The 55791-nt window shown below is 64.5% G+C and carries 54 protein-coding genes (2 of these 54 running past the window's edge); 36 read left to right on the top strand and 18 right to left on the bottom strand.

Features of this window, described 5'->3' with window-relative positions:
- On the top strand, positions 1-326 hold the 3' portion of the coding sequence (locus tag ASD80_RS00800; RefSeq protein WP_056228202.1) for an ABC transporter permease. 679 nt of this gene lie to the left of the window's left edge; only the last 326 of its 1005 coding nucleotides appear in the window; its start codon lies off the left edge, out of view; its stop codon occupies positions 324-326.
- Between the two features lie 48 nt (positions 327-374).
- The gene (locus tag ASD80_RS00795; protein ID WP_056227561.1) at positions 375-1325 is read left to right on the top strand and encodes a substrate-binding domain-containing protein; all 951 of its coding nucleotides are present in this window, start codon (positions 375-377) and stop codon (positions 1323-1325) included.
- 269 nt (positions 1326-1594) lie between these two features.
- Here the strand turns inward: ASD80_RS00795 and ASD80_RS00790 are convergent, their stop codons facing one another.
- Genes ASD80_RS00790 through ASD80_RS00780 form a run of 3 tightly spaced genes read right to left on the bottom strand, consistent with a single transcriptional unit; the run spans position 1595 to position 4454 of the window.
- Positions 1595-1795 (bottom strand): heavy-metal-associated domain-containing protein, encoded by a 201-nt coding sequence (locus ASD80_RS00790; RefSeq protein WP_056227558.1) that lies wholly within the window; start codon positions 1793-1795, stop codon positions 1595-1597.
- Between the two features lie 2 nt (positions 1796-1797).
- A complete protein-coding gene (gene cueR, locus ASD80_RS00785; protein WP_056227555.1) occupies positions 1798-2208 on the bottom strand; it encodes a Cu(I)-responsive transcriptional regulator in 411 nt (136 codons plus the stop codon).
- Positions 2205-4454 carry a heavy metal translocating P-type ATPase gene (locus tag ASD80_RS00780; protein ID WP_056227552.1) on the bottom strand — a complete coding sequence of 750 codons (2250 nt, stop codon included), beginning with the start codon at positions 4452-4454 and terminating at the stop codon, positions 2205-2207. Before ASD80_RS00780 ends, cueR begins: the two co-directional genes overlap by 4 nt.
- Before the next feature lie 279 nt (positions 4455-4733).
- Between ASD80_RS00780 and ASD80_RS00775 the strand changes: the two genes are divergently transcribed.
- Entirely contained in the window at positions 4734-5453 is a 720-nt protein-coding gene (locus ASD80_RS00775) for a Crp/Fnr family transcriptional regulator (RefSeq protein WP_056227549.1), read from the top strand.
- Positions 5454-5595: 142 nt separating this feature from the next.
- Here the strand turns inward: ASD80_RS00775 and cydC are convergent, their stop codons facing one another.
- Both cydC and cydD read right to left on the bottom strand, forming a co-directional pair.
- Positions 5596-7245 carry a thiol reductant ABC exporter subunit CydC gene (cydC, locus tag ASD80_RS00770; RefSeq protein ID WP_056227546.1) on the bottom strand — a complete coding sequence of 550 codons (1650 nt, stop codon included), beginning with the start codon at positions 7243-7245 and terminating at the stop codon, positions 5596-5598.
- Positions 7242-9080 (bottom strand): thiol reductant ABC exporter subunit CydD, encoded by a 1839-nt coding sequence (gene cydD / locus ASD80_RS00765; protein WP_056227543.1) that lies wholly within the window; start codon positions 9078-9080, stop codon positions 7242-7244. The genes cydC and cydD overlap by 4 nt, the downstream gene beginning before the upstream one ends.
- 189 nt (positions 9081-9269) lie before the next feature.
- Here cydD and ASD80_RS00760 point away from each other — a divergent pair, with 189 nt between their 5' ends.
- From ASD80_RS00760 to ASD80_RS18385, 4 genes are all read left to right on the top strand, one after another.
- On the top strand, positions 9270-10874 hold the full coding sequence (locus ASD80_RS00760) for a cytochrome ubiquinol oxidase subunit I (RefSeq protein ID WP_056227540.1): 1605 nt from the start codon (positions 9270-9272) through the stop codon (positions 10872-10874).
- Complete coding sequence (gene cydB / locus ASD80_RS00755; protein WP_056227538.1) at positions 10871-12019, top strand: cytochrome d ubiquinol oxidase subunit II; 1149 nt, start codon at positions 10871-10873, stop codon at positions 12017-12019. The genes ASD80_RS00760 and cydB overlap by 4 nt, the downstream gene beginning before the upstream one ends.
- 9 nt (positions 12020-12028) lie before the next feature.
- Positions 12029-12154 (top strand): cytochrome bd-I oxidase subunit CydX, encoded by a 126-nt coding sequence (gene cydX, locus ASD80_RS18390; protein ID WP_082554952.1) that lies wholly within the window; start codon positions 12029-12031, stop codon positions 12152-12154.
- 268 nt (positions 12155-12422) lie between these two features.
- Positions 12423-12569: a DUF1127 domain-containing protein gene (locus ASD80_RS18385; protein WP_082554951.1), complete on the top strand. Its 147-nt coding sequence runs from the start codon at positions 12423-12425 to the stop codon at positions 12567-12569.
- Positions 12570-12713: 144 nt separating this feature from the next.
- Here the strand turns inward: ASD80_RS18385 and ASD80_RS00750 are convergent, their stop codons facing one another.
- The 3 genes from ASD80_RS00750 to ASD80_RS00740 all read right to left on the bottom strand — a co-directional run bounded on the left by ASD80_RS00750 (position 12714) and on the right by ASD80_RS00740 (position 13861).
- Positions 12714-13064 carry a hypothetical protein gene (locus ASD80_RS00750; protein ID WP_056227534.1) on the bottom strand — a complete coding sequence of 117 codons (351 nt, stop codon included), beginning with the start codon at positions 13062-13064 and terminating at the stop codon, positions 12714-12716.
- Positions 13065-13136: 72 nt separating this feature from the next.
- Positions 13137-13610, bottom strand: coding sequence for a Cys-tRNA(Pro) deacylase (ybaK, locus tag ASD80_RS00745; RefSeq protein ID WP_056227532.1), 474 nt, complete (start codon positions 13608-13610; stop codon positions 13137-13139).
- Between the two features lie 71 nt (positions 13611-13681).
- Positions 13682-13861, bottom strand: coding sequence for a hypothetical protein (locus ASD80_RS00740; protein ID WP_156460258.1), 180 nt, complete (start codon positions 13859-13861; stop codon positions 13682-13684).
- A gap of 118 nt (positions 13862-13979) precedes the next feature.
- On the opposite strand from ASD80_RS00740, the gene ASD80_RS00735 reads away from it, so the two are divergent.
- Complete coding sequence (locus ASD80_RS00735) at positions 13980-14867, top strand: LysR substrate-binding domain-containing protein (protein ID WP_056227525.1); 888 nt, start codon at positions 13980-13982, stop codon at positions 14865-14867.
- Here the strand turns inward: ASD80_RS00735 and ASD80_RS00730 are convergent.
- On the bottom strand, positions 14864-15739 hold the full coding sequence (locus tag ASD80_RS00730; protein WP_056227522.1) for a LysR family transcriptional regulator: 876 nt from the start codon (positions 15737-15739) through the stop codon (positions 14864-14866). The genes ASD80_RS00735 and ASD80_RS00730 overlap by 4 nt on opposite strands.
- A gap of 275 nt (positions 15740-16014) precedes the next feature.
- Between ASD80_RS00730 and ASD80_RS00725 the strand changes: the two genes are divergently transcribed.
- Positions 16015-17511 carry a CoA-acylating methylmalonate-semialdehyde dehydrogenase gene (locus tag ASD80_RS00725; protein WP_056227519.1) on the top strand — a complete coding sequence of 499 codons (1497 nt, stop codon included), beginning with the start codon at positions 16015-16017 and terminating at the stop codon, positions 17509-17511.
- Between the two features lie 393 nt (positions 17512-17904).
- Here ASD80_RS00725 and rhaI read toward each other — a convergent pair whose 3' ends face one another.
- Complete coding sequence (rhaI, locus tag ASD80_RS00720) at positions 17905-19194, bottom strand: L-rhamnose catabolism isomerase (protein WP_056227516.1); 1290 nt, start codon at positions 19192-19194, stop codon at positions 17905-17907.
- A gap of 152 nt (positions 19195-19346) precedes the next feature.
- Positions 19347-21443: a bifunctional rhamnulose-1-phosphate aldolase/short-chain dehydrogenase gene (locus ASD80_RS00715; protein ID WP_056227513.1), complete on the bottom strand. Its 2097-nt coding sequence runs from the start codon at positions 21441-21443 to the stop codon at positions 19347-19349.
- Positions 21444-21756: 313 nt separating this feature from the next.
- On the opposite strand from ASD80_RS00715, the gene ASD80_RS00710 reads away from it, so the two are divergent.
- The 15 genes from ASD80_RS00710 to ASD80_RS00640 all read left to right on the top strand — a co-directional run bounded on the left by ASD80_RS00710 (position 21757) and on the right by ASD80_RS00640 (position 39596).
- Positions 21757-22560 carry a DeoR/GlpR family DNA-binding transcription regulator gene (locus tag ASD80_RS00710; RefSeq protein WP_056227510.1) on the top strand — a complete coding sequence of 268 codons (804 nt, stop codon included), beginning with the start codon at positions 21757-21759 and terminating at the stop codon, positions 22558-22560.
- A gap of 44 nt (positions 22561-22604) precedes the next feature.
- Positions 22605-23591, top strand: a complete 987-nt coding sequence (gene rhaS / locus ASD80_RS00705; RefSeq protein WP_056227507.1) for a rhamnose ABC transporter substrate-binding protein — start codon at positions 22605-22607, stop codon at positions 23589-23591.
- Between the two features lie 264 nt (positions 23592-23855).
- A complete protein-coding gene (locus ASD80_RS00700) occupies positions 23856-25361 on the top strand; it encodes a sugar ABC transporter ATP-binding protein (RefSeq protein ID WP_244488896.1) in 1506 nt (501 codons plus the stop codon).
- Positions 25358-26338, top strand: a complete 981-nt coding sequence (locus ASD80_RS00695) for an ABC transporter permease (protein WP_056227502.1) — start codon at positions 25358-25360, stop codon at positions 26336-26338. The genes ASD80_RS00700 and ASD80_RS00695 overlap by 4 nt, the downstream gene beginning before the upstream one ends.
- 157 nt (positions 26339-26495) lie before the next feature.
- Positions 26496-27491: an ABC transporter permease gene (locus ASD80_RS00690; RefSeq protein WP_056227499.1), complete on the top strand. Its 996-nt coding sequence runs from the start codon at positions 26496-26498 to the stop codon at positions 27489-27491.
- Complete coding sequence (locus tag ASD80_RS00685) at positions 27488-27820, top strand: L-rhamnose mutarotase (RefSeq protein ID WP_056227497.1); 333 nt, start codon at positions 27488-27490, stop codon at positions 27818-27820. Before ASD80_RS00690 ends, ASD80_RS00685 begins: the two co-directional genes overlap by 4 nt.
- Before the next feature lie 71 nt (positions 27821-27891).
- Complete coding sequence (locus tag ASD80_RS00680; protein ID WP_056228199.1) at positions 27892-29436, top strand: aromatic amino acid lyase; 1545 nt, start codon at positions 27892-27894, stop codon at positions 29434-29436.
- Positions 29437-29517: 81 nt separating this feature from the next.
- Positions 29518-30429, top strand: coding sequence for an ABC transporter substrate-binding protein (locus ASD80_RS00675; RefSeq protein WP_056227494.1), 912 nt, complete (start codon positions 29518-29520; stop codon positions 30427-30429).
- Positions 30430-30632: 203 nt separating this feature from the next.
- Positions 30633-31823, top strand: a complete 1191-nt coding sequence (locus ASD80_RS00670) for an ABC transporter permease (RefSeq protein WP_056227492.1) — start codon at positions 30633-30635, stop codon at positions 31821-31823.
- Between the two features lie 193 nt (positions 31824-32016).
- Positions 32017-32952: an ABC transporter ATP-binding protein gene (locus ASD80_RS00665; RefSeq protein WP_056227488.1), complete on the top strand. Its 936-nt coding sequence runs from the start codon at positions 32017-32019 to the stop codon at positions 32950-32952.
- Positions 32949-33701, top strand: coding sequence for an ABC transporter permease (locus ASD80_RS00660; RefSeq protein WP_056227485.1), 753 nt, complete (start codon positions 32949-32951; stop codon positions 33699-33701). The genes ASD80_RS00665 and ASD80_RS00660 overlap by 4 nt, the downstream gene beginning before the upstream one ends.
- 165 nt (positions 33702-33866) lie before the next feature.
- A complete protein-coding gene (locus ASD80_RS00655; RefSeq protein ID WP_056227483.1) occupies positions 33867-35222 on the top strand; it encodes a dihydroorotase in 1356 nt (451 codons plus the stop codon).
- Between the two features lie 217 nt (positions 35223-35439).
- A complete protein-coding gene (locus ASD80_RS00650; RefSeq protein ID WP_056227480.1) occupies positions 35440-36693 on the top strand; it encodes a Zn-dependent hydrolase in 1254 nt (417 codons plus the stop codon).
- On the top strand, positions 36693-37781 hold the full coding sequence (locus tag ASD80_RS00645; RefSeq protein WP_056227477.1) for a DUF917 domain-containing protein: 1089 nt from the start codon (positions 36693-36695) through the stop codon (positions 37779-37781). Before ASD80_RS00650 ends, ASD80_RS00645 begins: the two co-directional genes overlap by 1 nt.
- Before the next feature lie 153 nt (positions 37782-37934).
- Positions 37935-39596 carry a urocanate hydratase gene (locus ASD80_RS00640; RefSeq protein ID WP_056227474.1) on the top strand — a complete coding sequence of 554 codons (1662 nt, stop codon included), beginning with the start codon at positions 37935-37937 and terminating at the stop codon, positions 39594-39596.
- Between the two features lie 193 nt (positions 39597-39789).
- Here the strand turns inward: ASD80_RS00640 and ASD80_RS00635 are convergent, their stop codons facing one another.
- The 3 genes from ASD80_RS00635 to ASD80_RS00625 all read right to left on the bottom strand — a co-directional run bounded on the left by ASD80_RS00635 (position 39790) and on the right by ASD80_RS00625 (position 43418).
- A complete protein-coding gene (locus ASD80_RS00635) occupies positions 39790-40335 on the bottom strand; it encodes a two-component system response regulator (protein WP_056227471.1) in 546 nt (181 codons plus the stop codon).
- 303 nt (positions 40336-40638) lie between these two features.
- Positions 40639-41247 carry a superoxide dismutase gene (locus ASD80_RS00630; protein WP_056227468.1) on the bottom strand — a complete coding sequence of 203 codons (609 nt, stop codon included), beginning with the start codon at positions 41245-41247 and terminating at the stop codon, positions 40639-40641.
- Between the two features lie 74 nt (positions 41248-41321).
- Positions 41322-43418: a S9 family peptidase gene (locus ASD80_RS00625; protein WP_056227466.1), complete on the bottom strand. Its 2097-nt coding sequence runs from the start codon at positions 43416-43418 to the stop codon at positions 41322-41324.
- 437 nt (positions 43419-43855) lie between these two features.
- Here ASD80_RS00625 and mbhE point away from each other — a divergent pair, with 437 nt between their 5' ends.
- From mbhE to ASD80_RS00570, 11 genes are all read left to right on the top strand, one after another.
- Positions 43856-46240: a hydrogen gas-evolving membrane-bound hydrogenase subunit E gene (gene mbhE, locus ASD80_RS00620; RefSeq protein ID WP_056227463.1), complete on the top strand. Its 2385-nt coding sequence runs from the start codon at positions 43856-43858 to the stop codon at positions 46238-46240.
- Complete coding sequence (locus tag ASD80_RS00615) at positions 46237-46656, top strand: MnhB domain-containing protein (protein WP_056227460.1); 420 nt, start codon at positions 46237-46239, stop codon at positions 46654-46656. The genes mbhE and ASD80_RS00615 overlap by 4 nt, the downstream gene beginning before the upstream one ends.
- Positions 46656-47033 carry a Na+/H+ antiporter subunit C gene (locus tag ASD80_RS00610; protein ID WP_056227457.1) on the top strand — a complete coding sequence of 126 codons (378 nt, stop codon included), beginning with the start codon at positions 46656-46658 and terminating at the stop codon, positions 47031-47033. The genes ASD80_RS00615 and ASD80_RS00610 overlap by 1 nt, the downstream gene beginning before the upstream one ends.
- 22 nt (positions 47034-47055) lie before the next feature.
- Positions 47056-48591, top strand: coding sequence for a proton-conducting transporter membrane subunit (locus tag ASD80_RS00605; RefSeq protein WP_056227454.1), 1536 nt, complete (start codon positions 47056-47058; stop codon positions 48589-48591).
- The gene (locus tag ASD80_RS00600) at positions 48588-49067 is read left to right on the top strand and encodes a Na+/H+ antiporter subunit E (RefSeq protein ID WP_056227451.1); all 480 of its coding nucleotides are present in this window, start codon (positions 48588-48590) and stop codon (positions 49065-49067) included. The genes ASD80_RS00605 and ASD80_RS00600 overlap by 4 nt, the downstream gene beginning before the upstream one ends.
- Positions 49064-49363: a cation:proton antiporter gene (locus tag ASD80_RS00595; protein WP_056227448.1), complete on the top strand. Its 300-nt coding sequence runs from the start codon at positions 49064-49066 to the stop codon at positions 49361-49363. Before ASD80_RS00600 ends, ASD80_RS00595 begins: the two co-directional genes overlap by 4 nt.
- A complete protein-coding gene (gene mnhG, locus ASD80_RS00590; RefSeq protein WP_056227444.1) occupies positions 49360-49713 on the top strand; it encodes a monovalent cation/H(+) antiporter subunit G in 354 nt (117 codons plus the stop codon). Before ASD80_RS00595 ends, mnhG begins: the two co-directional genes overlap by 4 nt.
- A gap of 131 nt (positions 49714-49844) precedes the next feature.
- Positions 49845-50267 carry a MucR family transcriptional regulator gene (locus ASD80_RS00585; RefSeq protein WP_056227441.1) on the top strand — a complete coding sequence of 141 codons (423 nt, stop codon included), beginning with the start codon at positions 49845-49847 and terminating at the stop codon, positions 50265-50267.
- Between the two features lie 161 nt (positions 50268-50428).
- Positions 50429-50821 carry a helix-turn-helix domain-containing protein gene (locus tag ASD80_RS00580; RefSeq protein WP_320410321.1) on the top strand — a complete coding sequence of 131 codons (393 nt, stop codon included), beginning with the start codon at positions 50429-50431 and terminating at the stop codon, positions 50819-50821.
- Positions 50811-51314: a DUF6456 domain-containing protein gene (locus ASD80_RS00575; RefSeq protein ID WP_056227438.1), complete on the top strand. Its 504-nt coding sequence runs from the start codon at positions 50811-50813 to the stop codon at positions 51312-51314. Before ASD80_RS00580 ends, ASD80_RS00575 begins: the two co-directional genes overlap by 11 nt.
- Positions 51315-51367: 53 nt before the next feature.
- Positions 51368-52435 carry an acyltransferase family protein gene (locus ASD80_RS00570; RefSeq protein ID WP_056227435.1) on the top strand — a complete coding sequence of 356 codons (1068 nt, stop codon included), beginning with the start codon at positions 51368-51370 and terminating at the stop codon, positions 52433-52435.
- A 1-nt stretch (position 52436) separates the two neighbouring features.
- Here the strand turns inward: ASD80_RS00570 and ASD80_RS00565 are convergent, their stop codons facing one another.
- The 4 genes from ASD80_RS00565 to ASD80_RS00550 all read right to left on the bottom strand — a co-directional run bounded on the left by ASD80_RS00565 (position 52437) and on the right by ASD80_RS00550 (position 54320).
- Entirely contained in the window at positions 52437-52862 is a 426-nt protein-coding gene (locus ASD80_RS00565; RefSeq protein WP_056227431.1) for a SufE family protein, read from the bottom strand.
- A 50-nt stretch (positions 52863-52912) separates the two neighbouring features.
- Positions 52913-53242, bottom strand: a complete 330-nt coding sequence (locus ASD80_RS00560; RefSeq protein WP_056227428.1) for a hypothetical protein — start codon at positions 53240-53242, stop codon at positions 52913-52915.
- Positions 53243-53338: 96 nt separating this feature from the next.
- The gene (locus tag ASD80_RS00555; RefSeq protein WP_056227426.1) at positions 53339-53548 is read right to left on the bottom strand and encodes a cold-shock protein; all 210 of its coding nucleotides are present in this window, start codon (positions 53546-53548) and stop codon (positions 53339-53341) included.
- A 478-nt stretch (positions 53549-54026) separates the two neighbouring features.
- Positions 54027-54320 carry a hypothetical protein gene (locus ASD80_RS00550; RefSeq protein ID WP_156460257.1) on the bottom strand — a complete coding sequence of 98 codons (294 nt, stop codon included), beginning with the start codon at positions 54318-54320 and terminating at the stop codon, positions 54027-54029.
- A 314-nt stretch (positions 54321-54634) separates the two neighbouring features.
- Here ASD80_RS00550 and ASD80_RS00545 point away from each other — a divergent pair, with 314 nt between their 5' ends.
- Positions 54635-55791, top strand: the 5' portion of a protein-coding gene (locus tag ASD80_RS00545; RefSeq protein WP_082554948.1) for a PAS domain-containing sensor histidine kinase. 661 nt of this gene lie beyond the right edge of the window; only the first 1157 of its 1818 coding nucleotides appear in the window; it begins with the start codon at positions 54635-54637; its stop codon lies beyond the right edge, outside the window.

Below are 55791 nucleotides of genomic sequence, written 5' to 3'. Positions count from 1 at the left end.
ATAACGTGCGGCTCATGACCTACATCCTGCAGGGTGTGCTGGTGGGCGTGGCCGTGCTGCTCTACGTGCCGCGCCTCGGCTCGGCGTCGAGCACGACCGGCGTGCTGTGGGAACTCGAAGCCATTGCCGGGGTGATTATCGGTGGCACCACGCTCAAGGGCGGCTATGGCCGCATCTGGGGAACCGTGGTGGGCGTGGTGATCCTGGGCCTCATCGGCAACATCCTCAACCTGCAGAGCTTCATCAGCCCCTACCTTAATGGGGCCTTCCAGGGCGTCATCATCATTCTCGCAGTGCTGCTGCAGCGTGGCGGCCGCCGCACCTGACGGACAATTTCACATCGCCCAAGAACGGGCACTTACGGGAGGACTGAAATGAAACTGGCGAAATCCCTATTGGCGGCGGCGGTGCTTACCACCAGCCTGGGCGGCATTGCCGTCGCACAGGACAAGGTCACCATCGGCGTCTCCGTGCCGGCGGCCGACCACGGCTGGACCGGCGGCGTCAACTACTTCGCCCAGCAGGCCATCGAACGCCTCGGCGCAACCTATCCGAATGTCGAATTCGTGTTCGCTTCGGCCGCCGATGCGCCCAAGCAGATCGGCGATATCGAAGACATGGTCGCAACACGCGGCATCGACGCCCTGGTCATCCTGCCCGGCGATCCGGACGCGATGACTTCGGCCATCAAGCAGGTCAAGGATGCCGGCAAGTTCGTCACCGTGGTTGACCGCCAGCTTTCGATCGATGGCGTGGAAAACCTCTACGTGGCCGGCGACAATCCGGGCCTGGGCGCCAACGCCGCAGCCTACTTCAAGGAAGCCCTGCCGGAAGGCGGCAATATCGTCATCCTGCGCGGCCTGCCGATCCCGATCGACCAGCAGCGCTTCGATGGCTTCATGGGCGGCATCGAAGGCACCAACATCACGGTGCTGGACGACGAATTCGCCAACTGGAACCGCGATGACGGCTTCAAGGTGATGCAGGACTTCCTGACCCGCTTCCCCGACATCAAGGGCGTGTGGACGCAGGACGACGACATCTCCCTGGGCGCCATCGAGGCAATCAAGCAGGCTGGCCGCGAAGGCGAAATGTTCGTGGTGGGCGGCGCCGGCATGCAGCAGATCCTGCAGCGCGTGCAGGCCGGCGATGCCTTGACCCCGATCGACGTGAGCTACAGCCCGGCCATGATCGCCACGGCCATCGAGCTGACGACGTCGCACTTCACCGGCGGCATCCAGGTCGCTGGCCGCTATATCCTCGACTCGACGGTCATCACGGCCGACAATGTCGATGAATTCCTCGACGCCGACAGCCCGTTCTGATCTTCGAGCCGTCCCGCAGGGCAAATTGCTCCAGTGGAACGATTTGAGGTGAGAAGGCCATGAGGGCTATGCCCGAATGGCGAACGAGGACGGAATGCGAAGGGCGCCCACTGGGCGCCCTTTGTGTTTGGTGCCACGCCCTCGTGGTTCGAGGGTCGCTGCGCTCCCGCCTCACCATGAGGGCTACTGGGAGCGCGATGTTTGAGTAGCCCTCATGGTGAGGTGCGCTTCTTGGCGCCTCGAACCACGAGGGCGTGGCGCGATGTCTCCTAAACCGCTTCCGGCGTATAGCCCGCCTCGCGGATGGCGGCCTCGCCCTTGGCGCGATCGCCGGTGAATTCCACCCGGTGCGTATCCAGGCTCACCGAAATCTCCGCCCCCGGCAGCGCATCTTCCAGCGCCTTGCGCACGGTGCCGACGCAGTGGCTGCAGGTCATGTCGTTGACGGTGAGAATGGTCTTGTCGCTCATGTTCAGTGTCCTTTGGAAACGGGATGCTCGCCGGCGAGGTCGTCGAGAATGGGGCAGTCGGGGCGGTTGTCGCCGGTGCAGCAATGGGCCAGGTGCCTGAGGGTTTTGACCATCCCCTGCAGTTCGGCGATCTTGGTTTCGAGTGCCGTGATGTGGCTGGTGGCCACATCCTTGACCTCGGCGCTGGCGCGGCTCTTGTCCTGCCAGAGGCCGAGCAAGGTGGCGGTTTCCTCGACCGAAAAGCCCAGCGTGCGGGCGCGCCTGACGAAGCGGAGGACGTGAACCTCATCCTCGCCATAGACGCGATAGTTGCTGCCGGTGCGCAGGGGCGCGCGGATCAGGCCGATGGATTCGTAGTAGCGGATCATCTTGGCCGAAACGCCGGTGGCGCTGGAGGCCTCGCCGATATTCATGGATTTACTCCTTTCACCAGGCGCAGACGCTGTGCGTTACCGACCACGAAGACCGAGCTGAGCGCCATGGCGCCGGCGCCGATCATCGGGTTGAGCAGGATGCCGAAGGCCGGGAACAGCACGCCGGCCGCCACCGGGATCAGCAGCACATTGTAGCCGAAGGCCCAGAACAGGTTTTCCCAGATGTTCTTCATTGTGGCGCGGCTCACCATGAGGGCGTTGAGCACGCCCTTGAGGTCGCCGCCGAGCAGGACCACATCGGCGCTTTCGATGGCGGCATCGGTGCCGGTGCCGACGGCGATGCCGATATCGGCTTCCGCCAGGGCCGGCGCGTCGTTGATGCCGTCGCCGACATAGGCGACCGGGCCGAACTGGCGCAGGGCCTTGAGCGTGGCCACCTTGTCGGCCGGCAGCACTTCGGCGCGGACTTCGTCTATGCCGAGCCGGCGGCCAATGGCCTGGGCCGTGCGCTGGTTGTCGCCCGAGATCATCGCCGTCTTGAAGCCCATGGCATGCAGGGCATCGATGACAGCCTTGCTGGTGGGCTTGATCGTGTCGGCGACGACGATGGCGGCGGCCAGCTTGCCATCGATGGCAGCAAAGACCGGGGTCTTGCCCTCATCGGCGAGCCGGTCGATGTCGGCGGCAAAGCCGGAGAAGTCGAGCTGGCCGAGATGGCGCTGGGAGCCGACCGAGACCGACCGTCCATCGACGCTGGCGAAGGCGCCATTGCCGGCATGGGACTGGAAGTCGGTGACCGCGCCGAGGGCGAGGCCGGCCCGTTCGGCCGCCGCGACGATGGCTGACGCAATCGGGTGCTCGGACTTTGCCTCGACGGCGGCGACGAGAGCCAGCACGTTGTCATGCGCGAAGCCGTCGGCCAGCACCAGGTCGGTCAGGGCCGGCTTGCCTTCAGTCAGCGTGCCGGTCTTGTCGAAGGCCACGACCCTGGCGTCGCGCAACTGCTGCAGGGCTTCGCTCTTGCGGAACAGCACGCCCAGCTCGGCGGCGCGGCCGGTGCCGACCATGATCGAGGTCGGCACGGCCAGGCCCATGGCACACGGGCAGGCGATGATGAGTACGGCAACGGCATTGACCATGCCGAATATGGACGCCGGCTCTGGCCCCCAGATGGCCCAGACCGCGAAAGTGGCAATGGCCAGGCCGATGACAGCCGGCACGAACCACAACGTGATCTTGTCGACCACGCCCTGGATCGGCAGCTTGCCGCCCTGGGCCTCCTCGACCATGCGGATGATCTGCGCCAGCATGGTATCGCCGCCAACCTTGGTGGCGCGGAAGCTGAAGCTGCCCGATGTGTTGAGCGTGCCGCCGATGACCTGGGCGCCGGCAGTCTTGGAGACGGGCAGGGGTTCGCCCGAGATCATGGATTCATCGATATGGCTGGCGCCCTCGGTGATTTCGCCATCGACGGCGATCTTCTCGCCGGGGCGGACCAGGATGATGTCGCCTTCCACGACCTGTTCGATGGGCAGTTCCACCGCCTTGCCGTCGCGCTGCACGCGGGCGGTCTTGGCCTGTTCGCGCACCAGCCGCTGGATGGCTTCGCCGGTACGGCCCTTGGCCAGGGCCTCAAGCCAGCGGCCGACCAGGATCAGCGTAACGATGACCGCGGCGGCTTCATAATAGATATAGCGCGTGCCCTCGGGCAGCAGTTGCGGCGCGAAGGTGGCGACGACGGAATAGAGATAGGCCGCGCCCGAGCCGAGGGCGACGAGCGAGTTCATCTCCGGCGCACCGCGCAGCAGGGCCGGAATGCCGATCTTGAAGAAGCGCCAGCCGGGCACGAAGAGCACGATGCTGGTGGCGATGAAATAGGCCACCCACAGCACATCCATCGACACGACGGACATGATCCACATGTGGAAGGGCATGTAGAGATGGCCGCCCATTTCGAGCACGAAAAGCGGCAGGGTGAGGACGCCCGCGATCAGCACGTCGCGGCGCAGCACGGCGGCGTCCTCGTCGTGATGCTGATGGCCGGAATGGTCATGATGGTGCATTTCGGGCGTCTCGCTGCCCTTGTAGCCGGCCCTCTCGACCGCCTTGAGCACGGCCTCGCTATCGCCGCCATGCACGGTGGCGCGCTCGGTGGCCAGATTGACCGAGGCCGATGTGACGCCGGGCACCTTGAGCAGCGACTTCTCCACCCGCGCCACGCAGGACGCGCAGGTCATGCCGGTAATGTCGATGGAAAGCGGCTTGGTATGGACGTGTTCGTTCATGATGTTTCACCTCGTCCTCGGCTATATAAAGGTTCCAATCATGGGAAGGTCAAGGGGTGTTTGCCACGCCCTCGTGGTTCGAGGGTCGCTGCGCTCCCGCCTCACCATGAGGGCTACTGGAACACCGAGCGAGCAGCAGCCCTCATGGTGAGGTGCGAGCCCTTCGCGAGCCTCGAACCACGAGGGCGTGGCATGCGGCAGGTTGGCGCTGCGACCTTTGCGCGGCTTAAAGGCCTGGCGGGGCGGGCCTATATCGGGGCGGTCAGGAGACGATATGCCATGCAGCCCGTCCGCAACGACATTCACAATTCCGATCTGCCGCTGCTCTGCCAGAGCTGCGAATCCCGTCATCAGGGGATTTGCGGCGCGCTGACCTCCGAGCAATTGCTGGCTTTGGCACGACATACGCGGCGCGTGCATCATGAGGCCGGCCAGGAATTGCTGGCCGATGCCGAGCCGATCACCAGCTATGGCAATGTGCTGCGCGGGGTGGTGAAGCTGTCCAAGGTGCTGGAGGACGGGCGCCAGCAGGTGGTGGGGCTGCAATTCGCGCCCGATCTGCTGGGACGGCTGTTTGCCAGCGAAAGCCGGGTGACGGCGGAGGCGGCATCGGATGTGGAATTGTGCATGGTGCCCAAGCCGGCGCTCGAAGCTCTGGTGCGCGAAAATCCGGCGCTGGAGCATCGCATCATGCTGCAGACCCTGCGCGAACTCGACGAGGCGCGCGACTGGATGGTGACCTTGGGCCGCAAGACCGCCGCCGAGAAGGTGGCGAGTTTTCTCTATCTGATCGCCAGTCACATAGATCCAACGCAGGAAGAGGTGACCAGTTTCGACCTGCCGCTGAGCCGGGCGGATATCGGGGACTTTCTCGGGCTGACCATCGAGACGGTGAGCCGCCAGATGAGCAAGCTCAAGGCCGACGGGGTGATCGAAATCGAGAATTACCGGCATGTATCAGTGCCGGATGTGGCGCGGCTGCGGGTGCGGTGCGGGTAGGGGCGTTCTTACCTCTCCCTTGGGGGAGAGGTCGACCCGAAGGGTCGGGTGAGGGGGCCTTTACTGGGTGAGGTGCATGGGGAAGGCCCCCTCACCCGGCGCTACGCGCCGACCTCTCCCCCGAAGGGAGAGGTGAAGAGGCTCACCCCAGCATCCCGCCCCGTAGCGTCAGCACCCGATCCATCGTTCCCTCCGGAATCGCCGCGTGGGTGACGACGATCACCGTGCGGCCCTGCGCGGCCTGGTGCAGGGTTTCAAAGAACGCCGCTTCCGCCGGGCGGTCCAGGCCGGTGGTGGGTTCGTCCAGAAGCAGGATCGGGGCCGGCGACAGCAGCACGCGGGCGAGGCAGAGGCGGCGGGCCTGGCCCACCGAGACCGTGCGGCCGCCTTCGCCCATCATCGTATCGAGACCGGCGGGCAGGACGCGGACGAAATCGGCGATGCCGGCATCGGCGAGGGCGGTCCAGAGAGCGTCGTCATCGGCGTCGGGGCGGGCGATCAGCAGGTTGGCGCGGATGGTGTCGTTGAAGAGCGGGCTGTCCTGGCTGAGCAGGGCCATGCCGGCATGGATATCTGCCTGGCGCAGTGCGGGCAGTGGGACGCCGCCCAGGGTGATGCGGCCGGCTTGTGGATCGGCGAGGCGCAGCAGCAGGCCCAGCAGGCTCGATTTGCCGATGCCGCTGGGGCCGGTGATGGCGATATGCTCACCGGGCGCGACGATGTGGTCGAGATTGGTCAGCACCGGCGGACCGCCATAGCCGAAGGTGATATCGGCGAGGACGATGGTGGCATCGGCTGTGCGCTCGGCCGGCATCGCCGGGTCCACGATCGCAGGCGGGGCCTCGGCAATAGCGGTAAGGCGCTCAGCGGCGGCCATGGCGGTGGTGAGCTTGCCGACGCTGCGGACGATTGTGCTGGTGGCCTCGAAGCTGCCGGCCACGGCCAGCAGCAGGCCGGCAAGGACGGGGCCTTCGACGGTGCCGGCGGCCAGGGCATCGAGCCCGAGCCAGAGGGTGCCGGCCAGCGCCAGCGCGGCAAGAGCCTGCACGGCGAAACCGGCGACGGCAGTGAGCGTCGACAGGCGGCCCCTGGCGGCAGCGAGGCGTTGCGCGGTCGTGGCAAAGTCCGATTGGGCGGTGCCCAGGACGCCGAACACCGTGAGATCGGCATGGCCCTCGATGCCGTCGAGCACGGAGGCGCGCGCTTCGGCGGCGCGGCTGACCACGTCCTTGCCGGCGCGACGGCTAGCCAGGACCAGGCCGGCGGGCACCGCGAGCACCGCGGCGGCAAAGCAAAGCCCATAAAGCCATGCCGCGCCGGGCAGCAGCCATGCGAGGACGCCGGTCAGCGCCGCGCCGATGACGAAGGCAGCGGCTATGGGGCCGATGGCGACGAGGAAAGCGGTATCGAGCGCATCGACATCGGCGGTGAGGCGGCTGACCAGATCGCCATGGCGCAGGCTGCGATCGGCGATGGGCAGGCGCGGAAACAGGCGGGCGAACAGCCAGCCGCGCAAGTCGGCCAGCAGGCGCAACGTGGCGTCGTGGCCGGCGAGGCGTTCGCCATAGCGGGCGAGGATGCGGATAAAAGAGAAGCCGCGCACCAGCGCCGAGGGTGCGAAGAGATTGAAGGCGAGGCCCGCCGTGGTGAGCGCGGCGGCGGTGATGAACCAGCCCGACGTGCCGAGCAGGGCGACACCGGCCGCCAGCGTCACCAGCGACAGAATAAGCGCCAGGGCGAAGCCCTTGAACTGGGTGGCGAATAGGCCGCGGAAGGTGAGAAGGGCCTTCACGCGACGCTCCTGCCCTTGCCTGTCGGGAGCGGCGTGGGCAACAGGGTCTCGCCGGCAATGCGCCACGCTTTGTCCATGCGGGCGGCGACCGCGAGCGAATGCGTCGCGATGATGAGGGTGCGGCCGCTTGCATGGGCCTTGAGGTCGTCGAGCACCACTTGTTCCAGTTCGGCATCGAGATGGGCGGTGGGCTCGTCGAGCAGGATCAGCCCGGCATCGCGCAGATAGATGCGGGCCAGGGCGATGCGCTGGGCCTGCCCACCGGACAGGCCGAGTCCGCCTTCGCCGAGCAGCGTATCGAGACCATCGGGCAGGGCATCGGCAAAGGCGGCGACATGGGCGCGTTCGGCGGCGCGGCGGATGTCCGCGGGTGACGCGCCGGGGCGGGCCAGGGCGATGTTATGCGCCATGGAGCCGGCGAAGATGCGCGGCTTCTGGCCCAGCATGGTGGTGCGGGCGCGCAGGTCGGGTTCGGGCCAGTCGGCGAGGGGACGGTGATCCAGCATGATTCCGCCTTCGTAGAGGCGCAGGCGGGCCATGGCCTCGAGCAGGGTGGATTTGCCGATGCCGCTGGGGCCGAGCAGGGCGGCGTGTTCGCCGGGGGCGATGGTAAAATCGGCATTGGCGAGGATGACGCGGGCGCTATCGGGTGTGCGCAGGGTGAGGCTGGTGGCGGCGAGGCCGAGGGGGCCGCGCGCTTCACCTCTCCCCCTGGGGGAGAGGTCGACCGTTTTCGGTCGGGCGAGGGGCCCTTTTCTTGACACGGTGCGTGGGGAAGGCCCCCTCATCCGGCCTGCGGCCGACCCCGGATCAAGTCCGGGGCAGGCTCTCTCCCCCGAAGGGAGAGGTGAGAGGGTGCCGAGTTGGGCCTCGATTTCGCCGATGGCGGATTTGGCGGCGGCGCGGTCGTGGTAATGCGCGGCGAGCAGGCGCAGGGGATTATAGACCTCGGGGGCCATCAGGAGGAGGAAGAGACCGAGTTCGAGGGTCAGCGGCGTGGTGCGCAGGTGGAGGTAGTCGATGAAGGTGAGGCCGACATAGAGCGCGATGCCGGCGACACCAAGGGCGGCGAAGAATTCGAGTACGGCCGAGGACAGGAAGGCGATGCGCAGCACACGCAGGGTGCGGCGGCGGAGTTCATCGCTGGCGACGACGATGCCCGAGGTTTCTGCCTCGGCCCGGCCGAACAGCTTGAGCGTGACGATGCCGCGCAGCCGGTCGGCGAAGCGGCTGGTGAGCAGGCTCAGGGCGCGGGCCTGCCTTTCGGTGGCGAGCTGCGCGCCCCAGCCGGCCAGCGCCATGAAGACGGGAATCAACGGCGCGGTGACGAGGAAGAGCAGTCCGGCCAACCAGTCGAGGGGCAGGATGATGGCGCCAAAGGCGACGGGCAGCACGGTGGCGCCGATCATGGCGGGCAGGTAGCGGGCGAAAAAGCCGTCGAGTGCTTCCACCTGGTCGATGATGGCGGCCGAGGCGGCGCCCGATTGCGGCTGGGTGGCCGCGCGGGGCGATCCGGCCAGCAGGTGCGAGAAGAGGGTGGTGCGGAGCCGGAGCTTGATGGCTTCGGCGGCCTCGGTGCCGGCGCGGTCGCCGATGGCAGCGAGGGCGGCGCGGGCGAGCAGCAGGGCGAGGATGAGCACGATGCCGGGGGCGAGAGTGGCGACGGGCGCGCGGGCCTCGATGGCGTTGCCGAGGACGGAAGCGAGGGTCCATGCCTGCCAGACCAGCAAGCCACCAGCGAGCAGCGGTGCGCCGGTGGCGAGAATGAGCCAGGGGCCGCCGTTATGGCGCAGGGCGGAGAGGGTGCGGGCATTGTGGCGGTCTGTATCGGTCAAGCGAGGATTCCCCCTTCCAACCGCCACCTGAGGGGGTTTTGGCAGCATCGAGCAAAAGCATGCCTGTCTATACCATGATGACGCGGCTCGCCCTTGATCTGAATCAAGGCATGGGCGAGTCTGGTGGCGCATAGAGTGCGCAGTGACGGCGGCGACTCGGGCGCTGCCAAGCATAGAGGCAGTATCACCATGATCGACATGACCGTTGTCGAGCTCTCGCGGTGGCAATTCGCCGCCACCGCCATGTATCACTTCATCTTCGTGCCGCTGACCATTGGGCTTTCCGTGATGATGGCCATCATGGAAAGCGTCTATGTGATGACCGGGCGCGAGGTGTGGCGCAAGGCCACCCTGTTTTGGGGCACGCTGTTCGGCGTCAATTTCGCTATGGGCGTGGCCACCGGCGTCGTCATGGAATTCCAGTTCGGCATGAACTGGAGCTATTACAGCCACTATGTGGGCGACGTATTCGGCGCGCCGCTGGCCATCGAAGGGCTGATGGCCTTCTTCCTCGAAGCCAGCTTTATCGGGCTGTTCTTCTTCGGCTGGGACCGGCTGAGCAAGGTGGGGCATCTGGCGGTGACCTGGCTGGTGGCTTTGGGCGCCAATTTCTCGGCTTTGTGGATCCTGATCGCCAATGGCTGGATGCAGAATCCGGTCGGCTCGAAATTCAACCCCGACACGATGCGCATGGAAGTCACCGATTTCGTGGCGGTGCTGTTCAATCCGGTGGCGCAGGCCAAGTTCGTGCATACGGTCAGCGCCGGCTATGTCTGCGGCGCGGTGTTCATCTTCGCCGTTTCGTGCCTGTTCCTGGTGCGCGGCAAGCATGTGGAACTGGCCAAGCGCTCCATGGTGGTGGCGGCCAGCTTCGGGCTGGCTTCGGCTTTGTCGGTGGTCGTGCTGGGCGACGAGAGCGGCTATGTCGCGACCGAGCACCAGAAGATGAAGATCGCGGCCATGGAGGCCAGCTATCACACCGAGCCGGCCCCGGCGCCTTGGACGATCTTCGCCATTCCCGGAGCCGATGGCGGCGCGCCGAGCTTTTCCATCCAGGTGCCCTGGGTGGGGGGCCTCATCACCACGCGCTCGCTCAATGAGGAACTGCCGGGCATCGACGAACTGGTCGAGCATGCGCAGACGCGCATCCGCTCGGGCATGGTCGCTTATGACGCGCTGCAGGATATCCGCGCCGATGGCAGCAATGCCGAGGCCCGTGCGGTGTTCGAGGAGCATTGGGCCGACCTGGGCTATGGCCTGCTGCTCAAGCGTTATCGCGAGGATGTCGGCAATGCGACCGACGCCGAGATCGCGCAGGCGGCGGCCGACACGGTGCCCGGCGTCTGGCCGCTGTTCTGGACCTTCCGCATCATGATGGGGCTGGGCTTCTTCTTCATCGGCTTCTTCGCGCTGTGGTTCTACCGGGCCTCGCGGGGCTGGCTGGAAACCAACAAGCCGCTGCTCTGGTTCAGCTTCTTTCTTTTGCCCTTGCCGTGGATCGCCATCGAAAGCGGCTGGTTCATCGCCGAATTCGGGCGACAACCCTGGGTGGTGGAAGGCGTGTTGCCGACCTTCTATGCGGCATCGGGCCTCCATTTCTGGGACCTGGTCATCTCGCTGAGCTTCTTCGTGACGCTCTACTCGATCCTGCTGGTCATCATGATCATGCTGATGGTCAAGATCATCAAGGCCGGACCGCAGGACAAGCTGTTCGCCGAGGACGAGGGCGATGACGCGGACTTCGTCGTTGCCGCCTTGCCCGCCACGCCTGCCAACAAGGAGCTCGGATCATGAGCACCATTCCGCTGGACTATGAAACCCTGCGCCTCATCTGGTGGCTGCTGCTGGGTATCCTGCTGACCGGCTTCGCCATCATGGGCGGGCGCGATCTCGGCGTGGGCGCGCTGCTGCCCTTCGCCGCCCGCACCGATGCGGAACGGCGCGTGCTGCTGAACGTGGTCGGACCTACCTGGGAGGGCAACCAGGTGTGGCTGATCCTGGGGGGCGGGGCGATCTTCGCAGCCTTCCCGCCACTTTATGCGGTGAGCTTTTCGGGCTTCTACCTCGCCATGATCGTGATCCTGCTGGCGCTGATCCTGCGGCCGGTGGGCTTCAAGTTCCGCAGCAAGATCAAGGATGACCGCTGGCGCGCCACCTGGGACTGGGTGCTGTTCGTCGGCGGCTTCGTGCCTGCGCTGATCTTCGGGGTAGCGGTGGGTAATGTGCTGCTCGGCGCGCCATTCCACCTCGATGACACGATGCGCGCCTTCTATACCGGCAATTTCTTCATGCTGTTGACGCCCTTCGCGCTGCTGTGCGGACTGGTGAGCCTGGGCATGATCGTGACGCAGGGCGCCGCTGTCATTGCCGGCCGCACCACTGGGCCATTGGCCGAACGGGCGCGGACCTATGGCTCGCTGGCTGGTATCGTGACTATCCTGTTGTTCGCGCTGGCCGGCGTGTGGATTGCCTTCGGCATTGACGGCTATGCCATTACCAGCGCGGTGGATGGCAATGCCGCCATCAACCCCCTGGGCAAGAGCGTGACACTGACCCGCGGTGGGTGGCTGGCCAATTACGAGCTCTATCCCTGGATGATTGCGGGGCCGGTGCTGGGCTTTGCCGGGCTGGCCGGGGCGGTGATCGGGCTGCAGGCGCGGCTGCGGCTGGTGACATTGCTGGCGTCGAGCGTGGCCATTGCAGGCATCGTCGCCACGGCGGGCCTGTCGCTGTTCCCGTTCCTGCTGCCATCCTCGACCGTGCCGGAGGCGAGCCTGACCCTGTGGGATGCTTCGTCCAGCCACCTGACGCTGTTCATCATGCTGCTGGTGACGGTGTTCTTCCTGCCGATCATCCTGCTCTACACCGCCTTCGTGTTCCGCGTGATGCGCGGCACGGTGAGCACCCAGTCGCTCGAAAAGAACCCCAACGCCTATTAGGAGACGCCTATGTGGTATTTTTCATGGATCCTCGGCCTGGGGCTGGCCTGTTCCTTCGCCATTCTCAACGCCATGTGGTTCGAACTGCGCGAGGACCGGCACGTCGCCGAGGAAGCGGAGCCGGGCCAACGCTAAGGGCCGGCACCCGTCTGGCGCATGGCGCTGACTGGATGGTCAAAAATCGGTTAAGGCCGCCGCCGTGGCGGCCTTTCCCATTTTTCCTATGAAAACCAGGGTGTTGTGGTGTCAGGTGGCAATTATTGATGTCCTGCCGGCTGAAGCGAACCTGAACGGTTTGCCTCTTTAACGTGCACGTAGTGCATAACGGATGTGCAAAGAGTCCATCTTCTAATCACGACCCGACGACTATAGATAAGGGTCATCAAAACGAAGGGGAACCGAAATGAACATCCGCCAGAAAATCGCACAGTTTGCTCAGTATCAGCGCACCATGCGCGAACTCAGCGCTCTCGATCAGCGTCAGCTGAACGACCTCGGCATCACCAAGGGCGACATCAAGAACATCGCTCGCGGCGCACTGGCCCGCTAATACCGGTCCAGGCCGACCAATCAGACTTGAGATGAAGGCGTCCATTCGGGCGCCTTTTGTCTGTCTGGGATTCGGTTCCTGATACTCTCCCCAACACAGATCGTCACCCGTGGGTGACGGCTGGTGGGGGATGCTTCCGGGGTTTCAATCCGTGATGGTGAACCGCGTCACGCTGCCCGGCGTGATGGTCATGCGTTCATAGGCCTCGCCGCCGCCGAATTCGCCGCCGCCGACATCCCAGCAGCCGGCCGAGAGTGTGAAGCTGCGCGCGTCGCCGGGCGCGATCGAGTCGCCGTCGGACAGGCGATTGAAGCCGTAGGTGAAGTTGTTGCAGTCCGAAATCACGATGGCATCGAGATAGCCATAGGAGCCGTTGGCCACGATCAACGTGCCCGTCGCTTCGCCCGGCCGGATCAGGTCCCCGCCCGTCACGCTGCATCCGGCCAATGCTGCAGCGACCACGGCCGCGATGCCGACTGCCAGAAATTTGTTCATGAAAATGTCCCTCCAAGGATGGAGCGGACCTTATTGCCTGTGAGGGTGGGCGCTATCCCCGAACAGGGGGGATCAGCGGATGAGGTCGGCGGCCTTGCCGCCCAGGGCCGCGACCAGGTCGTCGGGCTTCATGCGGATCTGCAAGCCGCGCTGGCCACCATTGAGAAAAATCTCGTCTTCCAGCGTCGCCAATTCCTCGACGGCGGTCGGCACCGGCTTTTTCTGGCCGAACGGGCTGATGCCGCCCACTTTGTAGCCGGTCAGCCGCTCGGCATCGGCCGGCTTCATCATGTGGGCCGACTTGCCACCAAAGGCCGCGGCGAGCTTTTTCATGTTCACCTCCTCGTCGGAGGGCACGACGACGCAGACCGGCTTGCCGTCAACCTCGGCCATCAGCGTCTTGAGCACGATGGATGGTGAAACCCCCATTGCCTCGGCCGCCTGCAACCCGACCCGATCCGCATCGGGGTCGTAGTCATAGGTCGCGGTGGCAAAGGGGATACCGGCTTTGGTGAGGGCCAGCGTGGCGGGCGTGGTTTTAGACATGGAGTGGTTTTAGTGAAGTCAGGTTCGCCTGTGCAAGGGTGAACCGCCGGCGGGCGGTCGATGTTGCATTCTCAGCGCTGGCGCTTGCCGTCATGCCCCTCGCCGAGCCCGATATCGCGCAGCAGATGTGGCGAAGCGTGGATCAGGTCGATCGTGGCCTGGCGGCGACGACGGGCGGCGTCGAAGAGGCGTGGCATGCTCCAACGGGGCAGGTGGAAGGCGGCAATCAGCGGTCTGGCGATGGTGTTCATGGCTATAAACAGCCTTATGGGGCTGCCTTCTGCTTTGTGTTCCATGCATTGAAAATGGTTGGCAGCAGGCCGAAATTCCAACTAAAGCTGGATAATGAGGCATAAGGAGATTTGATCCATGTCCAGTCTGCCACCGCTGGCCGCCATTCGCGCCTTCGAGGCCGTGGCGCGGCATCTGAGCTTTACCAAAGCCGCCGACGAGCTGGGCATGACGCAGGCGGCGGTGAGCTATCAGATCAAGATTCTGGAGGAGCGCGTGGGGGCGCCACTGTTCCTGCGCAAGCCGAGGCAGATCGCGCTAAGCGAGACCGGGGCGCGGCTGGCGCCCGATGTGAGCACGGCCTTCGAAACCCTGCGCGACGCCTTCGCCGCCTCGCGCGGGCGGGTGGAGGGGCTGCTGAGCCTGAGTTCGGTGCCGACCTTTGCCAGCCACTGGCTGGCCGCCAATATCGGCCTGTTCCAACTGGCCAACCCTGATATCGCGGTGCGGGTCGAGAGTTCGGCGCATCTGGTGGATTTTTCCGGGGAGGAGTTCGATGCCGGCATCAGGGCGGCCACCAAGTTATCGCCCGGACTGGTCGGGCATCTGCTGCTCAAGGCGGAATTCGCGCCGATGCTGAGCCCGCGCCTGGTGGAGGAATATCAGGTGCGCGAACCGGCCGACCTGCTGCGCGTGCCGCAGATCACGCCTGACGATCCCTGGCTGTGTGCCTGGCTGGAACTGGCCGGTGTGCCCAGCCCGACCACGCCGAACAGGCCGTTCAGCCGGCTGGGATCGCAGAATCTGGAAGCGGCGGCGGCCATTGCCGGGCGTGGCGTGGCCATGCTGACGCCGCCCTTCTACGCCGAGGACGTGGCGGCCGGACGGTTGGTGCAGCCCTTTCCCATGAACGGCTGGGACGGGCATGGCTATTACTTCGTCTATCCCGAGGCGCGGCGGAACAGCCCCAAGATCAAGGCCTTTCGCGACTGGATCGTCCCGGCAACGGCGACATTGCGGACCTAGAATATCGCCCTATCCCGCGTGACGATCTCGGCCAGGAAATCGGCCACCAGCGCCACGCGGCTGATGGTGCGGAGGTCTTCGTGCATGACGGTCCAGTAGCTGCGGGTCAGCGTGTGGGCGGGCAGGACGGGAACGAGGCCGGTGTCGCGGCCGGCCATGAAGGCGTGGAGAATGCCGATGCCGGCCCCGGCCCGCACCGCCTCGGTCTGGCCCATGGCCGAGGAGACGGCGAGCGAGGAATGCCAGCCCTTGAGGAATTCGGCGGTGTAGTCGAGCGAGGCCGTATAGAGCAGGTCTTCGACATAGCCGACGAGGCGGTGGGCTGCGAGATCGGCCAGGCTCGCGGGGGTGCCATTGCGGTCGAGATAGGGCTGCGAGGCGTAGAGGCCGAGACGGTAGTCGGTGAGCTTGCGGGCGACCAGCCGGCCTTCGCGGGGGCGTTCCAGGGTGACGGCAATGTCGGCCTCGCGGCGGGACAGCGAGAAGGCGCGGGGGACGGGGACCAGTTCGATGCGCAGGCCCTTGTGGCGCTCGGTGAGCTCGCCCAGGCGGGGGGCGAGGAAGGCGACGCCGAAGCCATCGGGCGCGCCGACCCGGACCACGCCATCGATGCGGCTGTCAGCGCCGGCGGATTCGCTGGCGGCCAGCATGGCGCTTTCCATGGCTTCGGCATGGACAAGGAAGCGTTCGCCGCTAGGGGACAGGTCGGAGCCATTGGTGCGGCGGATGAAGAGCGTGCTGCCCAGGGCGGTTTCGAGCGCGGTGAGGCGGCGGGCGACGGTGGCGTGATTGAGGTTCAGGGCTCTGGCAGCGCCGAGGATCTGGCCGCTACGGGCGACGGCGAGGAAGATGCGAATGTCGTCCCAGTTCATTGGATTCCTTGGGTTTTTGGGGGCGCGACCGGTCCAGTCGTCTCCCTCCCCCTTGCGGGGAGGGATCAAGGGTGGGGGGTGTTTGGCCCGGATATCCGGGCTAACCGCCACCCCCTCCCAGCCTCCCCCGTCAAGGGGGAGGTGCTGTCCGGTGGTTGTGGAAGCATGGTACTCATCGTCGAACAGCTATAATTTCTGCACAACAGATGCGAAATCTATCGTGTTGAACATCAGAATTTATAGCGCGATGAGGATATCCGAGCAAGGAGAGCCTCATGCGCACCATTGGCCATTTCATCGACGGCGTCGAAACGACCGGTTCCAGCACCGAATTTCAGGATGTGTTCAACCCCGCCACCGGTGAGGTGCAGGCGCGGGTGGCGCTGGCGACCAAAGCCGATCTCGATGCGGCTGTCGCTTCGGCTTCTGCGGCGCAGCCGGCTTGGGCCGCGACCAATCCCCAAAGACGTGCAAGAGTGTTCTTCAACTATGTGGCTTTGCTCAACCAGCATATGGACGAACTGGCCGAATTGCTGAGTGCCGAGCATGGCAAGACCTTCGATGATGCCAAGGGGGATGTGCTGCGCGGGTTGGAAGTGGCCGAATTCGTGGCCGGCGCACCGCATCTGCTGAAGGGAGCTTACACCGAGGGGGCGGGGCCGGGGATAGATATGTATTCCATGCGCCAGCCGGTGGGCATCGGCGCGGGGATAACCCCGTTCAACTTCCCGGCCATGATCCCGCTCTGGATGCTGTCGCCGGCCATTGCGGCGGGCAACGCCTTCATTCTCAAGCCTTCGGAACGCGACCCCTCCGTGCCGGTGCGCCTGGCGCAACTGGCCATCGAGGCCGGGCTGCCCAAGGGCGTGCTCAATGTGGTGCAGGGCGGCAAGGCGACGGTGGACGGCATTCTGGAACACGAGGCGATTGCGGCGGTGAGCTTTGTCGGCTCGACCCCGATTGCGCGCTATGTCTACGCCACGGCAGCGGCAAATGGTAAGCGGGTTCAGGCCTTTGGTGGGGCCAAGAACCACATGATCATCATGCCCGATGCCGATATGGAAAAGGCCGCCGATGCGCTGATGGGCTCGGGCTATGGTGCAGCCGGCGAGCGCTGCATGGCGGTCTCGGTGGCGGTGCCGGTAGGTGATGCGACCGCCGACAAGATCATCGCGGCTTTGCGCCCGCGGATCGATGCGCTCAAGGTCGGGCCGGCGACGGATCGAGCTTCGGAAATGGGGCCGCTGATCACTGCGGCGGCCAAGAGCCGTGTGCTCGGGCTTGTGGACAAGGGCGTGGAGCAGGGCGCCACGCTGGTGGTCGATGGGCGGGATTTCTCGCTTCAGGGCTATGAGGGTGGCTTCTTTGTCGGGCCGTGCCTGTTCGACCATGTGACCACCGATATGGACATCTACAAGGAAGAAATCTTCGGGCCGGTGCTGTCGGTGGTGCGGGCGAAGAACTATGAGGAAGCCCTTGAGCTGCCGTCGAAAAATCCCTACGGCAATGGCGTGGCCATCTTCACCCGCGACGGCGACGCGGCGCGCGATTTCGCGGCAAGGGTCAATGTCGGCATGGTGGGGGTGAACGTGCCCGTTCCGGTGCCGGTGGCCTATCACAGCTTCGGCGGCTGGAAGGCCAGTTCGTTCGGGGATTTGAACCAGTATGGCACGGACTCCATGCAGTTCTGGACCAAGGTGAAGACGGTGACGACGCGCTGGCCGAGCGGCATCAAGGATGGGGCTGAGTTCCAGTTTCCGACGATGAAATAGCGTTAGCAGAGGGCCGCTAATGTTAGCGGACTGTTAGCGTTGAGTGGTGGCGCTTGCGGTTGCCACCGCTGCCGCCTGTTGCCTCCTCGTGGGTAGGGCCATCGCATGACTTCAACCCAACCACCGCGCGGCTCCTCCCCCTTGACGGGGGAGGTTGGGAGGGGGTGTGATTTGGCCCGCATATCGGGGCTAAACACCCCCCACCCTTGATCCCTCCCCGCAAGGGGGAGGGAGTCGACTGAGACAATCGCGTTTCGTTGGCGCAAACGAAAGGCCCGGTGATTGCTCACCGGGCCTCGTTATTTCCAGCGCGGGGAGGTGCGTTGGAAATTCTGCCTTTTGCGTGTCGCACGTCGAACCGCAAAACCGGTTCCCACTTTTGCTGACGTGCTCTTAGACGATGCCGCTCGACCCGACCGCGACCTCGGGACGGACTTCGGCGACTTTGGCGCGGTAGCCGGAGGCGCGATAGGTGGCGAGCGGATCGATGGCGCCGCCCTGTTCCATGCGGGCCATGGCCAGGATGGGCTCGACATCGGTGCGATAGGCCAGGCGCAAGGCCTGGGTGGCGGCGAGGGCGTCGTTGGCCTGCTGGGCCGCCTTGAGCTCGGTGCGGTCGACCAGCAGGGCCTGCGCGTAGGCGCGCTGCACATCGGCGGCCGACAGCATCAGGGACTCGATGGGGTCGGTGACATTGTGCGACTGGTCGAGCATGTGGGCGGGGTGGAAATCCTTGTCGCGGCTTTCGGCATCCACCAGTTCGTTGAAGACGAGGAACAGGCGGAACGGGTCGATCGAGCCGGCATCGAGGTCGTCGTCGCCATATTTGCTGTCGTTGAAATGGAAGCCTCCGAGCTTGCCGAACTGGGCGAGGCGGGCGACGATCATCTCGATATTGACGTTGGGCGCATGGTGGCCGAGATCGACCAGGCAATAGGCCTTGTCGCCGAGCTCCCTGGCGATGAGGTAATTGGTGCCCCAATCCTGCACCACGGTCGAATAGAACGCCGGCTCGTACATCTTGTGTTCGGTATAGACGCGCCAGTCATCGGGCAGGGCGGCGTAGATGGACTTCATCGAGTCGAGGTAATGCTCGAACTGCCGGGTGAAATTCACCTGGCCGGGGAAGTTGGAGCCGTCGCCGATCCAGACGGTGAGGGCCTTGGAGCCGATGGTCTGGCCGATCTCGATACATTCGAGGTTGTGCTCGATGGCCTGATTGCGCGTGGCGGCGTCGGCGGCGGAGAGCGAGCCGAACTTGTAGGACTGGAGCTGGCCGGCCGCATCAGCGAAGGTATTGGAATTCATGGCGTCGAAGCCGAGATTGAAGCGGCTGGCGGCCTGCTTCAGGCGGTTCGGATCGGCCTTGTCCCATGGAATATGGAGGGAGACGGTGCGGGTGGCCTGGGTGAGCTGGGCGATGACGGCGCAATCCTCGATCTTGTCGAAGATGTCGCGCGGCTCGCCCTTGCCGGGGAAGCGGGCAAAGCGGGTGCCGCCGGTGCCGACGCCCCAGGAGGGGACGGCGACGTTGAAGGCGGCGACTTTGGCCTTGATGGCGTCGATATCGACGCCGCGACGGTCGAGGCGTTCGCCGAGGGTGTCGTAATCGACATGGAGGTCGGCCGCGCGGCGGGCGTTTTCGGCTTCGATGGTGGATTTGTCTATGATTGTTTCGGTCATTTGTTTCGTGCCTCCCTCAGCGACCCCCTCCCACGGTCCCTCCCCTCAAGGGGGAGGGAAGGACAGGAGCCGCGCATCCGGTGTTGGTGTAGGCCCTCCCTCCTCCTTGAGGGGAGGGCCGGGGAGGGGGTCTTTCGGCCCCTTCATTGAACTTACCGTGTAAAGCTCTGCGCGTTGCCCGCGTCGACGTTGATGATGTTGCCGGTGGACTTGGCCGAGGCGTCCGAGGCGAAGAAATAGATGGCTTCGGCAATGTCCTCGGGGAAGACGGAGCGCTTGAGCATCGAGCGTTCGCGGTACATTTCCTCGAGGCCATCCTTGTCGGTCTTGTAGGTCGAGGCGCGCTGCTCCAGCCATTCGCCGGCCCAGATCTTGGAGCCGCGCAGGACTGCGTCGGGATTGACCACATTGACGCGGATCTGCTCGGCGGCTCCTTCGAGGGCGAGGCACCGGGCAAGGTGGATTTCGGCGGCCTTTGCTGTGCAATAGGCCGAGGCATTGGGCGAAGCGGCGAGGCCGTTCTTACTGGCGACGAAGACGACATTGCCGCCGATCTTCTGCTGGCGGAACAGGCGGAAGGCTTCGCGGCTGACGAGGAAATAGCCCGTGGACAGAATGTCCATATTCTTGTTCCACAGCTCGAGCGAGGTGTCCTCGATCGGGGCCGAGGAGGCGATGCCGGCATTGGAGACGAGAATGTCGAGGCCGCCGAATTCGACCACGGCTTCCGCAAAGCCCGCGATGACCACGGCTTCTTGCGTCACGTTGAGCTTGACCGGACGGACGAAATCCTTGCCGAAAGCACCGCCCAGTTCGTCACTGGCGGCGGCCAGCGCAGTTTCGTCGATATCGGCGAGGACGACGCAGGCGCCTTCGCGTAGCAGGCGGACGGCGGTGGCCTTGCCGATGCCGCCGGCGCCGCCGGTGACCAGAGCGATCTGTCCGGCCAGGGATTTGGGCTTGGGCATGCGGGCCAGCTTGGCCTCTTCGAGCAGCCAGTATTCGATATCGAAGGCTTCCTGTTCGGGCAGGCCGACATAGGTGGAGACGGTCGAGGCGCCGCGCATCACGTTGATGGCGTTGACGTAGAATTCGCCCGAAATGCGGGCGGTGGCCTTGTCCTTGGCGAAGGTGAACATGCCGACGCCGGGCATCAGGTAGACCACGGCATTGGGGTCGCGCACGGCGGGCGAATTGTCGTGTTTGCAGCGGTCGTAATAGGCCTGGTAGTCGACGCGATAGGCGGCGATCTGGTCGGCGAGGCCGGATATGACGGCGTCCACGTCAGGATTGGCCGGGTCGAAGTCGATCACCAGCGGGCGGATCTTGGTGCGCAGGAAGTGGTCGGGGCAGGATGTGCCCAATGCCGCGAGAGGCCGGAGGTCGTTGGAATTGACGAATTCGAGGACGGCGGCGGAGTCGTCGAAATGGCCCAGCTTGTGGCTGTCTTCCGAGATGAAGCCGCGGATTTTCGGCATCAGCCGCGCGGCGATGGCGCGGCGCTGGTCTGATGGCAGGCTATCGACGGCCTTGCCGCCGAAAATGGTCTTGCCTTCGGTCTGCTGCTCGAACCATTCGATGGCCTGATTGATGACGCCGATTGTGGTTTCGTAGCATTGCTTGGGCGTGTCGCCCCAGGTGAAGAGGCCATGGGACTCGAGGATCAGGCCCTTGGCATTGGGGTTTTCCTCGCAGAATTTGCCCAGCCACAGGCCCAGCTCGAAGCCGGGCTTCTTCCACGGCAGCCAGCCGATCGTGTCGCCGAAGATTTTCTGGGTCAGTTCCCTGCTGTTCTTGCTGGCAGCGATGGCGATGATGGCGTCGGGGTGCATGTGATCGACGAAGGGGCGGTTCACATAGGCATGGAGCGGGGTGTCGATGGAGGCGGCGCGGGGATTGAGATTGAAGGTGGCGTGGGGCAGGTAGCCCACCATCTCGTCCTCATAGTCGACGCCGCGATAGAGGCCCTTGAGGGCGCGGAGCTTTTCCATATAGAGGGTCGAAAAGCCATCGAGCTTGATCGAGGCGCTGTCGCCGCCCGAACCCTTGACCCAGAGCACTTCGACCTCCTGGCCGGTCAGAGGGTCCTTCTGCATGATCTTGGAGGAGGTGTTGCCGCCACCGTAATTGGTCACGCGCTTGTCTGACCCCAGCAGGTTGGAGCGGTAGACAAGGCGCTCCGGCTCGCTCATCGCGGCCGCCTTGGCGTCGTCCCACTTGTTTTCAAGGCGCTTGGGCGCGGTGGACATGACATTCCTCCCGAAGAATAGGCGTCGCGCATTGCGAGCGCTGGTGCAGATGGCCGCCCCATCCACGGTGTCATCCCGGCCTTGAGCCGGGATCCATCTTGAGATCTCAGGATGGGCCCCGGCTCAAGGCCGGGGTGACATCGAGTATGTGGTGCTTCCATACGTTTGCCCGGACAAGGCCATAGAATCCGAAGTCGTGTCAATCAGAAACGATCAATATCGGTCATATATGAACGCAATTGAGTGTATCTGGTGTTTTGGTGATTGACACTGACCGGAATTGATGGAAGCAAATGGAGCAGGGAGAAGTCATTTGCACGAAACCGAACGTCATCGCGTCATATTGGCCGCCGTGCAATCGCGCCCTGTCGCGACGGTGGCGGATCTGTGCGAGGTCACCGGTTCGTCGGAAGCGACGATCCGCCGGGACATTGCGGCCCTGCATGTGCAGGGACAAGTGCGCCGGGTGCGTGGCGGCGCCGAGGCGCTGACGCCGCCGGAGCAGGGCGGGTTGATGGGGCGGCCCTTCTCGGTGAACGAAACGCTCAATATCGCGCAGAAGCGGGCCATTGCCCGCGTGGCGGCCGAGCTGTGCAAGGATGGCGAGCCGATCATCATCAATGGCGGCACCACAACCTACCAGATGGTGCATCACCTGACGGGCAAGCGGCTCAGCGTCTTCACCAACAGCTTCGGCATTGCCGAATTCCTGATCCACAATTCGCGCAATTCGGTCGTCATTCCCGGCGGCACGATCTATCGCGAGCAGAATGTCATCCTGTCGCCCTTTGGCGGGGTGGTGGCATCGCATTTCTACGCCAAGCGCATGTTCATCGGCTGCCAGGGCATCGGCGCCCATGGGCTGATGGAAGCCGATCCGATGGTCGTGCAGTCCGAACTGGCCCTGATCGGGCAGGCGGACGAGCTGATCGTGCTGGCGGATTCATCGAAGTTTTCGGGGAGATCGAGCCTCATCCTGTGCGGGCTCGACCGAATTGCCGCTGTCATCACCGATAGCGGCATCCGCGACGAAGACCGGCAAATGCTGGAAACGGCAGGCGTGCGGCTCCTCGTGGCGGAGACCAGCGCTCAAGGTGACCAGAAAACGGTCGCCTGAGTTCAAGCCTAACAAGACCAGAACGTCCCAGGGAGGGATATCAGATGAAACTCTTGAAGCTCCTGGCTACCACCACTGCCGTCGCAGTGCTGCTCGCCGCCCCCGCCTATGCCCAGACCCGCATCGCGCTGGTGGTGAAGTCGCTCGGCAACGGCTTCTTCGACGCCGCCAACAAGGGCGCCCAGGAAGCGGCCGCCGAACTGGGTGACGTCGAAGTCATCTATACCGGCCCCACCGCTGCCACGGCCGAAGCCCAGATCGAAGTCGTCAACTCGCTGATCGCCCAGCAGGTCGACGCCATCGCCATCTCGGCCAATGATCCCGACGCCCTGGTGCCGGCGCTGCAGAAGGCCATGGAACGCGGCATCAAGGTGATTTCCTGGGATTCGGGCGTTGCGCCCGAAGGCCGCCAGCTTCACCTCAACCCGTCCGATATCGGCCTGATCGGCGAGACCATCATCAAGCTGGCCGCCGACTATCTGCCGGAAGGCGGCGACGTGGCGATCCTCTCGGCCGCTTCCACCGCGACCAACCAGAATGCCTGGATCGACGCCGCCAAGGCCGCCATCCCGGAAAAGTTCCCCAATATCAACCTCGTCTCGGTTGTGTATGGCGACGATGACTCGGTGAAGTCGACCGACGAAGCCAAGGGCCTCATCGCCTCCTATCCCGATCTCAAAGCCATCATCGCCCCGACCACGGTCGGCGTCGTGGCGGCTGCGCAGGTGGTGACCGACCAGGGCCTGATCGGCAAGGTCAACGTGACCGGCCTGGCGCTGCCGAGCGAGTTCAAGCAGTTCATCGACAATGGCGCGAGCCAGGCGGTGGCTTTGTGGAACCCGATCGACCTGGGCTATGCGGCCGTGATGCTGGCCAATGACCTGGTCGAAGGCGGGGAAGCCGCTCCCGGCGCCACCCTGTCGATGGGCCGCATGGGCGAGCTGACGCTGGATGATACGAACTCGGGCGCCATGGCGCCTCCGTTCACCTTCGACAAGTCCAACATCGAAGAATTCTCGAAGATTTATTGATCTGATCGCGACCCGGCGCTTCGGCGCCGGGTCACCATTTTTGCTAGCCACGGAAATCTGTGGTTTGCCCCTCCCCCTTGAGGGGAGGGTAGCGCCGCCAGGCCCGGAGGGCCGTGGCAGAGCTGGGGTGGGGGTAGTTCGGTGGATCACCGAAGGACCCCCTCCCTCAATCCCTCCCCTCAAGGGGGAGGGAGGCGAAGGAACCGTTGCGCCGCGGTAACGACAAGCGCCGCGATGGTATCGCGGCCAACAGAGACGCTATCAATGACCGACCCCATCCTCACGCTATCCGGCATATCCAAGAGCTTTCCCGGTGTGCGGGCGCTCAATGACGTGGCGCTGGAGCTTTATGCTGGCGAGGTGACGGCGCTGATCGGCGAGAACGGGGCGGGCAAGTCGACTTTGGTCAAGGTGATGACCGGGATCTACCAGCCCGATGCGGGAGAAATCTCGGTGGCGGGCAGGGTTGTGAGCCTGCCGACGGCCCATTCGGCTTCGGCGGTGGGGATTACCGCTATCCATCAGGAAACCGTGCTGTTCGACGAATTGACCGTGGCCGAGAATATCTATCTGGGCCATGCGCCGCGCACCCGGCTGGGGCTGATCGACTGGAAGATGATGCGCCGGGAGGCGCAGGAAACGCTGGATTCCATGGCGGCCGGGATCGATGCCGGCATCAAGCTCAAGGAATTGGGCATTGCCAAGAAGCATCTGGTGGCGGTGGCGCGGGCGCTGAGCATCGATGCGCAGGTCGTCATCATGGACGAGCCGACGGCGGCGCTGAGCCAGAAGGAAATCGAGGAGCTTTACGTGCTCATCGACCTGCTCAAGCAGGATGGCAAGGCGATCCTGTTCATCAGCCACAAATTCGATGAGATTTACCGTATCGCCGACCGCTTCACCGTGTTTCGCGATGGCGAGCAGGTGGGCAAGGGCTTCATCAGGGACACCAGCCAGAGCGAAATCGTGCAGATGATGGTGGGGCGCGCGGTGGATCACATTTTCCCGGCGCGCCAGGCGGACATTGGGGATGTGGTGCTGGAGGCCAAGGGGCTGAGCCATCCGACCGAATTCGCGGATGTGTCCTTTGCGGTGCGCAAGGGCGAAATCCTGGGCTTTTATGGGCTGGTCGGGGCCGGGCGCTCGGAAGTCATGCAGGCCGTGTTCGGCCTGACACAGACCTCGAGCGGCGGCCTGACGCTGGAGGGCCGGGCGATTGCGCCGAAGTCGCCGGCCGATGCGGTGGAGGCGGGGATCGTTTATGTGCCCGAGGAACGCGGCAAGCAGGGCGTCATTACCGGCGAGCCGATCTTCAAGAATGTCTCGCTGCCCAGCTTGGGGAAGACGAGCAAATCCGGCTTTTTGCGCATGGTGGAAGAGTACGCGCTGGCGCGGACTTATACCGAGCGGCTGGACCTGCGCGCGTCCTCGCTGAGCCAGGATGTGTCGACCCTGTCGGGCGGCAACCAGCAGAAGGTCGTGATCGCCAAGTGGCTGGCAACGCTGCCGAAAGTGATCATTCTCGATGAACCCACCAAGGGCATCGATATCGGTTCCAAGGCGGCAGTGCATGAATTCATGGGGGAACTGGTGGCGCAGGGGCTGAGCGTGATCATGGTCAGCTCGGAGCTGCCCGAAGTGCTGGGCATGAGCGACCGTATCGTCGTGATGCGCGAGGGGCGGGTCATCGATACGCTCGACAGCAAGGGCCTCAAGCCCGAGACGCTGGTGCGGCTGGCCGCCGGCATTGCCGAGGAGCAGGCGGCATGAACCGGCTGCTCAAGCACCGCGAAATCCTGCTGTTTCTTGCAGTCCTGCTCGTGCTCGTGCTGGTAACGGCGCGGTTCCCCCGCTTCGCCCAGCCGGGAAACCTGCTGACCATTTTCAACGACACCTCTATCCTGATGATGCTGGCGCTGGGGCAGATGGCTGTCATCCTGACGCGGTCGATCGATCTGTCGATGGCGTCGAACCTGGCGCTGACCGGCATGATTGTCGCCATGACCAATGCGGCCTTTCCGGGCGTGCCGATTCCGCTGCTCATGGCCATGTGCGTGGTGATCGGGGCAGGGCTGGGGGCGTTCAACGGCATCCTGGTGTGGAAACTCAATATTCCCCCTATCGTGGTGACGCTGGGTACGCTGACCATCTATCGCGGGCTGGTCTTCGTGATTTCGGGCGGCGCCTGGGTCAATGCGGCACAGATGAGCCCGGATTTCATCGGGCTGCAGCGCATGGTGCTGCTCGGCCTGCCGCTGCTGAGCTGGTTCGCCATCGTCGTGGCCATCCTGTTCTGGGTGCTGATGACGCGCACGCCGCTGGGGCGCTCGCTCTACGCCATCGGCGTCAACCCGACGGCGTCGGTCTATACCGGCATCGATGTAGGACGCACCAAGTTCTACGCCTTCGTTATATCGGGGGCGGTGGCGGGGCTATGCGGGTATCTGTGGATTTCGCGCTACGTGATCGCTTCGGTGGAAGTGGCGGGCGGGTATGAACTGACCATCATCGCGGCCTGCGTCATCGGCGGCGTATCGATTGCCGGCGGCATCGGTTCGGTGGCCGGCGTATTGCTGGGCGCGATCTTCCTCGGCGTCATCAACAATGCGCTGCCGGTGATCAATATTTCCCCGTTCTGGCAGATGGCGATTTCGGGCACGGCGATTTTGCTGGCCGTGGTGCTCAATGCGCGCGGGGAACGACGCAAGGGGCGGGTGATCTTGAAGACGGCGGAGGCCGGAGCATGAACGAGATGTTGAGTTCTTGTCTCCCCTCCCCCTTGAGGGGAGGGGCCGGGGGTGGGGGTCCGTCAGTGGACCACTGCACGACCCCCACCCTCATTCCCTCCCCTCAAGGGGGAGGGAGGCGCATGCCCACACTTCAGGGCAGGATTGGCAGCTACCAATGACCGACACCGTTCTCCATCGCTCGCTCCCCAATCGCCTCGACAACCCGCTCAAGTCAGCCGTCTTGAGCTGGGAGAGCCTGCTGGTACTCGTCGCTTTGGGGATTTTCATCCTCAATTCCTTTGCCTCGCCCTATTTCCTCAATGCCTGGAGCCTCAGCGATCTCACCTTCAACTTCACCGAGAAGGCGTTGATCGCGCTGGCTATGGCGCTGCTGATCATTTCGGGGGAGATCGACCTGTCGGTGGCGGCGATCATCGCGCTGGCCTCGACCATGATGGGACTGGCGCTGCAATATGGGGCCGATACGCCCATGCTGGTGGCGGTGGGCGTCGGGGTCGGTATTCTGTGCGGGGCGTTCAACGGGTTCCTGGTGACGGGGCTCAAGCTGCCGTCCATCGTGGTCACCATCGGCACGATGAGCCTGTTTCGCGGCATTGCCTTCATCATCCTGGGGGACCAGAGCTTCAAGGGCTATCCCAAGAGCTTCGCCTGGTTCGGGCAGGGCTATGTGTATTGGGTGATCTCGTTTGAGCTGGTGCTGTTTGTCGTCTGCGCGGTGATTTATTGGGTCCTGCTGCACCGCACCAATTTCGGGCGGCGGGTGTTTGCCATCGGCAATAATGATGTGGCGGCGCGGTTTTCCGGCGTGCGCGTGGACCGCATCAAGTTCATCCTGTTCTGCTTGACGGGGCTGATGAGCGGCATGGCCGCCGTGCTGCTGACGGCGCGGCTGGGCTCGACGCGACCCTCGATTGCCGAGGGCTTCGAGCTGGAGGCGATTACCATGGTGGTGCTGGGCGGGGTGTCGATCCTGGGCGGGGCCGGCTCCATCCTCGGCGTGGTGCTGGCGGCGCTGATCGTCGGGCTGGTGACCTTCGGGCTGGGGCTGCTCAATGTGCCGGGGATCGTGATGACCATCTTTACCGGCTCGCTGCTGATCGTGGTCATCGCCCTGCCCATCCTGTTCCGCATGTGGAGGCAGCGCGCATGATCGAGGATGGTGGCTACGAGAAACACGCCTTCAGGATGCAGCTCAATACGGGCATGGCGGCCGAATACAGGAAGCGCCACGACGCGATTTTCCCCGAGCTGGTGGACCTGCTGCATGAAGCGGGGGTGAAGGACTATTCGATCCATCTCGATGAAAAGACCGGCATCCTGTTCGGGGTGCTGTGGCGGCGGGTGGACCATGGGATGGCAGACCTGCCGGGCACCGAGGTCATGCAGCGCTGGTGGGCGTATATGGCTGATGTGATGGCGACGAATGAGAAGAATGAGCCGCTATCGGTGGATTTGCTGCCGATGTTCTGGATGCGGTGAGCCCGCTTCCATCGAGTCCATTTGCTTGTGGGCCGCCGGACGGCTAGCCTGCTCCCATGAATGAGCTGGCGATGACAGTGCGAGGCGCGTCCATCACCCTTAGCGGCCAGCCGCTGAGCTTTTCCGACATGGCCCGGATCGGCGCCCGCAAGGTGCGGCTGGTGCCGGACGCCGCAGCGCTGCAGCGCGTGGCCGAGGCGCGCCTGGTGGTCGAGGAGGCCATGGCCAACGACCAGCCGGTCTACGGCTCCACCACCGGCGTCGGCGCCATGAAGGATGTCGAATGGTCGGCCGACCAGCTCGACGCCTTCAACATGGGGCTGGTGCGGGCGCATCATTTCGGCACCGGCGAGGCCTTTTCCAGCGAGATCGTGCGGATCGCCATGGCGATACGGGTGAACATGGCGCTGACCGGCCGGGTGGGTTGCACCACTGACCTGGTGGAGGCCTATCTGGCTTTGCTCTCGGCCGACGTGGTGCCGGTGGTGCGGCGGACCGGCTCGATCGGCTGCGCCGATATCGGGCTGATGGGGCAGATCGGCGCCGTGCTGACCGGGGCCGGCGAAGCCATGTTCGACGGTCGCCGCCAATCGGCGGGCGACGCGCTGGCTGCGGCGGGGCTCAAGGCATTCCGCCTCGCCCCGCGCGACAGCCTCGCCTCGATTTCAACCAATGCGGTGGGCTATGCCGCCGCCGCCAATGCCATTCGCGACGCCGCCGGCGCGGTGCGCGTGATGCTGGCGACGGGTCTCACCACGGCCGGGGCGCTGGGCGCCTCGCGCGATCCGTGGAAAGCGGTGGCCCATGTGGGCACCGAGCGCGAGGCCGGTATCGGCGCCTGGCTCTATTTCAACGCCAAGGGCTGGGACTGGCCCAACGCCACCCATATCCAGGACCCGCTGAGCCTGCGCATGATGAGCCAGGTCTTCGCCACCGGCTTCGAGACGCTGGTCGCGGCGGGCAAGATCCTGCTGGCCGCCACTGGGCGGACCGATGACAATCCGGTGGTCGCAGGGGGACAGGTGTTGACGTCGGGCGGCTCGCTGCCGCTCGACGTGACCGTGTTCCTCCAGACCGCGCAACTGGGCCTGGCCCATATCGCGCGCAATTCGTTCAACCGCTGCGTGCTGCTCGGCAATGGCCAGCGCCGCGACCTGCCAGTCAACCTGGTCAAGCCTGGCGCCATCGCCACGGGCTTCGGCCCGATCATCAAGCTGGCCGGCGAGCTTTTCGCCCGCGTGCTGACCATGACCAATGCGATTTCGGCCAATTCCATGGTGGTGGCCGGTGGCATCGAGGACGAGGCGACATTCCTGCCGCTGGTGGTGGAGCGGTTGGAGCGCCAGGTGCTGGCCTTGCGGCGCCTCGCGGCGCTCGAAGCCATGCTGGCGGCGCAGGCGATGGATATATCCGGCGACGCGCCGGGCAATGTGCCGGGCATCATTTATGCGCTGGTGCGCCAGCATGCTGACACATACTGGCAGGATCGGCCTTTATCGGCCGAGGTCGAAGCCGTCGAACAGGCCCTGGCCTCCGACGCGCTGATGAACGAACTAATTTCCCATTCAACGATTATGGAGTTGGACGAGTTTTTCGCGCTGGGCCCGGTTGCCTAGCATCTGGAGCCTCGCCCAAATCCGCTAACTGGTTAGGCTAGGGACAGCCGGGCTTGGAGCCCGGAGAAAACGGAGAAACCAATGCGCCTCACATCAACGCTGCTGACCGCCGTCGCCGCGCTCGCCATTTCGATGACCGCCGCCAATGCCCAGGTGGTCGTTTCCTCCAAGATCGACACCGAGGGTGGTGTGCTGGGCAACATCATCAAGCAGGTGCTCGAAGCCAACGACATTCCGGTGGAAGATCGCATCCAGCTCGGCGGCACGCCCATCGTGCGCGAAGCCATCACCGCGGGCGAAATCGACATCTATCCGGAATATACCGGCAATGCCGCCTTCTTCTTCGAAAAGGCCGACGACCCGCTGTGGAACAATGCTGAATCGGCCTATGCCGAGGCGGCCAAGCTCGACTTCGAGGCCAACAAGATCGTCTGGCTGACCCCGTCGCCGGCCAACAACACCTGGGCCGTCGCCATCCGCAACGATGTGGCCGAGGCCAACAACCTCAACACCTTCACCGAATTTGGCGCCTGGGTTGCCGGTGGTGGCGAGGTGAAACTGGCGGCCTCGGCCGAGTTCGTCAATTCGCCGGCGGCTTTGCCCAAGTTCCAGGAAGTCTATGGCTTCACCCTGACCCCGGACCAGCTCATCACCCTGTCGGGTGGTGACACGGCGGCGACCATTGCCGCTGCGGCCCAGCAGACCAACGGCGTCAACGCCGCCATGGTCTACGGTACCGATGGCGGCATCGCCCCCTCGGGCCTCAAGGTGCTCGAGGATGACAAGGGCGTGCAGCCGGTCTACCAGCCCGCGCCGATCATCCGCGAGGAAGTGCTGGCGGAATATCCGCAGATCGAGGAACTGCTGAAGCCGGTGTTTGAAGGCCTGACGCTCGAAGTGCTGCAGGAACTCAATGGCCGGGTGCAGGTGGGTGGCGAAGCCGCTGCCGCCGTGGCGACGGATTACCTGACCAAGGGTGGTTTCCTGAGCTGAGTGAATGGGGTGGGGGCGTCCATGCCGCCCCCACCACCGGACGGCACCTCCCCCGTGACGGGGAAGGTTGGGATTGGGTGTTGGGAGCCCCGATATCGGGGCCAAACGTCCCCCACCCTTGATCCCTCCCCGCAAGGGGGAGGGTGTCGACTGCGATATCGCGGCCAAGGCAGCTTTGCCCCAAGGTCGTTTCCGGAGCCAGCATGAGCATCGCCGACACCACGACATCGACGGTTCGACCCGCCTGGCTGGCTCTGGACAAGCTGGGCGTGCTGATCGCGCTGATTGCGGCAGCGGGCGCGGCTTTGCCCTTCGCGCTGTTTCGCGCCAACCGCATCGTGCTGGGCGAGCCCAGATCGCTGCTCGACGCGCTGCCGGGTTTCCCTTCCGGCCTCCTGATCGGCATCCTGTTGGTCGGCTTCATCGTCGCTCTGCTGCGCTTGCCGGTGGTCGCCAAACTGGTTGCCGGGTTTGCGGTGCTGGGCGTGTTGTTCGTCTTCATCGGCTGGTCGGCCAGCTACCTGACGCCTGAGGGCGACAGCTTTGCCCGAGTTTCTCCCGGCGCCGGCTTCTGGCTGCTGGTCTTTGCCTTTGCGCTGCTGGTGACCGACGCGCTGACGCGGCTGCGGCTCAGGCCGCTGGTGCGCATTGCTATCCTCGTCGCAGTGGCCATTGCCGCGGCTGCCCTGCTGTGGAGCGGCGGCTGGAACGATCTCTCCATTCTCAAGGAATATGCCAACCGGGCTGCCGCTTTCTGGGCCGAGGCGCGGACGCATCTGGCGCTGGCCTTTGGTTCGGTGGCCATTGCTACAGTGGTCGGCGTGCCGGTGGGCATTCTCTGCTACAAGGTGAAGCCCCTGCGGGCGGCGGTGCTGAATGTGCTCAATATCGTCCAGACCATTCCGTCCATTGCACTGTTCGGGCTGCTGATTGCGCCTTTGGCCTGGGTGGCGGCCAATGTGCCGGGGGCGTCTTCTATCGGGATATCAGGTATTGGCGTGGCGCCGGCCATGGTGGCTTTGTTCGCTTATTCGCTGCTGCCTATTGTTTCCAACACTGTGGTCGGGTTGCTCAGCGTGTCTCCTGCTGCCGTCGATGCGGCCAAGGGCATGGGCATGACCGGCACGCAACGCATGACCGGCGTGGAACTGCCGTTGGCCTTTCCGGTCATCCTCACCGGCATCCGCATCGTGCTGGTGCAGAATATCGGGCTGGCCACTATTGCCGCGCTGATCGGGGGCGGCGGTTTCGGCGTCTTCGTGTTCCAGGGCATCGGGCAGACGGCCATGGACCTGGTGCTGCTCGGGGCGGTGCCGACGGTGGCTTTGGCCTTTGCCGCCGCCGTGGTGCTGGACGCCATGGTGGAAATGACCAGCCGGGAGGGAAGGCGATGAGCGCGGTGACCCCCCGTCTGGCGCCCACCCATCGACTCCAGCGCCCCCTCCCCCTTGAGGGGAGGGCCGGGGAGGGGGTGGTTCGGTGGGCCACTGATCGACCCCCACCCTCGTTCCCTCCCCTCAAGGGGGAGGGAGGCGATAGACCGCCAACTTCCGGGCCAGGTCGCGCAGTCCAAAGAAAGCACGCCGCATGATCGAGATCGACGACATCACCAAGAGCTATTCCGGTACGGTCGTAGTGGACCATGTGACGCTGACCATCGAGCCGCATACGATCTGCGTCATTGTCGGCACATCGGGCTCTGGCAAGACCACGCTGATGCGGATGATCAACAAGCTGGTGGAGCCGACATCGGGCCATATCCGCATCGATGGCGAGGATATCGCCGGCATTCCCGCCTATGAGCTGCGGCGGCGCATCGGCTATGCCATCCAGGGGCATGGGCTGTTTCCGCATCGCTCGGTGGGGCAGAATGTGGCGACGGTGCCGAAGCTCCTCGGCTGGGACCGGAAGAAGATCGATACCCGCGTCGATGAATTGCTGGATTTGTTCCAGCTCGATCCGGGTGAATTCCGTGATCGGCTGCCGCATGAGCTGAGCGGTGGCCAGCAGCAACGCGTCGGCGTGGCGCGGGCGCTGGCGGCCTCGCCGAACATATTGCTGATGGACGAGCCCTACGGGGCGCTGGACCCGGTGATCCGCGCCAAGGCGCAGGAGGACCTGCTGTCCATCCAGCGCAAGATGGGCACGACGGTTGTTCTGGTCACGCATGACATGGAGGAGGCCATCCATCTCGGCGACACCATTGCTGTGATGGACAAGGGCAAGCTGCTGCAATGCGCGAAGCCAGCCGAGATCATCGCCAATCCGGCCACGCCCTTCGTGGCCGAGTTGATCGGCTCCAGCGAACGGCCGTTCCGGCTGCTGTCGCTGGCCAAGGTGGCCGATCATATCGAGGCGGGCGAGGGGGCGGGCGAGCCGATCGATGCCGGGGCTTCGCTGCGTGACGCCTATGCCGAACTTTTGTGGTCGGGGCGGCCGGCTTTGCCGGTGCGGCGCGACGGGCAGATTGTCGGGCAGGTGACGCTGGACGCGCTGTCGCGGCTGGCGGCGAGGCCGCAATGAAGATCGGTAGCCTCATACGGCTGGCGGCTTTGGCGGTGTTGTTGTTGCTGCTGGTAAGCCCCGACCTGTTCTCGGGCTTCTTCGGGCTGTTCACCAAGAACAACCAGCCGGCGATCTACAACCAGGGCAACCTGCTCGATATCACGCTGAACCACCTGGCCATCGTGCTGGCGGCGACATTGGCGTCCACTGTCATTGCGGTGGGGCTGGCCATTATCGTGACGCGGCCGTTCGGGGCGGAATTCCTGCCGCTGTCGCGGAGCTTGGCCAATATCGGGCAGACCTTTCCGCCCGTGGCGGTGCTGGCTTTGGCCGTGCCCATGCTGGGCTTCGGCACGGCGCCGACTTTGGTGGCCTTGTTTCTCTATGGGTTGCTGCCGATTTTCGAGAATACGCTGACCGGTCTGACCAACCTGCCGCCGGCGGTGACCGACGCGGCCAAGGGCGTCGGCATGACGGGATGGCAGCGACTGCTCAAGGTGGAACTGCCGCTGGCGCTGCCGGTGATCCTCGCCGGGATACGGCTCTCGGTGGTGATTTCGCTGGCCACGGCGACCATTGGCTCGACCGTGGCGGCACGGACGCTAGGCGAGGTGATCATTGCTGGGCTGCTGTCGAGCAATACGGCCTTTGTGTTGCAGGGCGGGCTGATCGTCGGCGTGCTGGCGGTGTTGATCTATGACGCGCTGTCGGCGCTGGAGCGGTGGCTGATGGCAAGAACGGGGCAATTGGGGAGGGCGGCGGCTTGAACATCGAGTACCTGACCTCGTGGTTCGAGGCTCGTGAAGAACTCGCGCCTCACCATGAGGTCTCCCGGAATACGGCGCTTGCAGTAGCCCTCATGGTGAGGCGGGAGCGTAGCGACCCTCGAACCACGAGGGCGTGGCAGGACAGTCATCGGGGGAACTGAAAAAATGTCCGATTTCGATCTCGTCTTGTCCGGTACGGTGGTGCTGCCTGATCTGGTGGTGGAGAACGGCTATGTGGCCGTGCGTGATGGCAAGGTCGTGCATGTGGGCGAGGGTGTCGCGCCATCCGCGAAGGAGCGCCATGAGCTGGGCAATGCCCTGATCCTGCCCGGCGCTATCGATGCGCAGACCCATTCGCTGAGCCAGAAGGATCAGGAGGATTTCATCTGGTCGACGCGCTCGGCGGCGGCGGGTGGCGTCACTACGATTGTCGATATGCCCTATGACGAGGGCAACCTCGTCTGTTCGGCCGAGGCGGTGCAGCGCAAGGTGGCGCATGCCGAGCCGCAGGCGCGGGTGGATTTCGCGCTCTATGGCACGATCAACCCGGAAGAGGGGGCCAGCCGGATTGCCGAGCAGGCCGAGGCCGGTGTCGCCGCGTTCAAGTTCTCGACCTTCGGGACGGACCCGGTGCGCTTTCCGCGCATTCCGCCGGCTTTGCTGGAGGAATGCTTTGCCGCCGTGGCCAGGACCGGGCTCACGGCAGGGGTGCATAACGAGGATGACGAAATGGTTCGGGCGGCCATGGCCAAGGTCAAGGCGGCGGGAATTACCGACTATCGGGCGCATGCGCTGAGCCGGCCGCCGCTGACCGAATTGCTGGCGAGCCTGCAGATCTACGAGACCGGGGCGCAGACCGGGTGTCCGGCGCATGTGGTGCATTGCTCGCTGGGGCGGGGCTATGAGATCGCGCGGAGTTATCGGGATCAGGGCTATGCCGCGACGATCGAGGCCTGCATCCATTATCTGACGCTGGACGAGGAAAACGACGTGGCGCGGCTGGGCGGCAAGGCCAAGATCAATCCGCCGATCCGGCCTCGCGTGGAGGTCGAAAAGCTGTGGGAGCATGTGCGGGCGGGGAATGTGACGCTGGTTTCGACCGACCATGTGAGCTGGTCGGAAAACCGCAAGACCAATCCGGACATGCTGGCCAATGCGTCGGGCGTACCGGGGCTTGAGGCGATGGTGCCGCTGTTTGTGATGGGGGCGCTGAAGCGGGATATCCCCCTGACCTGGGCGGCGAAATTGATGGCGGAGAATCCGGCGAAGCATTTCCGGCTCGCGCAGAAGGGGGCGTTGGAGGCGGGCAAGGATGCCGATATCGCGGTGCTGTTTCCGCGGCCGGTGCGCTACGACGCGGCGGCGAGCGGGCACAATGTGGTGGGCTGGTCGCCGTATAACGGGATCGAGCTGCCGTGGACCGTGGGGCTGACCTATCTGCGCGGGCAGCAGGTGTTTGACGGGACTGAGGTGGCGCAGCCGGGGACGGGGCGGTTTGTGCGGCCGGAGGTGGGTCGCTGATGGCTGGTCTTGCAAAACAACGGTTGGCAGCAGTTTGCTGGTTCTCGCCCGCCCTCCCCCTTGAGGGGAGGGTAGTGTCGCTCGGCCCGCAGGGCCGTAGCAGAGCTGGGGAGGGGGTGGCTCTGTGGCCCACTGATGGACCCCCACCCTCATTCCTTCCCCTCAAGGGGGAGGGAGGCGATGAAGCCGATGCTTTGGTATCGGACTTGGGTATATCATGATCCCCAATTCACCCATTCGCGCCGAGCGCATCGCTGCTGACGTCGATGCGCTGGCTGCCATCACCGAGCCGGGGCATCCGTGGACGCGGCGCGCCTTCACGCCGCTGTTTCTCGAGGGGCGCAAATGGCTGGAACAGGCCATGCGTGAGGCCGGGGCGGTGACGCGGATCGACGCGGCGGGCAACCTTATCGGCACCATTCCAGGCCGCAACCCGGCGCTGGGCACGATCATGCTGGGAAGCCATTCGGACACCGTGCCCAATGGCGGGCGGTTCGATGGCATTGCCGGGGTCGTGGTGGCGCTGGAAGTGGCGCGGGCGCTGCGGGACCAGGGCGTGGTGCTGGCGCATACGCTCGAAGTGGTGGATTTCCTCGCCGAGGAAGTGTCGATCTTCGGCGTGTCCTGCATCGGCAGCCGCGGCATGAGCGGCACGCGGCCGGTCGAATGGCTGGCGCGGGCGAGCGATGGGCTGACGCTGGAGCAGGGGATTGCGCAGGTGGGAGGCGAGCCGCTGCTGACGGCGCAGCGCGACGATATCAAGGCCTTCCTCGAACTACATATCGAGCAGGGGCCGGTGCTGCAGGACCAGCAGCTCGATGTGGGCGTGGTGACGGCTATTGCTGGGATCACGCGGATCGAAATCATTGTCGAGGGAAGGGCCGACCATGCCGGGACGACGCCGATGGGCCTGCGCAAGGATGCGCTGACCACGGCGGCCTGGATCGCGCTCGGGGTCGAGGAACTGGGCAAGGCGCTGGCCAGCGGGGAGGCGCATTTTGCCGCCACGGTGGGCGAATTCGAGATGACGCCCAATGCCGCCAATGTGGTGCCCGCGCGGGTGCGCATGCTTGTGGATGCGCGGGCCGAATTGCGCGACGACATGGAACGGTTTGTCGATGAACTCGACAGGGGCGTGGCGGCGATTGCCGAAAAAACCGGGGTGACGGTTTCGGTGCCGCGCATTGTTTCGGACAACCAGCCGACGCCCTGCGATGGCGGCCTGCTTGATGTGCTCGACGCGGCCTGCGAGGCGGTGGGCGCGCGGCACCGGCGCATGGCTTCGGGCGCGGGGCATGACACGGCGTGGATGGCGCGGATCAGCAAGGCGGCGATGATCTTCGTGCCTTGCCGGGATGGGCGCAGCCATTCGGCCGATGAATTCGCCACGACGGAAGATATCGCGCTGGGCGCGGCGGTGCTGCTCGATGCCGTCAAGGCGCTGGATGTGAACTTGCAGGAGACAGGCTGATGGGGCGCATTCTCACCGAAAAGGACGTGGAAGCGGCGGTGCGCGGCGGCTCGGTCTATGCGGCGGGCGGCGGTGGGTGGGCCGACCATGGGCGCATGCTGGGCACGGCGGCGGTGCGCATCGGCCAACCGGAACTGGTCAGCGTAGAGGAACTGGACGCGGACGACTGGGTAGCGACGGCGGCGGCCATCGGCGCGCCGGCCTCGACCACGCCGTGGGAAATGCGCGGGGTCGACTATATCAAGGCGGTGCAACTGTTGCAGGATGCGTTGGGCGAGAAGCTGAGCGGGCTGATGGTGGGGCAGAACGGCAAGTCGTCGACGCTCAATGGCTGGCTGCCGGCGGCAGCCCTGGGGATGAAGGTGGTGGATGCGGTGGGCGATATTCGCGCGCATCCGACCGGGGACATGGGTAGCATCGGCATGGCCGGTTCGCCCGAGCAGGTGATCCAGACCGCGGTGGGCGGCAACCGGGAGGAGAACCGCTATATCGAGCTGGTGACGCGCGGGGCGACAGCCAAGGTCTCGCCGATCTTGCGCACGGCAGCGGATATGTCGGGCGGATTTATTGCCTCGTGCCGCAATCCGCTAAGGGCGAGTTATGTGCAGCAGCATGCGGCTTTGGGCGGGATTTCGCTGGCGCTGAAGCTGGGCGAGGCGATGATCGCCGCCGAGGGCAGGGGGCCGGGCAAGATGATCGACGCCATCGTGGAGACGACGGGCGGGGTGATCCTGACCAAGGGCTATATCACTGATATCGACGTGACCTATACCAAGGAGGCGTTTGATATCGGCAAGATCACCGTGGGCGAGGGTGACACGGCGACGACGCTGCATGTGATGAATGAATATATGGCGGTGGAGGATGCCGGGGGCGCAAGGCTGGCGACTTTTCCCGATGTGCTGACGACGCTCGATGCCGCCGGGCAGGCGCTGTCGGTGGGGCAACTGGGGCGCGGCATGTATGTGTTCGTGCTGCATGTACCCAAGACGGGAATTCCCTTGAGTTCGAGTGTGCTGGATCCGGCGGTTTATCCGTTTGTCGAGGAGCGGATGGGGATTGAACTGGCGACATATGCGCTGGGGTAGCCGCTGACCACCTCTCCCTTGGGGGAGAGGTCGGCGCGCAGCGCCGGGTGAGGGGGCCTTCCCCTCGCACCGAGCCAAGAAAGGCCCCTCACCCGACCCGAAGGCGGGTCGACCTCTCCTCCAAAGGGAGAGGTGAAGAAAGAGAGTTTCACCATGCCCACACCCAATCCCCGCCACCCGAACTTCCCCATTCCCGGCGGTCCCGAGCTTCGTGCCAAGGGCTGGCGGCAGGAGGCGCTATTGCGGCTGCTGGAGAATGTGCTGAGTGTCGGGGAGAACCCGGACGATCTGATCGTCTATGCGGCTTTGGGCAAGGCGGCGCGGAACTGGGCGGCGCATAAGGGAATCGTCGAGACGCTGTTGCGCATGGACGAGGACCAGACGCTGGTGATCCAGTCGGGCAAGCCGATCGGGCTGCTGAAGACGCATGCGAAAGCGCCGCTGGTCATCATGGCCAATTGCAACATCGTGGGGCAATGGGCCAAAGCCGAGGTGTTCTATGAGCTGGAAAAGCAGGGGCTGATCTGCTGGGGCGGGCTGACGGCTGGGGCCTGGCAATACATTGGTTCTCAGGGCGTCATTCAGGGCACCTATGAGATTTTCATGCGCATTGCCGAGAACCGTTTCGGCGGCTCGCTGGCCGGGCGCTTTATCCTCACCGCCGGGCTGGGCGGCATGGGCGGAGCGCAGCCGCTGGCCGGGCGCATGGCGGGGGCGGCGATATTGTGTGTCGATATCGATGCGGAGCGGGCGCGGAAGCGCAAGGAGATCGGCTATCTGGAGGAGATCGCGCCGGACCTCGATACGGCTCTTGATATGATCGAGCGGGCGGTGGCGGAGAAGCGGGCGACGTCGGTCGGGCTGGTGGGCAATGCGGCGGAGATTTATCCCGAAATCGCTAAGCGCGGCATCGTGCCCGATATCGTCACCGACCAGACGAGCGCGCATGATCTTGTCTATGGCTATGTGCCCAAGGGGGTGAGCCTGGACGAGGTGAAGCGCCTACGCGTGGAAGGACCGGGGCAGTTGATGGCGGCGAGCCAGGCTTCCATCGCCGACCATGTGCGGGCCATGCTGGCTTTCCAGCAGGCGGGCAGCGAAGTGTTCGACAATGGCAACCTGATCCGCACCCAGGCCAAGGCCGGCGGGGTGGAGAATGCCTTCGACATCAAGATTTTCACCGAGGCCTATCTGCGGCCGCTGTTTGCGCGGGCCATCGGGCCGTTCCGCTGGATGGCGCTGTCGGGTGATCCGGAGGATATCAGCAAGATCGACGACAAATTGCTGGAGATGTTCCCGGACAACCGGATCGTCACCAACTGGATTGCGCTGGCGCGGAAGCATGTGCCGTTCGAGGGCCTGCCGGCGCGCATCGCCTGGCTGGGGCATGGCGAACGTACGGCTCTGGCGCGGGCGGTCAACGCCATGGTGGCGGATGGGACGCTGGCCGGGCCGGTGGCCTTCAGCCGCGACCATCTCGATGCCGGGGCCATGGCGCATCCCAATATCATGACCGAGCGGATGAGGGATGGTTCGGACGCGATTGCCGATTGGCCGATCCTCGATGCCATGCTGTTGTGTTCGTCCATGGCGGACCTGGTGGTGGTCCATTCCGGCGGTGGTGGCTATGCGGGCTATATGACGTCAGCGGGGGTGACTGTGGTGGCTGATGGTACGTTTGAGGGTGACGAGCGGCTGGCGCATGCGCTGACCAATGATACGGCGCTGGGCGTGATGCGTTATGCCGATGCGGGGTATGACGAGAGTTTCGAGGAGATCGCCGAGAAGGGGATCGGGCATATCAAGGTGGGGTGAGGGTGTTCCTCGCCATCGATTTTAAGTATGCGCCCCTCCCCCTTGAGGGGAGTGATCGAGGGTGGGGGTCCGTCAGTGGACCACAGAACTACCCCCTCACCAGCTTTGCTACGGCCCTTCGGGCCGAGCGGTGCTACCCTCCCCTCAAGGGGGAGGGTGGGCAGGAGCCGTGATATCGAAGGAGTTGGGGCCTTCAGCCCTCGAGTCCCGGATGCCTGGGTTTGCGGCGATCCGGAAACAGCGGGACGACATTGTCGGTGATGCGGCGGGTCGGCACCGGATGCGGGGTCGGTAGGGGCGCGCGGTTGCGGCGGTCGGGGCCGCGATAGCCGCCGAGGACGCCGACGACGCTGCGGGTGCGGAGGCGAGCCTGGATACGTTGCAGCAGGTGGCGCGGCGACATTGGCTTGATGATGACTTCGTCGATACCGGCGCTGATGGCCTGGTGGCGCATCGGCGGGGTAATCGTGCGGGTGAGCGCGATGACCGGCACGTCCTGGCTGATCAGCGTATTATTGAGGCGGATGGATTCGACCATTTCGTAAGCCGGGCGACCGTCGCGGTCGAAATCGCAGACCAGCATGTCGAGCGGGGCGATGCGCATATAGGCGATGAGTTCGATATCGCTCTCGAACTGGCGCACCTTCAGATGTGAGTCGCCAGCCACCACCATCGCCAGAAGTGACGACAGTGCAGTATTGGCCGCGATGATGGCAACGACCCTGGTCGGCTCGGACACTGGCTTTCCCCAATAGTAAATGAAGCGTTACCATGAGGGAATGTCCGGAAGAAGGGGCGGGTTCCGGAAATGGCTAATGGCTGGGGGAAAAGAGGTGGCGGGGCGTGCCCCAGAGGGCCTCAAACGTCGCGCGTCACCCTCGGGCCTGACCCGAGGGCTCTATACTTGCTGAGCGCTCGTTAAGTGAAGAGCCCTCGGGTCAGGCCCGAGGGTGACGGTCGGTGGGTGTGAGGGCGAAGCTGCCTCATTGCATGAAAAAGCCCGCCGGAGGGCGGGCTTGATGCTTACGAAGCGAGGCGAAGATTACGCCCTGGCTTCGTCGAACATCAGTTCCACATGGTCCCAGTTCACCAGGTTGTCGAACCAGGCTTCGAGGTATTTCGGACGGGCGTTGCGGTAGTCGATGTAATAGGAATGTTCCCACACATCGACGCCCAGGATGGGGTGGCCGCCATGGACCAGGGGCGACTCGCCGTTCGGGGTCTTGGTGACTTCGAGCTTGCCGTTCTTGACCGACAGCCAGGCCCAGCCGGAGCCGAACTGGGTGGTGCCAGCAGCGATGAAATCGGCGCGGAACTTGTCGAAACCGCCCAGGTCGGAATCCACGGCCGCCTGCAACTTGCCCGGCAGCTTGTTGCCGCCGCCATTCGGCTTCATCCAGTTCCAGAAATGGACGTGGTTGTAGTGCTGGCCGGCATTGTTGAAAAGGCCGGCATTCTTGCCGTAGCTCTCCTTGACGATGTCCTCCAGCGGCAGGATTTCGAGGCCTGAGCCTTCCAGCAGCTTTTCGCCATTGGTCACGTAGGCCTGGTGATGCTTGTCGTGGTGAAACTCGAGGGTTTCCTTGGACATGTAGGGGCCGAGCGCATCATAGGCGTAGGGCAGGGGCGGCAGGGTGAACTTGGTAGACATTGTGGCCTCCGATTTTGGGATTAGACGCTGAGGAATTTCGGCACTGGTATAGGCCGATTGTGACGACACAACAATCAGTTGGAACCGAACGATCCTTCCAATCCGACCGCATTGAGCGCAAAGGCATAGCACTCGGCGGTTTCCTTGAGGCGGTCGAACCGTCCCGAGGCGCCGCCATGGCCGGCCCCCATATTGGTCTTGAGGTATAATGGCGCATTGCCGGTCTTGGTTGCGCGGAGCTTCGCCACCCACTTGGCCGGTTCCCAATAGGTGACGCGCGGATCGGTGAGGCCGGCCAGCGCGAAGATGGGCGGATAGTCCTGCGCGGCGACCTGCTCATAGGGGGCATAGGCGGCGATGCGGACGTAGTCTTCGGCCGAGGCGAGGGGATTGCCCCATTCGGGCCATTCGGGCGGGGTGAGCGGCAGGGTTTCGTCGAGCATGGTGTTGAGCACGTCGACGAACGGCACCTGGGCGATGATGCCACCCCAGAGGTCCGGCCGCAGATTGGCGATGGCGCCCATCAGCATGCCGCCAGCCGAGCCGCCCTGCGCCACGATGCGACCCTTGGCCGTGTAGCCCTTTTCGACCAGCATTTCGGCGGCGGCGATGAAATCGGTGAAGGTGTTGGTCTTGTGCTCGCGGCGGCCTTGCACGTACCAGCGATAGCCCTTTTCCATGCCGCCGCGGATATGGGCGGTGGCGTGGATGAAGCCGCGATCGACCAGTGACAGGGCGGAGATGGAAAAGGCCGAGGGCATGGACATGCCATAGGCGCCGTAGCCGTAGAGCAAGGCCGGCGCGGAGCCGTCGAGCTTGGTGCCTTTGCGATAGAGCACGGTGACGGGGACTTGCTCGCCGTCGGAGGCGGTGGCGAAGAGGCGGCGGGTCTCGTAGTCATCAGGATTGTGGCCGGAGGGCACTTCCTGCTCCTTGAGCAGGGTGCGGGCGCCGGTTTGCAGATCCATGTCATAGGTGCGCGACGGGGTGGTCGGCGAGGAATAGCTGAGGCGGAAGACCGAGGTGTCGAACTCGTAGCCCACCGACATGCCGAGGGAATAGGCTTCCTCGTCGAACCTGACGGTCTCTTCCGTGCCGCTGCGCAGGTCGCGGACGACGATGCGCGGCAGGCCCTCGAAGCGTTCGAGCCGCAACAGGTGATTGCGGATGACGATCGTGTCGAGGATCAGCACGCCCTGCTGGTGGGGGATGAGGTCCACCCAGTTCTCGGCGCCGGGATTGTCGGCGGGGGCGACGGCGAGCTTGAAGTCCTCGGCGCCATCGGCGTTGGTGCGGATGTAAAGGACGCCATCGCGCTCATCGATATCGTATTCACGGTCGGTGAGGCGGGGGGCGACGAGGCGGGGGGCGCCACCGAGTTCGGCATCGATCAGCCAGCATTCGCTGGTCTGGTGGTCGTGGGCGTCGATGACAATGTATTTGTCGGAAAGGGTGCGGCCGACACCGACGAAGAAGCCGGGGTCTTTCTCTTCGAAGATGATCGGATCATTGGCCTGATCGGTGCCGATGGTATGCAGGCGAATGCGATAGGGGCGGTGGTTGTCGTCATATTCGGTGTAGTAGATGGCACTGGAATCGTTGCTCCAGACATAGGAGCCGGCGGTTTCCCGGATGACTTCGGCACTGTCCTTGCCGGTATCGAGGTCACGGATGACGATGTCGTAATATTCAGAGCCGGCGCGGTCGGCGGCCCAGGCGAGATAGCGGTGGCTGCGGTCATGCTCGGCCCCGGCAAAGCCGAAATAGGCGTCGCCGGCTTCCACATTGCAGTCGAGCAGCACGGTTTCCGGGCCGCCCTCGCGCGGGGTGCGGACGATCAGGGGATATTGCTTGCCCTCGAGCATGCGCGAATTATAGGCGAAGGGGCCGTCGGGCGAGGCGATGCCGCTATCGTCTTCTTTGATGCGCCCGCGGATTTCCTTGTAGATGGTGTCCTGCAGTGCCTTGGTGCTTGTGCCGAATTCGGCCTCGTAGAAGGCGTTCTCGGCTTCGAGATAGGCGCGGATATCCGGCGCTAGTGTCTCGGGCTTCTGCATCACCTCCTGCCAGTTATCCGCGCGCAGCCAGTGCCAGGGATCGTCGCGCTGGATGGTGTGGAAGGTCACGCTATGCGACTTCCGGGCGGCGACGGGGGGCGTGGGCTTGGTCATGGGGGCGTTCCGTAGAGGCGGTCCCCTGACATAGGACGGGGCGACAGCGATGGGAAGGGGGCGGCACTTTCAGTGTTTCCTCGAGCTTCCCCTGGTCCCCACGACCCCACCCTCTCCCCTTGTGGGAGAGGGTGGAAATCCGCGTCCAGCGGATTTCCGGGTGAGGGGGTCTGCGCCATCCCATGCTTTTATGCCGAAGGATAGCGTATAGCCCCCTCATCCGCCCTTCGGGCACCTTCTCCCACGAGGGGAGAAGGGAGAAGCCCAGGCATCAGCGTTCAGGGCTTTGCGCAGAAATGGGTATGGCCTGCGACCTTCGTTGGACAAATCCCCGCAGCGGGCCGTTTTGACTTGTCGCGGGGGGAGCATCCGCTAAGGTTCTGCGCGAACCGGCCACTAGAGTCGGATCGGCGGGGGTAGTGCAGGTGGGGTCAGGTATGGACGCAAGCATAGCGCTGGTGGCGATTGCGCCATTTGTTGCCGCTTTGCTGGCGCCTTTCATTCACCGACTGGCTCGGCCCTATGCGGGCTGGGTGCTGGCGCTGGTGCCGGCCGGGATATTCCTGTTTCTGCTGACGCTGATCGCGCCAGTGGTGGCCGGCGGGGCGATATCGGCGCGGATCGGCTGGGTGCCGGCCTTCGATCTCGACCTGTCGTTTTTCGTCGATGGGCTGAGCCTCACCTTCGCGCTGACCATTTCGGGCATCGGCACGCTGATCGTGCTCTATTCGGGCGCCTATCTGAAGGGCCATCCGCATCTGGGGCGGTTCCTCGGTTTCCTGCTGGCCTTCATGGGGGCGATGCTGGGGCTGGTGCTGGCCGACAACATGCTGGCTTTGTTCATGTTCTGGGAGCTGACCTCGGTCACCTCCTTCCTGCTGATCGGGTTCGACCATACGCGGCAGGCCGCGCGCCGGGGGGCTATCCAGGCGCTGGTGCTCACCAATATCGGCGGTATGGCGCTGCTGGTCGGCGCTATCCTGGTGCATCAGTTGACCGGCTGCTGGGACATGAGCGCGCTGGGCGACGATGTTCGCGCCAATGGCTTCTATGGTTTGACGCTGGCGCTGTTCCTCGTGGCCGCCTTCACCAAATCGGCGCAGGTGCCGCTGCATTTCTGGCTGCCCAATGCCATGGAGGCGCCGACGCCGGTTTCGGCATTCCTGCATTCGGCGACCATGGTGCAGGGGGGCGTCTATCTGCTGGCTCGCACCACGCCGTGGCTGGGCGGCACCGAGGCCTGGACGCTGATCCTCGTCTGCTTCGGCGGCGCCACCCTGCTATGGGGCGGGCTGGGTGCACTCAGGCAGACCGATCTCAAACAGATGCTGGCGCAGACCACCCTGGCCTCGCTGGGTCTTTCAGTGCTGCTGATCGGGCTGGGCACCGAGGCGGCCATTGCGGCCATGCTGCTCTATTTCGTGGCGCATGCTCTCTACAAGGCGGGTCTGTTCATGGTGGTGGGCGCCATCGACCACGAGGCGGGCACGCGCGATATCACTATTCTGGGCGGGCTGGCCGACCGGATGCCGGTGACGTTCATCGGCGCGGCTTTGGCGAGCCTGGCCATGATCGGCCTGCCGCTGACCCTGGGTTATTTCGCCAAGGAAGAAATGTATCTGGGACTGATGCACTGGCAGTGGTCCGACATCGCCGTGCTGGCCGTGCTGCTGGCGGGCAATGCCATGCTGGCGGGCGTTGCCATGCTGGTGCTGGTCAAGCCCTTCCTCGGTCCGGTATTGCCGACGCCGAAACTGGCACATGAGGCGCCCATCGCCATGCTTGCCGGACCCATTGTGCTCGGTGGCGCGGGTATCGTCGCCTCGGTGATGACCGACTGGCTGGGCCATACGCTGGTCGAGCCGGGGGCGGCGGCCATTCTCGGGGAGACGGTCAGCAGCCACCTGACGCTGACCATCAATCCGGCGAGCCCCTTGCTCTGGCTGTCGATTGCGACCTGGGCGCTGGGTTACCTGGTCTATCGGCAGGCTGCGGTCCTGCGGACGCTGCTGCGGCGCTTCGAGGCCGGTCTTGGCTGGACGGCGGACACGGTGTTCGATGCTGTAATGTTCGGTCTGATCCGCTTTTCGGGCGCGGTGACGCGGCTGCTGCATCATGGGCGGCTGGAAATCTACCTGGCGACGGTGTTTGCCGGGCTGGCGCTGGCGCTGATCGCGCCGCTCGGGCTGCTCAACGGTTATGACGTGCTGCTGCCCAATGCCGACCTCGGCAATTGGTCGGCCAAGCTGAGCTGGCCGCAATTGCAGCCTTATGAATGGGGTGTGATGGCGCTGGCGCTGATCGGCCTGGGCGCCGTGCTGCTGGCGACCAACCGGCTGGTGGCCATCCTGGCGCTGGGCATCCAGGGTACATCGGTGGCGCTGATCTTCCTGCTGTTCGGCGCGCCCGACCTGGCCTTCACCCAGTTCATGGTGGAGGTGCTGTCGGTGGTGATCCTGGCGCTGGTGATGACGCGGCTGCGGCTCGACGAACTCGACCAGCGGCCGCTGGAAGACCTGGCGCGCGACGGCATATTGGCGCTGGTCTGCGGCGCCGGTGTCAGCCTGCTGCTGATGGTGGTGCTGTCCGGAACGCTCGATACGCGGCTGTCGGACCTGTTCACCGCCACCAGCGTTCCGATCGCCCATGGACACAACATCGTCAACGTCATCCTGGTCGACTATCGCGGCTTTGATACGCTGGGTGAAATCTCGGTGGTCATGGCGGCGGGCATCGCCGTCATGGCGCTGCTGCGGCGGCGGAACAAGCCGGCCGTGCCGGCAAGTCCGGCGCCGCGGCGCCGGCGGAAGGCGGAATCATGAACTCATTGATCTTCCGCACCATCGCGCCGCTGATCGTTGCCGTGATGCTGGTCTTTTCGATTTATGTCTGCCTGCGTGGCCATAACGAGCCCGGCGGTGGCTTCATCGGCGGGCTGATCGCCGCCTCGGCCATGGCCATCCTCGGCATGTCGGGCGGCGCCGGGGAAGCGCGGCGCGCCTTGCGCATCGACCCCCTGGCCATTGCCGGCTTCGGCGTGTTCATCGCCGGGCTCTCCGGGCTGCTGTCGCTGTTCACGGGCACGCCCTTCATGACCAGTATCTGGGTCTATCTCGAACTGGGGCAGACGACAGTGCCGCTGTCGACGCCGATGGTCTTCGATATCGGGGTGTATTTCGTGGTCTTTGGCACCATCTCCGCCGTGGCGCTGGCGCTCGAAGGCGAGGAGGGGCCCTGATGGATTATGTGCTGGCAATCCTGGTGGGATGTTTCGTGGCGCTGGGCGTCTATCTGCTGCTGTCGCGCTCGGTCATCCGCATGCTGATCGGCATGACCATATTGGGCAATGGCGTGAATCTGCTGATCTTCACGGCCGGGCGGCTGACGCGGGAAATCGCGCCCATCGTTCCGGCGGGGCTCGACCAGCCCGATGGGCCGATCGCCAATCCGCTGCCGCAGGCGCTGATCCTCACCGCCATCGTCATCGGCTTTGCCATGTTCAGCTTCCTGCTGGTGCTGGCCTTCCGTGCCTATCAGAGCCTCGATGCCGACAATACCGACACCATGCGCGTGGCCGAGCCGGTCAACGAGCCCAACCCGCCGCTGAGCTACTGACATGGTGGAAGTGCCGCAAGCCATGATCGAGACCGCCACCGCCGCCGCCGACTGGGTCGTGGTGCTGCCGCTGGTGCTGTGCCTGATGGGCGCCGCGGCGGCGCTGATGCTGCGCAAATCGGGTGGGCTGACCTTCATCTTTGCCGTGCTGATCGTCTGTGCCGTCATCGCCTGCGAGGTGACGCTGCTGCTGCGCGTGTTCGATAGCGGGCCACTGAGCATGACCATGGGCAAGTGGCTGCCGCCCTTCGGCATCAGCTTTGCCGCCGATATTTTTGGCGCCGGCTTCGCCTTGACTGCCGCGGTGGTGACGCTGGCGGTGCTGGTCTATGCGCAGGGCGAGCGCGGCGCCGAGGATGGGCGCGACGGTTTCCACTCCATGGTGCTGCTGCTGCTGGCCGGCGTCACCGGCTCGTTCCTCACCGGGGATCTGTTCAATCTCTATGTGTGGTTCGAGGTGATGCTGATCGCCTCCTTCGGGCTCATCGTGCTGGGCGGGCGCCCGGCGCAGCTCGATGGCGCGGTGAAATACGGCTTCCTCAATTTCCTCGCCACCACCTTTTTCCTCCTGGCGCTGGGCCTGCTCTATGGCCTGCTCGGCACGCTCAACATGGCCGATATATTGCGGGTGGCGCCATCGGCCAATCCGGCGGCAATTGCCGGCGTGGCGGCCTTGCTGCTGCTTGCCTTCGGCATGAAAGCCGCCGCTTTTCCCGTGAATGCCTGGCTGCCTGCCGCCTATCACACGCCGCCGGCCGTGGTTTCGGCGCTGTTTGCCGGGCTGCTGACCAAGGTGGGCATCTATGCCATGCTGCGGAGCCTGGTGGTGCTGCTGCCGGCCAGCCGCGATCTGCTTGAGCCGGTGCTGGTCGCTATCGCGCTGGCGACGCTGCTGATCGCCCCGCTAGGGGCCATTGCCGAAACCAACCTGCGCCGCGCCATCGGCTTCCTCGTCATCGGCGGGGTCGGCTCGGTGCTGGTGGGCATCGCCGTTCCGTCGCTGGCCGGCGTGAGCGGGGCGGGGCTCTATATATTCCACGCCATCCTGACCATGACCGCGCTCTATCTGGTCGCGGGCCTCATCGAGAGCCGCACCGGGCAGACCGACTCCCGGCAGATGGGCGGCCTCTATGCCGCGAGCGCGCCGCTATCGGTGCTGTTTTTCGTGCTGGTGCTGGCCACGGCCGGCGTGCCGCCCTTCCTCGGTTTCTGGCCCAAGCTGCTGCTGCTGCAGGCGGGCCTGGGCGAAGGAAGCTGGGTGGGCGGCCTGGTGGCCGCGGCGCTGGTCGTCAATGCCGTGCTGACGCTGATTGCCGGCTCGCGGCTCTGGGCGCATATCTTCTGGCGAGCGGCGCCGGCAGGCGCGTTGATGCCACCCGCGCCGCCACGGCACACCATCTGGCTCCGCTACGGCGCGACCGGTGCGCTGGCGGCCGTCGTGGTCGCGGCGGGCCTCTGGCCCAACGGCCTGTTCGAGGCATTGCGCGTCGGCGCGCCGGACCTGCTCGATCCATCCCGCTATGTCGCCGCCATCGGCCTGGCAGGAGGCGCGCCATGAACCCGGCAATGACTGTCGTCGTGCTGGCCCTGATCTGGGCCGCCATCACCGGCACCTTCAGCGGCCTCAACCTGCTGCTCGGGGGCGCCATCGGCATCCTGGCCGTGCTGCTGCTGCGGCGCAGCCTGGGCCCGCCGCGCCGCTTCCGCCAGCTTCGCAATATCGCCTCGCTGACAGTGCTGTTTCTCTATGAACTCGGCGCCAGCGCCGTGCGGGTGGCGATCGTGGTGCTGACGCCGGACCTGAAATCGGCGCTGCAGCCGGCCATCATCGCTTTTCCGCTGACCGTAAAATCCGATGCCGAGATAACGCTGCTGGCTAATCTCATCACGCTGACGCCGGGAACCCTGAGCGTCGATGTGAGCGAGGATCGCAGCCTGCTCTACGTGCACGCCCTGGCCTTCGGCACGCGCGAGGGGCTGATCGCCGATATTGCTGGCGGCTTCGAAGCCAAGGTGCGGGAGGTCTATTCATGAGCGCGGCCGATATCCTCTCCTGGTCGACGCTGATCGCCCTGATCATCCTGGGGCTGGCGCTGCTGATCTCGGTGGTCCGCATCATCATCGGGCCGACGCTGGGCGACCGGGTGCTGGCGCTGGACCTGATGACGGTCATCGCCATGGGCCTGGTCGGCACCATAGCCATTCGCACCGGCCTGATGCTCTATCTCGATATCGCCATCGCGCTGGCGCTGCTCGGATTTCTCGCCACGGTCGCGCTCGCGCGCTACATCATGTCCCGCGCCGCAACCCAACCGGATGACGCGCCATGATCGTCGATATCGCCACCTATGCCGGTTGCCTGCTGCTGCTGCTGGGCGCGCTGTTCAGCCTGGTCGCCGCCATCGGCGTGGTTCGCCTGCCGGATCTTTTTACCCGCATGCACGCCGCGTCCAAGGCCGGGGCCGTCGGGGGCGGACTCGTGCTTCTGGCAGTTGCCTTGCTGTGTTTCGACGTCGGCGTGGCCATGCGGGCAATAATCGGTGTTGTATTCCTTTTGCTCACCACACCAGTCTCAGCGCATCTCCTTGCAAAAGCAAGTTATCGCACCAGTGGTCAATATCGTGTGAACATGGTCGTTGATGAACTTAAGTCTAAAAGTAGCCAAAATCATCGCGCATAACTGCCGCTATTGGTAACATGTTAATTGCGTCATATTGGGTTGCGGACGGCATTAAACAGTCATAGGAATGAATCATGGCTGTGACTGCCCTTTGTCGCGGTCCAATAAGAATAATGGAAGGTTGAAAATAAATGAGTGACACCGCCGGCTCGGCGACCGGTTACGAGCACGACTTGATCGAGCTCAGCACCGAAATCGTCTCAGCCTATGTGAGCCACAACTCCGTAAGCGTGACCGATCTGCCCAAGCTGATCGCTGACGTTCATGGGTCGCTGCGCGCTCTTCAGACGAACGAAGTCCAGGTTCCTGTTGAGGAACTCAAGCCCGCCGTGCCGATCCGCAAGTCCGTTGCTGCCGACTACATCATTTGCCTCGAAGACGGCAAGAAGTTCAAGTCGCTGAAGCGCCACCTGCGGACCCACTACAATCTCTCGCCCGAAGAATACCGCGAGAAGTGGGGCCTGCCGGCCGACTACCCGATGGTTGCGCCGAACTACTCGGCAACGCGTTCCAAACTGGCCAAGGATAATGGCCTGGGCCGCAAGGCCGCCTGACGCAAACTCTCCGCTAAGAAACGTCGCGTCCGAACCTCTGGACCCCGGCGAGAACGAAGCTTCAAACGGTCGCCTAACGGGCGGCCGTTTGAATTTGAGCCGGCACTTATCCCCGCGGGCTTTACTCGTCGCAGAATATAGGAATTAATTCCTTAACTGCGATGAGGTTCTCCATGCACGACTCTGTTTCACCCGGCCAGCCCAGGGCGCCCGCCACCTGGCATAGTATGGCGCGATGCGCCTGCGACGACGTGATAGCTCTGGTGGCTCGGCAAAAAAACGTGCCGATTCGCTTGCTTACTCACACAAGTCGCAGCCGGTTGCCGGTAGCAAGGGCACGGCAACTGGCCATGTACCTGTCCCATGTCATGCTGGGCCGCAGCCTGCTGGAGATTGGCGAGGCCTTCGGCAGGGATAGGACAACTGTCTCATATGCCTGCGCCCTGATCGAAGATATGCGAGACGACCCGGCCTTTGACGATGAAGTATCGCGGCTCGAGCGCCAGATCGAGGCGGCGATGACCGGGGTGGAGGCCTTGAGCCATGCCGCCTAGCACGCGCGACGATGATGCTCTGGCCCGGCTCGGCGCGAGTCGCGTTGCAAGGGGACCGGCCTTTCTCGGCGCTCATCACCTGCTGGCGGCCGAGCGGCTTGAGCAACTGATCCGGCGCGCCCAACTCGCGCCGCGGGTGACCATGTCCTATAACCCGGCCGCCGTCGGGGGCGGGGGACGAGCAGCCAATGGCGTTGAGACGGCCTCGCAGGGCGCCGCCGATGCCCGGCTTCGGCTCAGCCGCATCGCGGCGGACCTGCCTGCCGATTGCTGGGGCGTATTGTTCGATGTCTGCGGGTTGGGCAAGGGCCTGCAACTGGTGGAAACCGAGCGGCGCTGGCCCCGGCGCAGCGCCAAGCTGGTGCTGCGGATCGGCCTCGACCAACTGGCCAGCCAGTTCGGGCTTCGCGCCCAGGCGACCGGCCCCGAGCAGGGCAGGGCGCTTGGCTGGCTGGGCGAACGCCTGCCGCTGATCGCCGATGCCGGGTCTTAACTACATCCGCAACTGTAATACTTTGGCCCGGTGGTGGCATGTTAAATACGGGCATGCGGCAAAAGTTCATCACCATCCAATACCTGCGCGGGTTTGCGGCCATGCTGGTGCTGGCGTCGCATGCGCTGCTCTATCCGCTGGTGGGCGACCATCTCGGCTTCGGCCGGCTGGGCTGGCTTGGGGTCATCCTGTTCTTCGTGATTTCCGGCTTCATCATGGTTGCGGTGACTGGCGAAGGACGGTTTTCCGCCCCGGCCTTCCTGCGCCGCCGCTTCATCCGCATCGTGCCGATGTATTGGGGCGCGACGCTTCTCGCCGCCGCCCTGGCGCTGCTGGCGCCGCAAATGTTCAAGACCACGGTCTACGATACCGGCCAGCTGCTGCTGTCGCTGATGTTCGTGCCCTTCTACAATCCGGTCAGCCACGGCATCCATCCGCTCTACAAGCTCGGCTGGACGCTGAATTATGAAGTCTTCTTCTATGTCTGCTTTGCGCTGCTGGCCTTTCTCGGCGCGCAATCGCGGGTCGTCTGGCTGACGGCGGCCTTTACGGCGCTCGCCGTGCTGGGGGCGCTGCTGCAGCCCGAGCCGGCCATTGCCCAATTCTATACGAGCTTCATGCCGCTGGCTTTCTGTGCCGGCGCCTGGCTGGGGCTGGCGACCTTGCAGGGCCGCCTGAGCGGCCTGTCGGCCGGGGCAGTCTGCGTTGCGCTGGTCCTGGGCCTTGCCGGACTGGTGGAGGGATTTGTCTTCGGCGAAGGGCTGGTCGAGGACGGCTTTGCCTTTATCGGCCTTGTCGCCTTCGCTTCGTCGCTGGTGCTGCTCGCCGTGCGTTTCGAGCGCCTTCTGCCGCGCGTGGCCATCCTCGAACATATCGGGGACGCGTCTTATTCGATCTATCTCGTGCATATTTACGAGGTGGCGGTGCTGTCCGGGCTGGTGTTCAAGCTGCTGGACCCGGCCAATCTATGGGCAGACTACCTCGTTGCCGCGGTATCGATCATCGGCGGCACGGCGGCCGGCCTGGTACTCTATCGCTTCGTCGAGCAGCCGTTGCTGCGGTTCTGCAATGCCGCCTTCGGCGGGCGGCGAACCGAAGTGGCGCCCGCGCCGGCCGAATAGCTCAGCTCAGTGCCTTGCCTTCGGAACGGATGCGATTGACCATGGCCACCAGGCCATTGGAGCGCTGCATGCCCAGGTGCTCGCTGAGACCGACCTTCCTGAACCAGTCGATCGCGTCGGTTTCTGCGATCTCGCCAGCGGGGCGGCCCGAATAGAGGGCTATGAGCACGGCCACCAGGCCCTTGGTGATAATGGCATCGGACTGGCCGCGGAAGCGCATGACGGGAGCCCCGCCGGAGCGGTCGACGCTCGACACCAGCCAGACATTGGACACGCAGCCCTTGACCTTGTTCTCGGCCGTCTTGTCGGTTTCCGGCATGTCGGGCAAAGCCTGCCCAAGCTCGATGACATAGTTCAGTCGGTCCTCCCAATCGTCGAGGAAGGAGAGGTTTTCGGCAATGTCCTGGAAGGCCTGGGGTTCGCTCATGGCGGACTATCTAGTCAAAGCGGGCCGGCTTTACCAGAGCGCTGTCGGCATCAGGCCATTGCGACCTGATGCCGGGGCGCCGCGCGGGAAGCCGCATAGAGCGCGCCGCTGCGGTTGCCATGTGGGCGACGCCGGATGGACGGCTTGCGCGGCAGGGGAAAGGCGGGGCTGCGGTAGAGGTCGGTCAGGTCAGCGCCGGCATAAGTGGCGCCGCCGATCCTGAGCATGGCGCCATGCAGGCTCACCGGCGCGGCTTCCTCGAAGGCGAAACGGATGGCCTGGGCGGCAGTAGCGAAAGTTCGGCCACCCTGCGCCATGGCAGTGGGCCGATCGCTGCCGAGATAAAGCTCGGCGCGAGCGTGGTAGTTCGGAAATGTCATGATTGTCTCAATTGGCCCGGGCTGTGCCGCAGGGCCTTATCTATGCCTCGGCAAGGCCGGAGGCGGCATCCGAGCCCCGTAGGGCCCGGAGCAGTCTTACTTTACGAGCGTCAGATTCGTCGCCGAAATCTTGCCGTCACGGCCATTTTCGAGCTCGTAGGTGACCTTGTCACCTTCATAGAGCCCGGCAAGGCCGGAACGTTCGACGGCAGAGACATGGACAAAAGCGTCCTTGCTGCCGTCTTCGGGCGAAATGAAGCCGAAGCCCTTGGTGGAATTGAAGAATTTTACGGTGCCGGTAATCATGGCTTTAATCTTTCAGGTCGTGCCCCGGCCAATGGCCAGCAAGCATCATTGCTGCCCGGCAACACGCCGGACAGGCCTAAACGCTCTCAAAAACAGGGGGTACGAAGACCGGCGGACCGGGATCAGATAGCCATGTAGCTCAAACGTATGCAGCACATATAGGCTGACATGGTGTCGATAGCAAGGCAGCGCTGTTACGGCCGGACATGGCCCGGCCATGGTCACCCGGCCAAGGCCGCCTTCGCCGCTCGCGGCAGGACGTCCTCGCTCCACGGGTTGAGGCTCTTGCTGTTCATGCAAGCATATCAGGTGTGATTGCAAAAATTGCAGGCGATGCGCCGTGCTGGCCTACGGAAAGAAAAAGCCGCAAGCACGGGGCAGCGTGCTTGCGGCTGAGGCCAGGGAGCGCTGGAGTGCGTCGCTTGGGGAAGTGACGCGATCCCTGGGGTCTATACCGGGGCCCGGGGCAGGGCTCCCGCTATCCCGCCCAATCCGGCCGGGGCCGGGGTATGGGGGCCGGACCATGGGTCGGCGACTCATGCATGGGTGTACCGACAGGCGGGGCAGACTGAAGCGCCGCGGCGATGACCGCCTTGCCGCCGACGCATTGGAAACTGTCACATTCGATCGCCTGGATCTGCTCGGCAATGACCTGCTGGCCGGCCGCCATCGCCTGCGCCGACATGGCCTGGGCGTCGACAAAATCGACGCCGGGCTTGATCACCATATAGGCGACCGTCAGCCAGAAAACGGAGCGGACGACCAGGAACATTGCTTCTTCCAGACTCTCGGGCAGGCCACGATTGACCTGCATCGCCCAGACTAGGGCAGCCCTGTTAAGCGCCGCTGGGACATTTCCATAAAGTTTTAGACAAATGCGTCCGACCGCTGCGAGGCAGGGCAACGCCTTGTTTACGCTAACCCGAGAAAGGACTGTCCCCGATGGCATGCAAGCCTCTGCCGACCATGAGATTTAAGCTCGCCTTTAGCTCTTGGCGGGCAGGGTGGCATCAACAAGACCTGACCCCGCTCAGGCCCCATCGGTGCTCCAGGCACCCATGACTGCTGGCGTCGTGATAGTGAGTAATGCGTATGCGTAGGCTGTTCTCTTTCGGCGCAAGCAAAGAGATATCCCTGGCCGTTGCCGGCTCCGGTCATCGGCCGGAAATGCTGCGCCGCAAGACGCTCGCCAACAATTCGCGCCTGCTGATCCTGTTCAGCGCCCTCGCCATGCCCTTCGCCGTCTACGCCCTGGTGGCCGGTTCGGCCTTTCCCATCGCGGTGGCGGCGCTAGGCCTGGCCGGCGGCATGGTCACGCTCTCGCTGCACCAGCGCCGGTTGTTCGAGGAAGCCGCTGCCGGACAGGTCTGTACCCTGCTGATCCTGGGTTGCCTGCTCACGCTCGCCGATGAGAGGCTGGGCGATGCGGGTCTGGCGATTGCCGTCATGGCGCCGGTGCTTGCCTCACTGGTGGGCCGCAGGCGCCTGCGGCAGCAGAGCTGGGCCCTGCTGGCCGGCGTGATCGCGCTCGCCGGGACCGCCGCGGCCTTCGGCGTGCCGGCAATTCCGATTGCGCCGGGGGTGCTCATGGCCACGGCGATGGCGACATTCGTGACCATCGCCGGCATCGTCGTTCACACCTCCAACCGGATCAACGCCGCCTACGAGGTGTATGACAAGGCCCAGATTACCGCCTATCGCCACCTGATCGAGCATGTGCAGGACGGCGTCATCCGCTTTTCCAGCGATGGCGACATCCTGCTCGCCTCGCGCTCGTCCGAGCAGCTTTTCGGCTGCCGCCGCTATGAATTGTCGGGCGGCGGGCTGGGCGAGCGGCTGCATGTGCTGGACCGGCCCGCCTATCTGACCGCCTTCGCCGACGCCAACCAGGGCGGCAAATCGCGCATCATCGAAGTCAGGATGCGCCAGGACGATCCGCGCGCCATGACCAGCGTGCCACGTTTCATCTGGGTCGAAATCAGCCTTTCCCCGGTGCAGGACGCCGACAATACCGGCCTGCGGCACGAAGTGGTGGCGCTGTTCCGCGACATTACCAGCCGCAAGGACAGCGAGATCGCCATGGCCGAGGCGCGCCGGGCCGCCGAAGAGTCCTCGGACGCCAAGTCGCGCTTCCTCGCCACCATCGGCCATGAATTGCGCACGCCGCTCAATGCGGTGGTCGGCTTTTCGGAAATGATGACGTCAGGCATTGGCGGCGAGCTTTCGACCACCCATCGCGAATA

Origin of the sequence: Devosia sp. Root635 (genome assembly GCF_001427605.1) — a bacterium.
In the GTDB taxonomy this organism is placed as follows: domain Bacteria; phylum Pseudomonadota; class Alphaproteobacteria; order Rhizobiales; family Devosiaceae; genus Devosia.
Note: the sequence above shows the minus strand (reverse complement) of the source record. Positions and strands in the feature narration are given on the sequence as shown.

Excerpts from the sequence above, each read along its gene's own strand:
- ASD80_RS00660 (WP_056227485.1), top strand. The coding sequence starts at position 32,949 with ATGAAGATCGGTAGCCTCATACGGCTGGCGGCTTTGGCGGTGTTGTTG.
- ASD80_RS00600 (WP_056227451.1), top strand. The coding sequence starts at position 48,588 with ATGAACCCGGCAATGACTGTCGTCGTGCTGGCCCTGATCTGGGCCGCC.
- ASD80_RS00650 (WP_056227480.1), top strand. The coding sequence starts at position 35,440 with ATGATCCCCAATTCACCCATTCGCGCCGAGCGCATCGCTGCTGACGTC.
- ASD80_RS00595 (WP_056227448.1), top strand. The coding sequence starts at position 49,064 with ATGAGCGCGGCCGATATCCTCTCCTGGTCGACGCTGATCGCCCTGATC.
- ASD80_RS00575 (WP_056227438.1), top strand. The coding sequence starts at position 50,811 with ATGCCGCCTAGCACGCGCGACGATGATGCTCTGGCCCGGCTCGGCGCG.
- ASD80_RS00630 (WP_056227468.1), bottom strand. The coding sequence starts at position 41,247 with ATGTCTACCAAGTTCACCCTGCCGCCCCTGCCCTACGCCTATGATGCG.
- ASD80_RS18385 (WP_082554951.1), top strand. The coding sequence starts at position 12,423 with ATGAACATCCGCCAGAAAATCGCACAGTTTGCTCAGTATCAGCGCACC.
- ASD80_RS00740 (WP_156460258.1), bottom strand. The coding sequence starts at position 13,861 with ATGAACACCATCGCCAGACCGCTGATTGCCGCCTTCCACCTGCCCCGT.
- mnhG (WP_056227444.1), top strand. The coding sequence starts at position 49,360 with ATGATCGTCGATATCGCCACCTATGCCGGTTGCCTGCTGCTGCTGCTG.
- mbhE (WP_056227463.1), top strand. The coding sequence starts at position 43,856 with ATGGACGCAAGCATAGCGCTGGTGGCGATTGCGCCATTTGTTGCCGCT.
- cydB (WP_056227538.1), top strand. The coding sequence starts at position 10,871 with ATGAGCACCATTCCGCTGGACTATGAAACCCTGCGCCTCATCTGGTGG.
- ASD80_RS00750 (WP_056227534.1), bottom strand. The coding sequence starts at position 13,064 with ATGAACAAATTTCTGGCAGTCGGCATCGCGGCCGTGGTCGCTGCAGCA.
- ASD80_RS00585 (WP_056227441.1), top strand. The coding sequence starts at position 49,845 with ATGAGTGACACCGCCGGCTCGGCGACCGGTTACGAGCACGACTTGATC.
- ASD80_RS00780 (WP_056227552.1), bottom strand. The coding sequence starts at position 4,454 with ATGAACGAACACGTCCATACCAAGCCGCTTTCCATCGACATTACCGGC.
- ASD80_RS00695 (WP_056227502.1), top strand. The coding sequence starts at position 25,358 with ATGAACCGGCTGCTCAAGCACCGCGAAATCCTGCTGTTTCTTGCAGTC.
- ASD80_RS00645 (WP_056227477.1), top strand. The coding sequence starts at position 36,693 with ATGGGGCGCATTCTCACCGAAAAGGACGTGGAAGCGGCGGTGCGCGGC.
- rhaI (WP_056227516.1), bottom strand. The coding sequence starts at position 19,194 with ATGACCGAAACAATCATAGACAAATCCACCATCGAAGCCGAAAACGCC.
- ASD80_RS00775 (WP_056227549.1), top strand. The coding sequence starts at position 4,734 with ATGCAGCCCGTCCGCAACGACATTCACAATTCCGATCTGCCGCTGCTC.
- ASD80_RS00560 (WP_056227428.1), bottom strand. The coding sequence starts at position 53,242 with ATGACATTTCCGAACTACCACGCTCGCGCCGAGCTTTATCTCGGCAGC.
- cueR (WP_056227555.1), bottom strand. The coding sequence starts at position 2,208 with ATGAATATCGGCGAGGCCTCCAGCGCCACCGGCGTTTCGGCCAAGATG.
- ASD80_RS00795 (WP_056227561.1), top strand. The coding sequence starts at position 375 with ATGAAACTGGCGAAATCCCTATTGGCGGCGGCGGTGCTTACCACCAGC.
- ASD80_RS00760 (WP_056227540.1), top strand. The coding sequence starts at position 9,270 with ATGATCGACATGACCGTTGTCGAGCTCTCGCGGTGGCAATTCGCCGCC.
- ASD80_RS00580 (WP_320410321.1), top strand. The coding sequence starts at position 50,429 with ATGAGGTTCTCCATGCACGACTCTGTTTCACCCGGCCAGCCCAGGGCG.
- ASD80_RS00730 (WP_056227522.1), bottom strand. The coding sequence starts at position 15,739 with ATGAACTGGGACGACATTCGCATCTTCCTCGCCGTCGCCCGTAGCGGC.
- ASD80_RS00790 (WP_056227558.1), bottom strand. The coding sequence starts at position 1,795 with ATGAGCGACAAGACCATTCTCACCGTCAACGACATGACCTGCAGCCAC.
- ASD80_RS00555 (WP_056227426.1), bottom strand. The coding sequence starts at position 53,548 with ATGATTACCGGCACCGTAAAATTCTTCAATTCCACCAAGGGCTTCGGC.
- ASD80_RS00655 (WP_056227483.1), top strand. The coding sequence starts at position 33,867 with ATGTCCGATTTCGATCTCGTCTTGTCCGGTACGGTGGTGCTGCCTGAT.
- ASD80_RS00670 (WP_056227492.1), top strand. The coding sequence starts at position 30,633 with ATGAGCATCGCCGACACCACGACATCGACGGTTCGACCCGCCTGGCTG.
- ASD80_RS00715 (WP_056227513.1), bottom strand. The coding sequence starts at position 21,443 with ATGTCCACCGCGCCCAAGCGCCTTGAAAACAAGTGGGACGACGCCAAG.
- ASD80_RS00605 (WP_056227454.1), top strand. The coding sequence starts at position 47,056 with ATGATCGAGACCGCCACCGCCGCCGCCGACTGGGTCGTGGTGCTGCCG.
- ASD80_RS00665 (WP_056227488.1), top strand. The coding sequence starts at position 32,017 with ATGATCGAGATCGACGACATCACCAAGAGCTATTCCGGTACGGTCGTA.
- ASD80_RS00565 (WP_056227431.1), bottom strand. The coding sequence starts at position 52,862 with ATGAGCGAACCCCAGGCCTTCCAGGACATTGCCGAAAACCTCTCCTTC.
- ASD80_RS00570 (WP_056227435.1), top strand. The coding sequence starts at position 51,368 with ATGCGGCAAAAGTTCATCACCATCCAATACCTGCGCGGGTTTGCGGCC.
- ASD80_RS00625 (WP_056227466.1), bottom strand. The coding sequence starts at position 43,418 with ATGACCAAGCCCACGCCCCCCGTCGCCGCCCGGAAGTCGCATAGCGTG.
- ASD80_RS00610 (WP_056227457.1), top strand. The coding sequence starts at position 46,656 with ATGGATTATGTGCTGGCAATCCTGGTGGGATGTTTCGTGGCGCTGGGC.
- ASD80_RS00685 (WP_056227497.1), top strand. The coding sequence starts at position 27,488 with ATGATCGAGGATGGTGGCTACGAGAAACACGCCTTCAGGATGCAGCTC.
- cydX (WP_082554952.1), top strand. The coding sequence starts at position 12,029 with ATGTGGTATTTTTCATGGATCCTCGGCCTGGGGCTGGCCTGTTCCTTC.
- rhaS (WP_056227507.1), top strand. The coding sequence starts at position 22,605 with ATGAAACTCTTGAAGCTCCTGGCTACCACCACTGCCGTCGCAGTGCTG.
- ASD80_RS00640 (WP_056227474.1), top strand. The coding sequence starts at position 37,935 with ATGCCCACACCCAATCCCCGCCACCCGAACTTCCCCATTCCCGGCGGT.
- ASD80_RS00735 (WP_056227525.1), top strand. The coding sequence starts at position 13,980 with ATGTCCAGTCTGCCACCGCTGGCCGCCATTCGCGCCTTCGAGGCCGTG.
- ASD80_RS00690 (WP_056227499.1), top strand. The coding sequence starts at position 26,496 with ATGACCGACACCGTTCTCCATCGCTCGCTCCCCAATCGCCTCGACAAC.
- ASD80_RS00725 (WP_056227519.1), top strand. The coding sequence starts at position 16,015 with ATGCGCACCATTGGCCATTTCATCGACGGCGTCGAAACGACCGGTTCC.
- ASD80_RS00675 (WP_056227494.1), top strand. The coding sequence starts at position 29,518 with ATGCGCCTCACATCAACGCTGCTGACCGCCGTCGCCGCGCTCGCCATT.
- ASD80_RS00550 (WP_156460257.1), bottom strand. The coding sequence starts at position 54,320 with ATGTTCCTGGTCGTCCGCTCCGTTTTCTGGCTGACGGTCGCCTATATG.
- ASD80_RS00615 (WP_056227460.1), top strand. The coding sequence starts at position 46,237 with ATGAACTCATTGATCTTCCGCACCATCGCGCCGCTGATCGTTGCCGTG.
- ASD80_RS00700 (WP_244488896.1), top strand. The coding sequence starts at position 23,856 with ATGACCGACCCCATCCTCACGCTATCCGGCATATCCAAGAGCTTTCCC.
- ASD80_RS00680 (WP_056228199.1), top strand. The coding sequence starts at position 27,892 with ATGACAGTGCGAGGCGCGTCCATCACCCTTAGCGGCCAGCCGCTGAGC.
- ybaK (WP_056227532.1), bottom strand. The coding sequence starts at position 13,610 with ATGTCTAAAACCACGCCCGCCACGCTGGCCCTCACCAAAGCCGGTATC.